The organism is Caballeronia hypogeia, assembly GCF_001544875.2.
Classification (GTDB): Bacteria; Pseudomonadota; Gammaproteobacteria; order Burkholderiales; family Burkholderiaceae; genus Caballeronia; species Caballeronia hypogeia.
Window position 1 is genome coordinate 1 of record NZ_FCOA02000028.1, and the last position, 57,371, is coordinate 57,371.

The 57,371-nt window shown below is 63.6% G+C and carries 51 protein-coding genes (1 of these 51 running past the window's edge); 28 read left to right on the forward strand and 23 right to left on the reverse strand.

Annotated features, from left to right (window positions below):
• Positions 1–159 precede the first annotated feature (159 nt).
• On the forward strand, positions 160–2,196 hold the full coding sequence (locus tag AWB79_RS29590) for an oxidoreductase (RefSeq protein ID WP_061170997.1): 2,037 nt from the start codon (positions 160–162) through the stop codon (positions 2,194–2,196).
• Between the two features lie 49 nt (positions 2,197–2,245).
• Here the strand turns inward: AWB79_RS29590 and AWB79_RS29595 are convergent, their stop codons facing one another.
• From AWB79_RS29595 to AWB79_RS29615, 5 genes are all read right to left on the reverse strand, one after another.
• Complete coding sequence (locus tag AWB79_RS29595) at positions 2,246–3,433, reverse strand: porin (protein ID WP_061170998.1); 1,188 nt, start codon at positions 3,431–3,433, stop codon at positions 2,246–2,248.
• Positions 3,434–3,480: 47 nt separating this feature from the next.
• Positions 3,481–4,080: a DAK2 domain-containing protein gene (locus AWB79_RS29600; RefSeq protein ID WP_061170999.1), complete on the reverse strand. Its 600-nt coding sequence runs from the start codon at positions 4,078–4,080 to the stop codon at positions 3,481–3,483.
• Positions 4,077–5,066, reverse strand: a complete 990-nt coding sequence (locus AWB79_RS29605) for a dihydroxyacetone kinase subunit DhaK (RefSeq protein ID WP_332459676.1) — start codon at positions 5,064–5,066, stop codon at positions 4,077–4,079. The genes AWB79_RS29600 and AWB79_RS29605 overlap by 4 nt, the downstream gene beginning before the upstream one ends.
• Positions 5,067–5,163: 97 nt before the next feature.
• A complete protein-coding gene (locus AWB79_RS29610) occupies positions 5,164–6,510 on the reverse strand; it encodes an MFS transporter (protein ID WP_074169449.1) in 1,347 nt (448 codons plus the stop codon).
• A gap of 128 nt (positions 6,511–6,638) precedes the next feature.
• Positions 6,639–7,529 (reverse strand): dihydrodipicolinate synthase family protein, encoded by an 891-nt coding sequence (locus AWB79_RS29615; protein ID WP_061171001.1) that lies wholly within the window; start codon positions 7,527–7,529, stop codon positions 6,639–6,641.
• Positions 7,530–7,769: 240 nt separating this feature from the next.
• On the opposite strand from AWB79_RS29615, the gene AWB79_RS29620 reads away from it, so the two are divergent.
• Positions 7,770–8,462, forward strand: a complete 693-nt coding sequence (locus tag AWB79_RS29620) for a GntR family transcriptional regulator (RefSeq protein ID WP_061171002.1) — start codon at positions 7,770–7,772, stop codon at positions 8,460–8,462.
• Here the strand turns inward: AWB79_RS29620 and AWB79_RS29625 are convergent.
• The 3 genes from AWB79_RS29625 to AWB79_RS29635 all read right to left on the reverse strand — a co-directional run bounded on the left by AWB79_RS29625 (position 8,459) and on the right by AWB79_RS29635 (position 13,977).
• On the reverse strand, positions 8,459–10,120 hold the full coding sequence (locus AWB79_RS29625; protein WP_074169450.1) for an NAD-dependent malic enzyme: 1,662 nt from the start codon (positions 10,118–10,120) through the stop codon (positions 8,459–8,461). The genes AWB79_RS29620 and AWB79_RS29625 overlap by 4 nt on opposite strands.
• Before the next feature lie 1,680 nt (positions 10,121–11,800).
• Positions 11,801–12,772 carry a ParB/RepB/Spo0J family partition protein gene (locus AWB79_RS29630; RefSeq protein WP_061171003.1) on the reverse strand — a complete coding sequence of 324 codons (972 nt, stop codon included), beginning with the start codon at positions 12,770–12,772 and terminating at the stop codon, positions 11,801–11,803.
• Complete coding sequence (locus AWB79_RS29635; protein WP_061171004.1) at positions 12,769–13,977, reverse strand: ParA family protein; 1,209 nt, start codon at positions 13,975–13,977, stop codon at positions 12,769–12,771. Before AWB79_RS29635 ends, AWB79_RS29630 begins: the two co-directional genes overlap by 4 nt.
• A gap of 786 nt (positions 13,978–14,763) precedes the next feature.
• Here AWB79_RS29635 and AWB79_RS29640 point away from each other — a divergent pair.
• On the forward strand, positions 14,764–16,143 hold the full coding sequence (locus tag AWB79_RS29640; protein ID WP_061171005.1) for a replication initiation protein: 1,380 nt from the start codon (positions 14,764–14,766) through the stop codon (positions 16,141–16,143).
• Between the two features lie 822 nt (positions 16,144–16,965).
• Positions 16,966–17,262: an H-NS histone family protein gene (locus AWB79_RS29650; RefSeq protein ID WP_374728572.1), complete on the forward strand. Its 297-nt coding sequence runs from the start codon at positions 16,966–16,968 to the stop codon at positions 17,260–17,262.
• A gap of 138 nt (positions 17,263–17,400) precedes the next feature.
• Here the strand turns inward: AWB79_RS29650 and AWB79_RS29655 are convergent, their stop codons facing one another.
• Positions 17,401–17,976, reverse strand: coding sequence for a TetR/AcrR family transcriptional regulator (locus AWB79_RS29655; RefSeq protein WP_063963568.1), 576 nt, complete (start codon positions 17,974–17,976; stop codon positions 17,401–17,403).
• A 129-nt stretch (positions 17,977–18,105) separates the two neighbouring features.
• On the opposite strand from AWB79_RS29655, the gene AWB79_RS29660 reads away from it, so the two are divergent.
• From AWB79_RS29660 to AWB79_RS29675, 4 genes are all read left to right on the forward strand, one after another.
• A complete protein-coding gene (locus tag AWB79_RS29660) occupies positions 18,106–18,438 on the forward strand; it encodes a carboxymuconolactone decarboxylase family protein (RefSeq protein WP_061171008.1) in 333 nt (110 codons plus the stop codon).
• 28 nt (positions 18,439–18,466) lie between these two features.
• Positions 18,467–19,015, forward strand: coding sequence for an OsmC family protein (locus tag AWB79_RS29665; RefSeq protein ID WP_061171009.1), 549 nt, complete (start codon positions 18,467–18,469; stop codon positions 19,013–19,015).
• A gap of 36 nt (positions 19,016–19,051) precedes the next feature.
• Positions 19,052–19,873 carry an enoyl-CoA hydratase/isomerase family protein gene (locus AWB79_RS29670; protein WP_061171010.1) on the forward strand — a complete coding sequence of 274 codons (822 nt, stop codon included), beginning with the start codon at positions 19,052–19,054 and terminating at the stop codon, positions 19,871–19,873.
• 100 nt (positions 19,874–19,973) lie between these two features.
• Positions 19,974–21,644, forward strand: coding sequence for a long-chain fatty acid--CoA ligase (locus tag AWB79_RS29675; RefSeq protein ID WP_082862502.1), 1,671 nt, complete (start codon positions 19,974–19,976; stop codon positions 21,642–21,644).
• Between the two features lie 33 nt (positions 21,645–21,677).
• Here AWB79_RS29675 and AWB79_RS29680 read toward each other — a convergent pair whose 3' ends face one another.
• Genes AWB79_RS29680 through AWB79_RS29690 form a run of 3 tightly spaced genes read right to left on the reverse strand, consistent with a single transcriptional unit; the run spans position 21,678 to position 24,031 of the window.
• Positions 21,678–22,124, reverse strand: a complete 447-nt coding sequence (locus tag AWB79_RS29680; protein WP_061171011.1) for a MaoC family dehydratase — start codon at positions 22,122–22,124, stop codon at positions 21,678–21,680.
• 34 nt (positions 22,125–22,158) lie between these two features.
• Complete coding sequence (locus AWB79_RS29685) at positions 22,159–22,770, reverse strand: TetR/AcrR family transcriptional regulator (protein ID WP_063963570.1); 612 nt, start codon at positions 22,768–22,770, stop codon at positions 22,159–22,161.
• Between the two features lie 34 nt (positions 22,771–22,804).
• On the reverse strand, positions 22,805–24,031 hold the full coding sequence (locus AWB79_RS29690; protein WP_063963571.1) for an MFS transporter: 1,227 nt from the start codon (positions 24,029–24,031) through the stop codon (positions 22,805–22,807).
• Positions 24,032–24,253: 222 nt separating this feature from the next.
• Between AWB79_RS29690 and AWB79_RS29695 the strand changes: the two genes are divergently transcribed.
• The 6 genes from AWB79_RS29695 to AWB79_RS29720 all read left to right on the forward strand — a co-directional run bounded on the left by AWB79_RS29695 (position 24,254) and on the right by AWB79_RS29720 (position 30,207).
• On the forward strand, positions 24,254–25,612 hold the full coding sequence (locus tag AWB79_RS29695) for a short-chain fatty acid transporter (RefSeq protein ID WP_063963572.1): 1,359 nt from the start codon (positions 24,254–24,256) through the stop codon (positions 25,610–25,612).
• 45 nt (positions 25,613–25,657) lie between these two features.
• Positions 25,658–27,139: a class I adenylate-forming enzyme family protein gene (locus AWB79_RS29700; protein WP_061171013.1), complete on the forward strand. Its 1,482-nt coding sequence runs from the start codon at positions 25,658–25,660 to the stop codon at positions 27,137–27,139.
• 20 nt (positions 27,140–27,159) lie between these two features.
• Entirely contained in the window at positions 27,160–27,975 is an 816-nt protein-coding gene (locus AWB79_RS29705) for an enoyl-CoA hydratase/isomerase family protein (protein WP_061171014.1), read from the forward strand.
• A 35-nt stretch (positions 27,976–28,010) separates the two neighbouring features.
• Positions 28,011–29,006, forward strand: coding sequence for an MDR family oxidoreductase (locus AWB79_RS29710; protein ID WP_061171015.1), 996 nt, complete (start codon positions 28,011–28,013; stop codon positions 29,004–29,006).
• A gap of 176 nt (positions 29,007–29,182) precedes the next feature.
• Positions 29,183–29,620: a YqaA family protein gene (locus tag AWB79_RS29715; protein WP_061171016.1), complete on the forward strand. Its 438-nt coding sequence runs from the start codon at positions 29,183–29,185 to the stop codon at positions 29,618–29,620.
• Between the two features lie 68 nt (positions 29,621–29,688).
• Positions 29,689–30,207: a GNAT family N-acetyltransferase gene (locus AWB79_RS29720; protein WP_061171017.1), complete on the forward strand. Its 519-nt coding sequence runs from the start codon at positions 29,689–29,691 to the stop codon at positions 30,205–30,207.
• 10 nt (positions 30,208–30,217) lie between these two features.
• Here the strand turns inward: AWB79_RS29720 and AWB79_RS29725 are convergent, their stop codons facing one another.
• The 8 genes from AWB79_RS29725 to AWB79_RS29760 form a co-directional block, all read right to left on the reverse strand.
• Complete coding sequence (locus tag AWB79_RS29725; RefSeq protein WP_061171018.1) at positions 30,218–31,462, reverse strand: MFS transporter; 1,245 nt, start codon at positions 31,460–31,462, stop codon at positions 30,218–30,220.
• Positions 31,463–31,487: 25 nt separating this feature from the next.
• Positions 31,488–32,678, reverse strand: a complete 1,191-nt coding sequence (locus tag AWB79_RS29730) for a M20 aminoacylase family protein (protein ID WP_082862501.1) — start codon at positions 32,676–32,678, stop codon at positions 31,488–31,490.
• Between the two features lie 15 nt (positions 32,679–32,693).
• Positions 32,694–33,173 (reverse strand): 6,7-dimethyl-8-ribityllumazine synthase, encoded by a 480-nt coding sequence (locus AWB79_RS29735; protein WP_061171019.1) that lies wholly within the window; start codon positions 33,171–33,173, stop codon positions 32,694–32,696.
• A 21-nt stretch (positions 33,174–33,194) separates the two neighbouring features.
• The gene (locus AWB79_RS29740) at positions 33,195–34,670 is read right to left on the reverse strand and encodes a sodium:solute symporter family protein (protein WP_061171020.1); all 1,476 of its coding nucleotides are present in this window, start codon (positions 34,668–34,670) and stop codon (positions 33,195–33,197) included.
• Entirely contained in the window at positions 34,667–34,888 is a 222-nt protein-coding gene (locus AWB79_RS29745; protein WP_061171021.1) for a DUF3311 domain-containing protein, read from the reverse strand. The genes AWB79_RS29740 and AWB79_RS29745 overlap by 4 nt, the downstream gene beginning before the upstream one ends.
• A gap of 207 nt (positions 34,889–35,095) precedes the next feature.
• A complete protein-coding gene (locus AWB79_RS29750; protein WP_061171022.1) occupies positions 35,096–36,526 on the reverse strand; it encodes an NAD-dependent succinate-semialdehyde dehydrogenase in 1,431 nt (476 codons plus the stop codon).
• A gap of 28 nt (positions 36,527–36,554) precedes the next feature.
• Positions 36,555–37,067, reverse strand: coding sequence for a flavin reductase (locus AWB79_RS29755; protein WP_061171023.1), 513 nt, complete (start codon positions 37,065–37,067; stop codon positions 36,555–36,557).
• A 40-nt stretch (positions 37,068–37,107) separates the two neighbouring features.
• A complete protein-coding gene (locus AWB79_RS29760) occupies positions 37,108–38,481 on the reverse strand; it encodes an LLM class flavin-dependent oxidoreductase (protein ID WP_061171024.1) in 1,374 nt (457 codons plus the stop codon).
• A 183-nt stretch (positions 38,482–38,664) separates the two neighbouring features.
• Between AWB79_RS29760 and AWB79_RS29765 the strand changes: the two genes are divergently transcribed.
• From AWB79_RS29765 to AWB79_RS29795, 7 genes are all read left to right on the forward strand, one after another.
• Positions 38,665–39,222: a helix-turn-helix domain-containing protein gene (locus AWB79_RS29765; RefSeq protein ID WP_061171025.1), complete on the forward strand. Its 558-nt coding sequence runs from the start codon at positions 38,665–38,667 to the stop codon at positions 39,220–39,222.
• A 267-nt stretch (positions 39,223–39,489) separates the two neighbouring features.
• Positions 39,490–40,449, forward strand: coding sequence for a hypothetical protein (locus AWB79_RS29770; RefSeq protein WP_061171026.1), 960 nt, complete (start codon positions 39,490–39,492; stop codon positions 40,447–40,449).
• 19 nt (positions 40,450–40,468) lie between these two features.
• Positions 40,469–41,836, forward strand: coding sequence for a hypothetical protein (locus AWB79_RS29775; protein ID WP_061171027.1), 1,368 nt, complete (start codon positions 40,469–40,471; stop codon positions 41,834–41,836).
• A gap of 25 nt (positions 41,837–41,861) precedes the next feature.
• On the forward strand, positions 41,862–44,021 hold the full coding sequence (locus tag AWB79_RS29780) for an 8-amino-7-oxononanoate synthase (protein WP_232471059.1): 2,160 nt from the start codon (positions 41,862–41,864) through the stop codon (positions 44,019–44,021).
• An 18-nt stretch (positions 44,022–44,039) separates the two neighbouring features.
• Positions 44,040–45,176: a PLP-dependent aminotransferase family protein gene (locus AWB79_RS29785; protein ID WP_061171028.1), complete on the forward strand. Its 1,137-nt coding sequence runs from the start codon at positions 44,040–44,042 to the stop codon at positions 45,174–45,176.
• Complete coding sequence (locus AWB79_RS29790) at positions 45,169–45,909, forward strand: GIY-YIG nuclease family protein (protein WP_061171029.1); 741 nt, start codon at positions 45,169–45,171, stop codon at positions 45,907–45,909. The genes AWB79_RS29785 and AWB79_RS29790 overlap by 8 nt, the downstream gene beginning before the upstream one ends.
• Positions 45,906–46,667 (forward strand): amidohydrolase family protein, encoded by a 762-nt coding sequence (locus tag AWB79_RS29795; protein WP_061171030.1) that lies wholly within the window; start codon positions 45,906–45,908, stop codon positions 46,665–46,667. The genes AWB79_RS29790 and AWB79_RS29795 overlap by 4 nt, the downstream gene beginning before the upstream one ends.
• A gap of 16 nt (positions 46,668–46,683) precedes the next feature.
• On the opposite strand, the gene AWB79_RS29800 is transcribed toward AWB79_RS29795, so the two are convergent.
• Both AWB79_RS29800 and AWB79_RS29805 read right to left on the reverse strand, forming a co-directional pair.
• On the reverse strand, positions 46,684–48,027 hold the full coding sequence (locus AWB79_RS29800; protein ID WP_061171031.1) for a sigma 54-interacting transcriptional regulator: 1,344 nt from the start codon (positions 48,025–48,027) through the stop codon (positions 46,684–46,686).
• Between the two features lie 482 nt (positions 48,028–48,509).
• Positions 48,510–49,391: a LysR family transcriptional regulator gene (locus tag AWB79_RS29805; RefSeq protein WP_061171032.1), complete on the reverse strand. Its 882-nt coding sequence runs from the start codon at positions 49,389–49,391 to the stop codon at positions 48,510–48,512.
• A 186-nt stretch (positions 49,392–49,577) separates the two neighbouring features.
• Between AWB79_RS29805 and AWB79_RS29810 the strand changes: the two genes are divergently transcribed.
• From AWB79_RS29810 to AWB79_RS29825, 4 genes are read left to right on the forward strand one after another with little or no spacing between them, the layout of a single operon-like run.
• Entirely contained in the window at positions 49,578–49,796 is a 219-nt protein-coding gene (locus tag AWB79_RS29810; protein WP_061171033.1) for a DUF3311 domain-containing protein, read from the forward strand.
• Complete coding sequence (locus AWB79_RS29815) at positions 49,793–51,268, forward strand: sodium:solute symporter family protein (protein ID WP_061171034.1); 1,476 nt, start codon at positions 49,793–49,795, stop codon at positions 51,266–51,268. The genes AWB79_RS29810 and AWB79_RS29815 overlap by 4 nt, the downstream gene beginning before the upstream one ends.
• Positions 51,265–52,455, forward strand: coding sequence for an amidohydrolase family protein (locus AWB79_RS29820; RefSeq protein ID WP_061171035.1), 1,191 nt, complete (start codon positions 51,265–51,267; stop codon positions 52,453–52,455). The genes AWB79_RS29815 and AWB79_RS29820 overlap by 4 nt, the downstream gene beginning before the upstream one ends.
• The gene (locus tag AWB79_RS29825; RefSeq protein WP_061171036.1) at positions 52,452–53,903 is read left to right on the forward strand and encodes an amidohydrolase family protein; all 1,452 of its coding nucleotides are present in this window, start codon (positions 52,452–52,454) and stop codon (positions 53,901–53,903) included. Before AWB79_RS29820 ends, AWB79_RS29825 begins: the two co-directional genes overlap by 4 nt.
• Positions 53,904–53,949: 46 nt before the next feature.
• On the opposite strand, the gene AWB79_RS29830 is transcribed toward AWB79_RS29825, so the two are convergent.
• Positions 53,950–54,786 carry a bifunctional allantoicase/(S)-ureidoglycine aminohydrolase gene (locus AWB79_RS29830; RefSeq protein WP_061171037.1) on the reverse strand — a complete coding sequence of 279 codons (837 nt, stop codon included), beginning with the start codon at positions 54,784–54,786 and terminating at the stop codon, positions 53,950–53,952.
• A 437-nt stretch (positions 54,787–55,223) separates the two neighbouring features.
• On the opposite strand from AWB79_RS29830, the gene AWB79_RS29835 reads away from it, so the two are divergent.
• From AWB79_RS29835 to AWB79_RS29845, 3 genes are all read left to right on the forward strand, one after another.
• A complete protein-coding gene (locus tag AWB79_RS29835; protein WP_445343948.1) occupies positions 55,224–56,240 on the forward strand; it encodes a PDDEXK nuclease domain-containing protein in 1,017 nt (338 codons plus the stop codon).
• A gap of 207 nt (positions 56,241–56,447) precedes the next feature.
• Positions 56,448–56,912: a MaoC family dehydratase gene (locus AWB79_RS29840; RefSeq protein WP_061171039.1), complete on the forward strand. Its 465-nt coding sequence runs from the start codon at positions 56,448–56,450 to the stop codon at positions 56,910–56,912.
• A gap of 40 nt (positions 56,913–56,952) precedes the next feature.
• Positions 56,953–57,371: the start of an alpha/beta fold hydrolase gene (locus AWB79_RS29845; protein WP_061171040.1), read on the forward strand. 1,252 nt of this gene lie beyond the right edge of the window; the window shows 419 of its 1,671 coding nt (coding positions 1–419); the start codon lies at positions 56,953–56,955; its stop codon lies beyond the right edge, outside the window.

Below are 57,371 nucleotides of genomic sequence, written 5' to 3' on the forward strand. Positions count from 1 at the left end.
GCGACCAACGACTGGAACGCGGCGGCGAAGAAGTTCGTCGACTCGCATCCGGAGAAGGTTCAGGCATGGCTTCAGCAATAGACGCGACAGGCGCGTTCGGCAGCGCACGCGATCGCGACGCTGCCAGTCGGTGATTGACGGAGTAACCAGGAGTATCGAATGTCGACGGACCCTCTTCTGCAGCCGTTCACGCTGAAGCATCTGACATTCCGCAATCGCATCATGACGACGTCGCACGAGCCGGCGTATGCCGAAGACGGCATGCCGAAGCAGCAATATCGCGCGTATCACGTCGAGCGGGCGAAGGCAGGCATCGCGCTCACCATGACCGCGGGTTCGGCGGCGGTCTCGAAAGACAGTCCGCCCGCTTTCAACAACATCCTCGCCTATAAGGACGAAGTCGTCGGCTGGCTGAGGGACCTCGCGGACGAATGCCACGAGCACGGCGCCAAGGTCATGATCCAGTTGACGCATCTCGGCCGGCGCACGCGATGGGACAACGGCGACTGGCTTCCGGTCGTTTCGCCTTCGCATAAAAGGGAGGCCGCTCACAGGGCGTTCCCGAAGAAGATCGAGGACTGGGACATCGACCGGATCGTGCGCGATTTCGCCGATGCCGCCGAAAGAATGAAAGCCGCCGGGCTCGACGGTCTGGAGATCGAATCGTATGGTCACTTGATGGACCAGTTCTGGTCGCCGCTCACCAATACGCTCGACGGACCATACGGCGGATCGCTCGATAACCGCATGCGCTTCACTTTCGAGGTGTACCGCGCCATGCGCGAGCGCGTGGGCGACGACTTCCTGCTGGGCATTCGCTACACCGCCGACGAAAGGCTCGCGGGCGGCATCACGAAGGAAGAAGGGATCGAGATTTCGAAGCGGCTCAAGGACTCCGGCCTGATCGACTTCCTGAACGTGATACGCGGCCATCTCGACACGGACGCCGGACTGACCGACGTCATTCCCGTCATGGGGATGCAGAGCGCGCCTCATCTCGACTTCGCCGGAGAGATTCGCCGCGCAACCGACTTTCCGACCTTTCATGCGGCCCGCATTCAGGACGTCGCCACCGCGCGATTCGCGATCGAATCCGGCAAGGTCGACATGATCGGCATGACGCGGGCGCACATGACCGATCCGCACATCGTCAGAAAGATCATCGAACGCCGTGAGGAGGACATTCGCCCTTGCGTGGGCGCGAACTACTGTCTCGATCGCATCTATCAGGGCGGCGCGGCGTACTGCATTCACAATCCGGCGACAGGTCGCGAATTGTCTCTGCCGCAAACCATCGCGCGCGCGCCTGTCAGCAAGAAAATCGTGATCGTCGGCGCGGGTCCGGCGGGACTCGAAGCCGCTCGTGTCGCCGGCGAGCGCGGGCACGACGTGGTCGTGTACGAGGCGATGAACGATCCCGGCGGCCAGATCAGGCTCGCCGCGCAGAGCACGCGCCGCAAGGAACTGATGGGCATCGTCGACTGGCGAGTGGCGCAGTGCGAGAAGCTCGGCGTACGCTTCGCATTCAACGCGTGGGCCGAAAAGGACGACGTGCTGGCGGAGCAGCCCGCTGTCGTGATCGTCGCGACGGGCGGCATGCCTCACACGGAAGTCTTGTCGCAGGGCAACGAGCTGGTGATCTCCGCGTGGGACCTGATTTCAGGAGATGTCAAACCCGGCAAGAACGTGCTCGTCTTCGACGACGCCGGCGATCATGCCGCCCTCCAGGCGGCCGAGGTGGTCGCGCAGGCCGGCGGCATGGTCGAGATCATGACGCCGGACCGGATCTTCTCGCCCGAAGTCATGAGCATGACGCTGGTGCCTTACATGCGTGCGCTGCAGAAGCTGAACACGCGCTTCACGGTCACGTATCGGCTCGAAGCGGTGCGGCGCGAAGACGGCATGCTGGTAGCGACCGTCGGAAGCGACTATGGCGGGATCAGCCGCGAGCAGCGCTACGATCAGATCGTCGTGAATCACGGCACGGTGCCCATGGACGATCTGTACTTCGACCTCAAGCCCTTGTCGGCGAATACGGGCGTCGTCGACTACGACTCGCTGATCGCAGCGCCTAGGAAGGATGTCATCAACAATCCGGAGGGCACGTTTCAGCTCTTCCGCATTGGCGATGCCGTGTCCGCGCGCAATATTCACGCCGCGATTCTCGATGCGCTGAGGCTCGTGAAGGACGTGTGAGAAGGTTGTGCGCGGACCGCTGCGTCCGCGCACATCGGCATGGGCCGCGTCAGAACTTGTGTCTGAGCCCCGTGAAGATCGCCGTCTGGCTCGCCGATGAAGACGTGCCCGCATAGACGATGCTCGCCACCGTCTGGTACTGACCGTTGATGAGCGTCGAGGCATCGCCGACCGCCTTCTGATACACGGCGGACACATAGATGTCCGTGCGCTTGCTCAGAAGGTAGTCCGCACCCAGCGTGAACTGATGCCACTTCGGATGAAGGCTGTCCGAGGAAGCGCCGGGCAGGTTGGTCGCGTGACCATCCGTGAAGGCATACACCCCGATGAGCTGGACCGAAGGTGTAATCAGATATCTCAGGTTCAGGTCGTAGTTGTTCAGGCGTCTTCGTGCGCCGTCGTTGTATTGAATGTCGGAGAGGCTGTAGCCGAAGCCGGCGGTCGCGCTGCCGAACACGTAGCTCGTGCCCGCCGCGAAGATGCGCTGGCGTCTCACGCCGCCGTCCATTCCATAGAAGAAGACCGAGCTGTAGTCGTCGCCGTTGCTGGTCGACGCGCCGCCAACCGCACCACCGGTATTGGAACCCGCGTCCGGATGATCGAGCTGAAGATATCCGGCGCCGATGGAAAACGGCCCGTTCACATAGTTCGCGGAAAGCGCCCATGCGCGGTTATTGCCGAATCCGGTCCCACCGCTTCCCGCGGCCTGATTGCTGAAGGAATAAACGCCGTCGACGGAGACGCCATAGAAGTTGATCGAGCGGAATTTGACCGTGTTGTTCAGGCGAAAGAACTGGTTGAGGTTGTCGTTGTCGCCTATGTGCGCCGATGTCGACCAGAAGCCCGGTCCGAAGAGCGGCGCGACCAGATCGGCGATTGCATCGTATTGCCGGCCCACGGTAACGGTGCCGAGCTTGTTCGAACTCAGGCCGACGAACGCTTGCCGGCCGAACATGCGGCCCGCCTGCCCGAGCGTGCCGTTCATCGCGTTGAAGCCGTTTTCCAGCGTGAAAACCGCGCTCAGACCGCCGCCCAGATCCTCTGTGCCGCGAAGCCCGAAGCGTGATCCGCTGGCTTTGCCGGTCGTCGCCTGCCATGCATGCGCGCCGTTCAGATTGCTGATGTAACCCAACCCCGCGTCCACCAGGCCATACAACGTGACCGAACTCTGCGCCATAGCCTGCGATGCGCTCGCACTCAAGGCGCTCAATACAGCTACCGAAACCAGCTTTCTCATTGTTCTCGTTCCTTAGCTATCCTATTTTCAACCGACTAAAAAATGATTCAGAGACTCTGCGCCATGCGCAGCAGCGCGACCATGCCCGGATCGTCTTGCCCCTGCGAACGCTCCGCGAACATTCGCGCGCGGCCGATGCGATTCGGCCGGCCGCGAAACGCCACGAGCGTCTCTTCGATCGCCTTGCACGCGATTGCATTCCCGGCATCGGACGCCGACGCCGCTTCGAGCGCCTCGCCGACCGCGTTCAGCGCGTCCAGCACCGTCTTGTCGCCCAGCTTCGCGCCGCCTCTTGCGCAAAGCACTTCCGTCACGCGCCGGATGATGGCGACGAGATCGCCGCGCGTGAGTCCGACGGCGCTCTCGCTCTGCTTCGCCGCGGTGAGCAGCGCCTGCGCGAGCAGCGTGCCGAAGCTCGATCCCGAGGCGTTCGCGCAGCCGAGCGCGGCGCGCCGGAACACGTCGGTCAGCGTGTCGCTCATCAGCGGCAGCGCGGCTTCGACTTCGGTGGCGCACTTGTCCAGCGTCGCACCTAGATCGCCGTCGCCGAGCCGTCCGTCAAGTGCGTTGAGTTCGGGCGCGGCGGCGTGCAGTCCGACGCATGCACGCGTGATCGCGTCCTTCAGTTGTGTTGCGTCGACCGTCATCGTGCGTTCCAGAAGGGACAGTTGGTGGGCGCCGCGAGAAGGCGCGCGGATTCATCGTCGAGCGGCATGAGTGTCAGCGAGGCGCCCGTCATTTCCATCGAGGTTGCATAACGTCCGACCAGCGGAGTCTCGATATCGATGCCCTTCTCTCTCAGGCGCGTCCGCACGGATCGATACAGGATGTAGAGCTCTTCGAGCGGCGTCGCGCCGAGGCTGTTCAGCAGCACGGAAACCCGCGCGCCGCGCGTGAGCGTCATGTCCGCGAGCAGCCGTTCAAGCATTTCATTGGCGAGTTCGTCGGCACGCTTGAGCTTGCCGCGCCAGATGCCGGGCTCGCCGTGAATGCCCATGCCGAACTCCATTTCGTCGTCGGCGATCTCGAAGGACGCGCGCCCCACCTCCGGAACCACGCATGGCGCGAGCGCAATGCCGATCGAGCGGCAGGCGTCCGCGGCGCGTCGGGCGACGCGCGTCACCTCGTCAAGCGAAGCGCCCTCCTCCGCCTTCGCGCCCGCCAGCTTGAACGCGTAGATAAGGCCCGCGACACCGCGACGTTTCTCTTTCTCGTCGAGCGACGCGCTCGCGACATCGTCCGCGACGCGCACCGACGCCACCGCCATGCCTTCGAGCTCGGCGAACTCCTGCGCCATCTCGAAGTTCATCCGGTCGCCGCCGTAGTTGCCGTACAGTTGCAGCACGCCAGCGCCGCCGTCGGCCGCACGCATGGCCGCGAGGCAGTCGTCCACGCGCGGGCCCGCGAACACGTTGCCCACCGCTGCGGCATCGAGCAGGCCCTGTCCGATATAACCGTGAAACACCGGCAGATGGCCCGAGCCGCCGCCCGTCACGATGCCGACCTTGCCCTTCGTGACGCCACCCGCGCGCACGACCACGCGCGGCGCATCGACTGGGCGCTGATAGACATGCGGATGCGCGGCGCACAGGCCGTCGAGCATTTCGTCGACGTAGTCATTTGGTTTGTTCAATATCTTCTTCACGTTTGCTCCAGGCGAAGACGGGCGCCGCCGCCGCGTGCGCGACAGCGTCCTGTGTTACGTATAGGTCTTTCGGGAAACCCGGGCGTCAGCGACGATCGGCGGCCGGCTTCGTTTCGGGCAGCGCCAGGGCGCACACGGCGGACAGAACCGCGATCGCCGCCATGTAAGCCGCAATCGGCCAGTAGGAATTGAACTGCATCATCAGGGCTGTCGCGATGAGCGGAGAAAGGCCGCCGCCGAGAATCGGGCCGATCTGCTGCACGAGCGACAAGCCCGTGTAACGCACGCGCGCCGGGAACAGCTCCGAGAAGAACGCGCCCTGCGCGCCGAACATCGCGCCGTGGCCAAGCCCCAGTCCGATCGCCACGGCGAGCCAGATGGAAGGCGCGGTGGCCGCATCCATCATCCAGAAGAACGGCGCCGCGAAGGCCGCCTGCAGCAACGCGCCGAACACATAGACAGGCTTGCGGCCGAACTTGTCCGCGCACAACCCGAAGATTGGCAGCGTCACGCATTCGACCAGACATCCGACCAGAATGCCGTTGAGCACGAGCGACTTCGGCAAGTGATGCACGGTCACCGCATACGTGATCGCGAACACCGCGTAGATGTTGAAGAGACCGCTTTCAGCCACCTTCGCGCCGATGCCCAGCAGAATGCGCCCCCAGTGATCGCGGAATGCTTCGGCAATCGGCAGCTTCGGCGGCGCCTTCTCGCGTGCGGCGGCTTCGAAATCGGGCGATTCGTCGATCCTGAAGCGGATGAACAGCCCGAGCCCGACCAGCACGATGCTGCCGATGAACGGCAGACGCCAGCCCCAGCTCAGGAACTGCTCTTCACTCAGTCCGGCGGAGAGGCCGCCCATCAGCGCGATGGGCAACAGGAAGCCCGCCGGCAAGCCGATATGCACGACTGAACTGCAGAACGCGCGCATGCGTGGCGGCGCGTGCTCGATCGCCATGACCATGCCGCCGCCGTACTCGCCGCCGATGCCGATGCCTTGCAGCAGGCGCAACACCAGCAGCAGGATCGGCGCCCAGACGCCGATCTGCGCGTAGGTCGGCATCAGTCCGATCAGGAACGTCCCGATGCCCATGATCAGCACGGTCAGCAACAGCATGTTCCGGCGTCCCACCTTGTCGCCGAAATGCCCGAACAGAATGCCGCCGAGCGGCCGCGCGCAATAGCCGATGAAGAAGGTCGCGAACGCGGCGATCGTGCTGATCAGTGCGTTATCGGCCGGGAAGAAAATCTTGTTGAAGACGATCGCCGTGGCGGTCGCATAGAGGGTGAAGTCGTAGTACTCCACCATGGTGCCGATGGCGCTGGCGAACGCGACCTTGGCGTATTCGCGGCGCGTCGTGCTGCGATCCGCGACGCGAGCCGTGGTCCCGGAGGACCGCGAATCGAACGACTCCGCTGGTTGTGTCATATGTCTCCTCGTCACTCTTGTCTCGGGCGATGACGCGGGTGCGGCCGCCACACTCTGGCGACGTTCGCGCACCCGCATCCCCGCGGCCGGTTGACGGCCGCGCGGACCGCAAGAACCTGTTACGGTCGTTATGCGTCGAAGCGCAAGACAGCGTCGAGCTCGCGCTTGATGTTGGCGAGTTGCGCTTCGCTCGTGCGCGGCATCGGCATGCGCGGCAGGCCGGCGTCGCAGCCTTGCAGCGTCAGGGCGGTCTTGATGTTCGCGGGCAGATTGTCGGCGAAAATCGCGTTCCAGAAACGCAGCAGCGCTTCGTGGATGGTGCGCGCGCGCTCATGGTCACCGCTCTTCACCGCGTTCCACAGCGACACGCAGACGCCGGGCACGGCAGCCGGGTTCGCCGCGATCGTGCCATGCGCGCCGAGCGCGAACGACGGATACAGCAGCGCATCGACCGCCGTGTAGACGCGCGCATGCTTCGGTGCGCCGATCAGCAGATCGGCCATCAGCTTGAGGTCGCCCGCGCTCTGCTTCACGCCCTGCACGCCCGGCAGCTCGTTCATCAAGCGGATGAGCAACGCCGGCGACAGGTAATTCCACGGAACGACGTTATAGATCACTACGGGAATATCGACCGCGCTGGTGAGCGCCTTGAAGTGCTCGAACGTGGCCTGCTCGTCCGGCTTGAACACATAGTGCACCGGTGTGACCTGCAAGGCCTTGACCGGCAGATGGGCGACGGCTTTCGCGCGGGAAATCGCATCGCGCGTGCTGTTGGCGATGATGCCGACCATCACCGGCACGCGTCCGTCCGCTTCCTCGACGCAGATTTCGGTGAGACGGGCCAGCTCCTGCTGGCTCAGCGTATGACCTTCGCCGCTGCTGCCGCCCACACACAGGCCGTGCACCTTCTTGCGAATGTTGAACTGAACGACGTTGCGAAACGCTTTTTCGTCGATTTCACCGTCTGCGGTGAAGGGCGTGACGACAGGAGGGATGATGCCGGTTAGTTCGAGGCTCATGGGTCGGGTCTGGATCAAGGAGTTGAAAGGATCGACGGTCAGGCAGGTGAATCACCGTTACCCAGGCCGTTCATGCGATGCGGGCGCGATTGTGCGGCTCACAGGTTAGAATGATATCAGTAACATGTTACCGAGATATCAGGGAAAACACGCAGCATGTGAGCGCGTGGTTACGCGACATTGACGCGCGCGCATCGTTTATCCTTTGGCCGAGTGAATACAACTGGAGCATCCGAAGCAATGGCAGCCATCGAGCCGCGTCCCCCTACTCTCGCGCAACGCGATATGGCCTATGAAGGGTTTCGCCAGCAGATCATGAACGCCGGCCTGAAGCCGGGACAGTTCGTATCGCAACGCGAACTGACGGAATTGCTGGGACTGCCTTTGGCGGCGGTGCGCGAAATGATTCCGCGACTGGAAGCTGCGCGACTGATCCGCACCGTGCCCAAGCGCGGTCTGCAGGTCGCGCACGTCGATCTGAAGCTGGTGCGCAATGCGTTCCAGATTCGCGCGATGATCGAGCGTGAGGCGGTCCTCCACTTCGTGCGCAACGTGAGCGACGCAGACCTTACGCGCATCGAACGCGAGCATCAGGCGATACTCAAGCGCGCGCGCGCCGCGACGCCGGACGCGGAACTCGACCGCGACGCTCAGACCGTCGACTGGGGCCTGCACGATTTCATGGTGGATTCGATCGGCAACGAGATCTTGTCGGAGCTGTATCGCGTCAACAGCCTGCACGTCCGGCTGATCCGTCTCGACGCGCACGTCATACGGCCCATGCGCATCCTGCCGGCCATGGAGGAGCATCTGCAGTTCCTCAAGGTCGTGAAGACACGCGACGAGAACGCCGCCGTGACGAAGATGATGGAACACATCGAACGCTCGAAGCAGCGCGTGCTTCAGGCCTTGCTCGAGGACCGCGGCTCCTAGCGCGCTCGATAAACCGGCGAGTACGCGGCGGCCCTCATGTGTTCGACGAGATCGGCGGGCCGCTCGGTGCGCGCCAGGCCATGCTCGAAGACATACTCCGCCACCGCGGCCGCCACATGCATCGATGCGTCGAAGATCCGGCTCTGCGGCGGGTAGATCAGACCTTTTTCAAGGCTCTCGTTCGTGACCTGCTCCGCCACCGCTTGCGCCGCGATAATGAACATTTCCTGGGACACGCGCGTGGCCTCGGTCGCGAAGACCGCCATGCCCATCGCGGGAAAGATATAGACGTTGTTGCCCTGTCCTGGCACGAAGTGACGGCCTTCAATCTCCACGGGCGGAAACGGGCTTCCGCTCGCGAAGATGGTCTGTCCGCCTGACCATCTGTACGCTTCCTCGGCGGTGCATTCCGATCGTGACGTCGGATTGGAGTACGGGAAAATGATCGGCCGCTCGTTGATTTCGCTCATCGCTTGAATCACCGGTTGGCTGAAAAGCTTCGGCACCGTACTCACGCCGATGATGCCCGTGGGCTCGAGCGCGCGGATCGCATCGACGAAGGTTTCAACCGGTTCGTGATCGATGGCGAAAACCCTCTGGAAGCCGGCCAGGTCGGTGCGCGATTGCACCATGAGTCCGCTGACGTCGAACAGCGCACTGCGCCTGCGAGCCGCGTCGATATCCATGCCCTCCAGCACCATCGCCTGGCTGATCAGTTCCGCGATGCCCGTCGCGGCCGATCCGCCACCGAGAAACAGGAAGCGCTGATCGGTCAGCTTCTGCTTGGAGATGCGCAGCGCAGCGTATATCCCGGCGAGCGCGACGGCCGCCGTGCCCTGAATATCGTCGTTATAGGTGCAGACCTTGTCCTTGTAGCGTTCGAGCAAAGGCACCGCGTTGAAGTTGGCGAAATCCTCCCACTGAATGCAGCACTTCGGGTAGGTCTCCTGCACCGCATCCACGAATTCACCGACGAAAGCATCGTATTCTTCGCCGCGCACACGTTCGTGCCTCAGACCGAGATACAGCGGATCGTCCAGCAAAGACACGTTGTTCGTGCCGACATCCAGCATCACCGGCAGACAATACATGGGCGGCACCCCTGCGCAGGCCGTGTACAACGCAAGCTTGCCGATAGGAATGCCCATGCCGCCGACGCCTAGATCGCCCAGCCCGAGAATGCGCTCGCCGTCGGTCACGACGATGAACCGTACGTCGGGTTCCGGCCAGTTGCGTAGCAGTTCCTTCACGCGGCCGCGCGCGTCGATCGGAATATAGAGGCCGCGCGTGGCTCTGAACACATGGTCAAACTTCTGGCAGGCCTCGCCTACCGTCGGCGTGTAGACGATCGGCATGTAGGTCGCCGGATCGGACATCAGCAGCGCGTAGAAGAGCGTTTCGTTTCGCGCCTGCAAATCGGACAGGAACAGATAGCGCTGCAGGTCGTTGTCGAGTTGCGAGAGCTGGGCGTGCGTGCGCGCGATCTGGATTTCCAGCGAACTCACACCCGGCGGCAGCAAGCCTTCCAACCGGTACTTCCGGCGCTCCTCGTGCGAAAAAGCGGAACCCTGGTTCAGGCGGGGGTTGTGGAGGATGTCATAGCCGTAAGCTTGCGTGGACATGATCGACTCCTTCTTGACGTGAGCGGAACGTTTCACGACGACGAGCGCGAAGCCCGCCGATCGAGAAGTTTAGGCACGCTTGCTGGAACCAGTCCACGAGCGTGCAAGGTCTGGATTTGACGTGGGAGTTCCGGCGCAGGTGTCGCGTCCGTTCGCCTGCCGCTAACTTCGCATTCCGAATTAGTTATTGCGCTTTGGAGATACTCGGTGAGGTCGTGAGCGAGCCAGTCGATCGAAGCAACGACCAGCGTAACGATCGCTACAGAACCCGTTCGATTCATTACGAATGTTATGCCAAGGCGCTCGAAGCGTTCCTTCTGCCTCGCCAGGAGCGCCCACTCTCTAACAGGATCAATGGGTCGTGAAACATTCGCTTGTCCGAGAGGGCTGAATGCGCCGCAGAGCCTTACGGTACGGGCTGTGGCAAGGTGAGCTTAGATCGAATCAGATTGTTTCACGGTGCAGCGCCGGCTTGCGTGATGAGAGAAATTTCAGGGAACTTCGGCCTTGTGCGTAGGGGGAATGTCAGCGAAAGAGCCACGTCGCCGGGGGCTTGCGCGGCGCGTGGGGCGGGTCGTTTAGCAGTTGCCCCTTGCCAGTTGGAGGGTGGTCTCTGCGGCAAAACGCTTGAGGTAACTTCACCGCTGCGAACGACAGCCATGCTTACGCAACCAGTCAGTCGGCTAGGAGGCGGTGCCCGATCCGGTCGTTGCTTGGGACCGGTACTCGTCCACCCGCTGATCGAACGCGCCCGCTTGCAGGATTCGATTCACGGAGGGTCTCGGCCCCCTATATCCTTCGAATTGCGGAGGTCGCAAGACGCCCGGGAATCGTCCGTGAAGTGAATAGTTCTAGGAGACACGCCAAAGTAGTGAGGCGCCAACTTTGCTATGCCGGCGCTATTTGAAGGAGGAAGCCGGATGGAATCTCAGTGCGATTCAGCACCAGATGTCTGTCCGGAGAATCTGTCGGAAGAAGCTGAGTCCCAAGTTGGGACACGCATGAGACGGTTGGCCGGTGCTCGATCCGGTTGCACGCGGGAGGAGGCACTGCATCAGTCACGCACGCTCATATCCAGTGCCTATCTCGTGAAAACGAGGTTCGCTTCGAACCGGAGGGTCGAGTGTCCCGAGTTGGGACACTTACATGCGAAATGATCGCATCAATGAAACACGGCTCTGACGAGAGCGACGTGAGAGATTGAAAACACTCAACTCACCCAGCGCCGGTGACAGCGATCTTTCGAATAACGGAGGTCGCCAGACATCTAAGGATCGGTGCTGACGGAATAGTTCTAGGAGGTACGCCAAGGCAGGGACAAGCAAACTGTGCTTTCCCGGCGCAATTTGAAGGAGGAAACCATTGAATCGGATGAAATCTCCGCGCGATTCGATCTACCCGGAGAATCGATCGAAGGAATCTGTGTCTCAAGTCGGGACACGCGGTTGCCCGCGAGGAAGAGGCGATGCACCAGTCACGCACGCTCATTTCCAATGCCTATCTCGTGAGAACGAGGTCCCCCTTGAACCGGAGGGCCAAGTGTCCCAACTCGGGACACCTCCCATACGAAACGATCGCCTCAATAAAAAACGGCTCTGATGAGAGTGGCGTGAGAGACTGAAAACGCCCCAACTCAGCAGAGCCGCTAAAAGCGCAGCGAACTAGCCCAAAAAATCGCCGACGAGATTCGCATTACTCCCGCCGACCTAAAAGCTTTTAAGCGCCGTCCCCAAATAACTGAGCGACCAACTCCCTGATCTGTTTTTCCTTATCCGAGGTCAGCATCCCTGCCTTGATTTTGACCGTCAGCCCCAAAGAATCCTTCGTGATCGAACCGGCCTGAGATCCGCCAGAAAATATCTTGTCGATGCTCCGGTCGCTCACGCTTTGAACCGTCTTGCCATTATCATCCAGCGCCTGCTTGATAGCCTTTCCAAGCTTCAACTGATCCAGGTCTCCCGCGACTACGCGCACCCACAGACCCTTCGCGATTTCGAGCGCATCCGCTCCCTGCCCGCGAAGCACCGAGACCACATTTTCCGCGGCGGTAGCGCCGAGCAAACGCGGTTGCACATCGAGATCCTGAACGACAAACTCGGGCAACTCGCTAAAAGCCAAATAGCGATAAAGCTCCGACCGCGAGATTCCCAGCGCCTCCGCCATTCTCTTGCGATTGGGGAATTCCTTTTCGGTACGTCGAATCGACCGTGAAATTTCGTAGTCGCACAGATCCTCACGCGCAACGTTTTCGACGAGAGCCAACATCGCCATCTCTTCGTCCGAGAGATCGACCACCAGAACCTTGATCGAGTCCTTGCCGATCATCTTATGCGCGCGCCATCGCCGCTCTCCAGCGACGATCTGATATCCCGAGCCAGCCCGGCGTACGACGATCGGCTGAACCAATCCCGCTTCGCGAATCGATTCGGCGAGTTGCGCGAGCTTCGCATCGTTGAACACCTGACGCGGCTGCCACGGATTCGGAACGATCTCCGAAACCAACGCTTCTGATGCGGGACCCGCCTTCTCGAGCTGAACGATGCGTTGCTGCGCCGACGCCAGCGCCGCAGCCATCCCGGGGGCCGTGCGCGGACTCGACGACTTTTCCTGTTGAGGATCGAGCTGGATGTCTTTCGCCGCCCGAACCTCGGCAGTCTTGCTCATCATGCGGTCACGAAGGCTGCTCATTGTCCGGCCCTCCATTGGGCAACGTATTGGTCATCGATCCACTTGCAATAGTCCACCATCGGCTGCTTGACCCGCGCCAGAGTCTTCGCAACCGTCTCCGCGCGCGACAGATCGAATACCGTGGAAAACGCCAAAGCGCCGTTGCTCATGACGGAGCTCGCGGGAATTTCGGTCGTGTGCAGCCAGTCGCCGTAAGCTCGTTGGGACCACGACCGCACAACCGGTGCGGACGATGTATTCCCGTAATCGACTCGCGACAGCAACACCGATACAAAGTCGTAGGTCTTGTCGACCTCATGCTCGACAAACCCGTTCGCAACTTCGGCGAAGAGGGACCAGAACGATACAGACGAGATGAAATCGAGACTCTCGGGTACGAGCGGCATGACCATCGAATCGGCCGCCATCAGACCGTTGAGCGTCATATAAGAGAGCGACGGCGCCGTGTCCAGAATGATGTAGTCGTATTGAGCGCGAAGCGGCTCGATGCCCTTGCGCAACACCGACCAAAATTCGAAGTTCGCGTTGGTCTTTTGCGCGGTCGGAAGATGAAACTCGGCATCGTGCAAATAGTTATGGGCGGGAATGACGTCTAGACCATCCCAATAGGTACTTTGCACTTTCGTCGCGAGACCTCCCTCCATCTGCGGGTCATATATGTATGGCAGGACAGTGTCTTCCCAAGTGACGTCTTTCTCCGCGTAGAGACCGCACAATTCCGATAGCGATGCCTGCGGATCGAGGTCGATCATGAGGACTCTGCGGCCGCGTAAACTTAGCCCTTGGCCGATACACATCGACGTCGTAGTCTTGCACGAGCCGCCTTTGAAGTTGGCCGTGATCAGCACCCGGCCACGGTGTTCGCGCGTACCGGAGACCAATGGCGTCTGATAGATATCGGATACCTGTTGCACCCAGGTTCGGGCATCCTTCAACGAAAAGATGCGCGCCCGTCCGGTACCGTGCGTTTCGCCCGGCGGCAATTCGCTTCCTTCCTTCGTCGCGAGATAATTGATCTTCTGACGGTCGATGCCGCACATGTCCGATAGCTCACCAATCGTGAACATGGGCGCGGTCTTCCTGGGCCTCGGCGCCAGGATCTGATCGCGCAGTTCGTTCGTCATGACCGACAGACGCTCGGCGAACTCTCCGAGATTGGAGAGCTTCACCCTTCGGTTGATCCCTGGCAGTTCACTCAAATTCATTCCGACGCTTCCTATTTATATCGACGGTGAGGAGTTTTCTCCACGCTCGACGGTGTTTCCACGGTTTTGGTTAGACAACGTATCGAACCGTAGAATACTAGTCACAGTGACGAATGGCTATTGGAATCGAATCAAAATTCATGGCGCGTCGTCCGAATGGATAATAATCGTTATTTTTCATATACTTACATCCATTTCTTTAATCTCGTTCGCCACAAATTTGCCGGTTCACGCCGCTGGAAACCAGCTCAAAGACCCGGCCGCCACGATTTTTCAACACAGAACACCTCACCACAGACGACGGTAAGCAACGCTCCCGATCCTCTATTCCTTCGCAATCACAATTCTCCTCACCTTTCACAAGGGGATTCGCATCGATCCGAATTCAACCTTTGTCCTCTGTCGTGTTCTCACAGCAGATTTCGCATGGTTCGCAGACTGGTTTGTTTACTTTTATAAAGAACAAAACGAACTACCACTAACGTCAAAGCGCGATCCTATTAAAATCAATTACTTATTGCGGCAAGGTGAGGTGAACTGTGTTCCGGGTGATGTTGATTGAGTGTCAAGGTGCCGCGTTTACCCCGCGAGAGTGAAGCGAATTGGCGCCTAAGGTGAGAAGTTTGGGCGTGAATGGTGAGGGAAATTGTGTGCCACAGTCGGCTAAGGTGAAGTTTCCTGTGTCCGGGTGCGGATAAGGTGAGGTAATGTGTGTTGACAGCTCACCGCGAGGCCGGTACCGTACCGCTCGATTGCACCAACGACACGATTCGCCACGGAGACGGGATGACGACAGCAGGGCAGGTGGCCACGTCCAGGCAACTGGCGCTGGCGCTTTTCGACGATGCGAACGCAGAAGGTCTGCCCGTCGACGCTGCGCGAACGGATATCGGATTTTCGCGGAAGAACGTGCTGATTCGGATCGTCGACCTGGGCGTGGCGGCGCGGCGTCTTATCGATGCAGCGTATTTCATCGTCGCACAGGAAGAAAAGATTCACGACCTGTATGACGTCGAGCTCGATTATTTCAAATGGCTCATGCGCTACTCGAGCCGCAACAACGCGCATCTGGAGCAGGTGATCACCGAGGCGCAGAGGGCGCTCATTCAGGCCACCGCCGAACCCGATGCCGACGGGTCCAAACCGTTCGGCTCCGTTCAACTGATCGGACGCATCTCGTACGTAGGCGGCCGTTTTCAGTTCCGCGTGCCGCCGGATCTGATCGGGATCATTCGTGGCCCCGGAAAATCTCACTGGCTGAGCCTGCGCATCACGTCGCTTTTCACGCTCAGCTACGCGCGCGTGATGTACGACCATCTTCTCCCATATGCCTCCGAAGGCGTGACCGACTGGTTCACGCTCGAGGAATTGCGAGCGTGGCAGGGCACCATGGGCGCGAAGGCGCAGGAGTTCAAATATTTCAAGCGCGACTGGCTGGCGCCGGCCGTGGACCAGATCAATGAGGTTTCCGATATTTCGCTCACGTACGAGACGCGCAACGAGCCCGGTTCCCGAAAGATTGGGCGTATGCGCTTTCGCGTCGAACGGAAGGAGATGGCCGAGCGCCTGCTTCACACGCACGAGCACGCGCAGGCGCTGTATCAGACGCTCAAGCAGGAGTTTGGCCTTTCCAGCACGCAATTCAGCCAGATCGCCTCCGATCGCGATACCTATACCGACGAACGTCTCGAACAGGCGATCGAGCGCACGCGGTTCAGCTTGAAGCTGGGCAAGGTATCGAAGAGTCCGGCGGGCTTTTTCATGAAAGCGCTGAAAGAAGGCTGGATCGTTTCGGACGCGGAGCGTCAGATGATCCAGATTCAGGAAGGTCTCGCACTCACCGACCGTCGCGATACCGAAGCGAAAGAGCAAGTCGAAACTCGCCTGGCGTTGCAGATCGCGGCTCAGGATGTGAATGCGCAGAATCGCATCGTCGATGAAGTGCGTCGCGGCTGGGATGTCTATGAAGCCGCGGCGCCCCGGCAACGCGAAGATTGGCGGCGCTCCTTCAAGGCGAGCCCGGGCGGGAAACTGACGCTTCGAAGACTGGGCATTGATCCGTCGAGCGAACTCGTCGAAGAGATGATCCAGAAGTATCCGGACCTCAGAGATGGCTTTGCAGGATATGTTTTCAACAAGACGCGATCCGCAAAGGGCAGGGGCTGACGCGGCCGAGGCGAACTCGAACCATGCACATGAGATCTGATTGGTTGAATTGACTAGGTTGCAACTAACCGTCTTCCACTACTCAAACTTCGATTCGCTTCGCCATTACCCATGCGAACAGGTTGCCGGTACCGGATCGGCACGCGCGGTTCGCTTCATGCGCGACGAACTGAAGCGCCTGGCAATCAGCGGGAGTACACTGAATTTCTGCGGTTCTGCTCGCCGCGGAAGGAGGTTGCGATGAGATTCGCCGACATCTTCAAGCGCCCAAAGAAGGGCGACGCGCCCGCTCGGTCCGACGCAGGGCCTCACCACGAGGAACATGCGAAATCGGTGCAGAAGCAGGCAAAAACCGTGTGGGATGCAATCGGCCGCAGGCGTCATAAGGATGCGAAGTGGCACTAGCATTCGTATCGAAGCAGGCCCGGGCAGCAAAAATGCCGGGCCTCTTCGCAGAGCGAGTGGCTGGCATCTTGCCGTGATGCGGCGGACTGGCGGGTACCGAACATCTGATGAAATCGCGCTGCCTCAAACCGGCTCAATTAAATCGATTCCACGGCGTCTTCCCAACACAACCGTACGGATGATCGGTATGAACATCGCCGACTTCACGTAATATTCGGGATGGCAGGTTCAGCAGCGGCGATCGCCGATATGCGCAGCGCCTTCTCCGAATATCTCGCGCACATCTCCGTGCGCGGCTACTGATGGTTCCCCTTGTAATTCCGACGATTCGCTGAACGCGAATCCGCGCAGACAACGATCAGGAATATGGCATATCAAAGCTCCGAGATTACTCAACTCCTCGCAAAGCAGGAGGCATTGGAAAAGCAATTGGCCGAGGCGCGTGATAAGGAAACCCGGCTTGCGTTGATCGAAATCGTGCAGAAGATGCGCGAGTATGGAATCACGCTGAACGAATTGATGGGCCGAAAGCCCGGCGTTCCCGAAGTCGACGCGCCTGCGCGATATCAGGACCCTCTCAGCGGCGCGACCTGGAGCGGGCGGGGACGCGCACCGAACTGGATCGCGGGAAAGAATCGCGACGAATTTCTGGTCGACCGGAATGCCGCCGCGCGCGCCATGGTCCAGGCAGCGCTCTTCCCCGAAGAGCGGTAATCGCGGCAGCGAGTTGCAATGAGTTGACTCTGCGCCTGCCAACGAGAGCAGGCCGTTCGGTCACGCCTTCAGGGGCGTGACCTGCCAGGCCGCTGCGCTCGCACATCGTTTGCGAAGCCTTGCGAGCGCGACGATCCATCACCGTGACTTGCTGCTCCAGAGCCGGACCAGTTCGTCGAAGCCAATCGTGACCGATTCAGGCTTGCCCAACGCCCAGGCGACGACCGCGCCGCCCTCGATCGCGTTCAGCAGGATGTTCGCCGCCTTTCGGGCCGCGGGCGCTCCGTCCAGTTCGCGCGCTTTCTTCCCTTGCTGCACGACGCGTTCGAGCCAGTCCAGATGGATCTGGAAGAACGCTCTGGTCTGATCCTGCATCCGCTCGGGAAGCGCGGCCAGTTCGGCGGCGAGCGCCGTGCAAAGCGGAAACGTGCCGTCGAACAACGACGCACTGAACAGTTCGGCATACGCGCTCAGACGTCGCGGCGCGCTCTGGTCATTCCCGAGTATGGCCTCCAGTTCCTCGCGAAAGCGCGCGAGGTAGTCCTCGACAACTTCCACGCCTAACTGTTCCTTCGTCGGAAAGTGATGATGGATGCTCGCCTTGCGAACGCCCACTTCATCGACGAGATCTGCATAGCTGAAGTCAGCGTAGCCGCGAGTCCGAAGCAGCCGCTCGGCAAGCGAAAGAATTTTTGTGCGCGTGGTGGTTTCCATATTTCCAGGCAGACGAGTTTTCGCGCACTTTACCATCCAGTTGGTAGGTTGGCAATTCATGCTTTCGTTTATCGACCTACCAACTAGAAGGTTTAGAATTCGACCCACGCTACTTCAACAGGAGCTCACATGTTTGACTGGAACAAGTACCGGGGTGATCTGAACGAAAGACTCGCTCAGCTCGGCAAGCTCACTCCATCGACCATGCAAGGTGTCGCGGCGCTCGCGCAAGCCGGTGAAAAAACCGGCCATCTCGATGCGAAAACGAGAGAGCTGATTGCTCTCGCGGTCGCCGTCACCACTCGCTGCGATGGTTGTATCGCGTTCCACGCGGCCGAAGCGAAAAAGGCCGGCGCGACGGCAGACGAACTGGCTGAAGCCTTGGGGGTCGCGATCAATCTCAACGCCGGCGCCGCACTGGTTTATTCCGCCCGGACGCTGGACGCGTTCGACAAGGCCTGACCGCACAACCTTATTCCAGGAGCGACTTATGAACTTGAACGATATCGACGTCAACGCTTTGGGCGCTTTCGCGAACGACGTAAAACAACGACCTGAAACAGGGACGGCTGGCTTCAAGGTCACGACCAGGTGGGCGAGCCAGACGAAGACTGTGGCGACCGTTTCCAGTTACCAGCTCGGCGGCAAGACGATCGAGCGTAGTTTCGACATCGCCGCCGACGAACCGGTCGAATTACTCGGAACCAATTCGGCTCCCAACCCACAGGAGCTGCTTCTCGCAGCGTTGAATGCTTGCATGTCGGTCGGCTATGCGGCCAACGCAGCCGTGATGGGCATCAAGCTGGAGAAGCTCGAGATCGAGAGCTTCGGTCAACTCGATCTGCGTGGTTTTCTGGGCCTCGACACATCGGTGAAGCCGGGGTACGAAGAAGTCAGCTATACGGTGCGCATCAAGTCGAATGCCCCGCGCGAGAAGCTGGAAGAACTTCACGCCATCGTGATGAAAACCTCGCCGAACTATTCCAACTTTGCGACGGCGATTCGCATGGTTCCTCGTCTGGTCGTCGAAGGCTCTTGAACTCATCCGCAACCATTGTTCACCAGGAGATGCGCCATGCTGGAGGATTCAAACGAAGTTGTGCGTTGTGACGTGCGAGAGGGCATCGCATGGCTCGTCATCAATCGCCCCGACAAGCTCAATGCGTTGTCGTCCACGGTAGTGATTGCGATGCGGCAGTGGATACAGCAACTGAACGAGGACGACGCGGTCCGCGTGATCGTCATCAGGGGAGCGGGTAAAGCGTTTTCGGTCGGCTACGACATTGCTGAAGAGGTGGCGGCCGGCATCGAGCGACCGGAGGACTGGCACAACGCGCTCACGCGCAACGTGGATCTGTCGATGTCCGTATGGGCCTCGCACAAGCCGACGATCGCGGCAGTCGACGGCTGGTGTCTGGCCGGCGCATGCGAACTCGCGATGGCTTGCGACATGATCGTCGCCACCGAGCGCTCACAGTTCGGCGAGCCGGAAATCCGCTTCGGTTCGGGGCCTGTCACCATCCTGATGCCGTTTCTCATCGGCCAGAAAAAGACCAATGAACTGCTTCTGACAGGCGACGTGATTTCAGCAGCGGAAGCGGAAAAGATCGGGATGATCAACCGTGTCGTTTCCGCGGACGAACTGATCGAGACTGTCGACAAGCTCGCCCGGAAGATCGCCGTCACGCCCAATATCACCTTGAAGCTCACGAAGATCGCGCTGACCCGCGCGTATGAGGCAATGGGCTTGCGTCAGGCCGTCAATGCAAATCTGGACGTGGCCGCGACGCTCAACGCGGCCTACTCGCCGGAGAAGTCCGGGTTCGCTCAACGGGTCAAGGAAGAGGGGCTTCGCAAGGCGCTCGACTGGCGCGACTCACGTTACGGGAAGCTCTGATTTGTTCGATGGCGAAGGTGCGGTCGGCGATAGTGCGATATCGCCGGTCCGCAATCTTGCGCACAACAATATGTAGTCCGTATTAGTGAAGGAGACATCGATGAAAAGTACGATGCAGGCGAATCAACTCGGCCTTGCGTTGTTGTTGCGTCATGCATGTCGTGTGAATGGACGGTCGAGAATCGTATCCGTCACGGCCGATGGCCTTCGTGTCGAACAGACCTTCGCGGAGCTGGCTCAGCGCGCGGGACGACTCGCACATGCGCTCGAGGAGCGCGGCTTTCCGGCCGGAACGGTCGTCGGCACGCTGGCCGGTGCGTCTCGCGAGCATCTGGAGGCGTATCTCGGCGTTCCGGCGAGCGGCCGCATCCTTCACACGATCAATGTGAGGCTGCATGCGGATCAGCAGGCCTACATCGCCGAACATGCGAATGACGAGGTCGTCATTCTCGATAGCCAGAACCTCGAAGGGTTTGCATCTTTCGCGCATCGACTTCCGAAGCTGAGGCTCGTGGTGACCGTGGGTTCGCGAGCGGCGAGCGTCGCGCCGCAAGTGCCGTGCGAAACCATCGACTACGAGATGCTGCTCGCCGAAGGCGCGCCTCGCATCGACTGGCCAGACATCGACGAGAACGAGGCCGCCATCATCTGCTTCACCGGCGGGACGACCGGATTGCCGAAAGGCGTCGCCTATAGCCACCGCTCGATCTGGCTACAGGCGATGAGCATCTGCACCGCGAACTCCGTGGGCCTCAGCAGCAACGACTGTCTGTTGCCGGCCGTGCCGCTCTATCACGTCAACGGCTGGGGCCTTCCGTTCGCCGCATTGATGGCCGGTTGCGATCTGATTCTTCCGGGTGCGTCAATGCATCCATCGGCTCTGATCGCGCTCATCGAGGCCGAATCTCCCACGATCGCCGCCGGCGTGCCGACCATCTGGTCCGATGTCCTCTCCGAGATGCGCGCGCGTGGCCTGAGCCGTCTTGGCCGGCTCAAGTCGGTGAGTTGCGGAGGGGCGCAAGTGCCGCACCGGCTCATCGATGATTACGCGGCGCTGGGCATCGGCATGGTTCAGGCGTGGGGCATGACGGAGACCTCGTCCATGTCCGCGATCGCGCAAACGCCGGCGTGGGTGAGCAGCGCGGATGACCGACACCGCTGTGCATCGGCTCAGGGGAGAGTGGTCTGCGGACTCGAAGTGCGCGTGTCCGATCTCGACGGCGCCACGCTGCCAACCGATGGCGTTGCCGTCGGCGAGATACAGATTCGCGGGCCCTGGGTTACGCAGTCTTATCTGGATGTCGAAGACCAGAATCACCTGCAGGATGGATGGCTTCGCACTGGCGACCTCGGCACCGTGGATTCTGACGGTTTCATCCGCCTCACCGACAGACTGAAGGACGCCATCAAGTCGGGCGGTGAGTGGATTCCGTCGCTGGCGCTGGAAAGCGCGATTCGAAGTCATCCATCGGTTCTGGATGTCGCCGTCATCGCGGTGCCGGATGAGCGCTGGCAGGAAAGGCCCGCTGCCATCGTCGTCTTGAAGCCTGACGAGACGGCGAGCGCACCCGCGCTGCGCGCGCATCTGCTCGGCAAGGTCGCGAAATGGTGGATTCCCGAGCATTGGGCATTCACCGACGCAATTCCGCGAACTTCAGTTGGCAAGATCGACAAGAAGCGCATCCGCGAGATCGCCGGTGCATCGATACCCTGGACGCTGACGGCGAATCAGGAGGGCGCCTCGACCTCGGCCGCTCCATCGATGCGTTGACTCTTCCGGGCACCGGGCCTGATGCCTCACGCCTCAGGCTTGCTTCAACGGCATGGTGTAAGTCGTCGCGGTGCCGCTCAGGCAAACCTCGCCTTTCTGATTGGTGACGGAGACTTCCACGTTGCAGATGGGCTTGTCTTCACGCACGGACTTCACTTCGACGCGACCGGTCACCGTGTCTCCAACGAGCACGGCCTTGGAGAACTTGAGCTCCATCCCGAGGAATACGGTGCCCGGACCCGGCAACGCCTCGGCGACGATGGCGTTGAGCATGCCGGACGTGACGCCGCCTTGCACGATCAGACCGCCGAAAGGGGATTGCTCCGCGAGTTCTTCATCGTAGTGCAACGGATTGCGGTCGCCCGTGATTTCCGTGAACAGTTCGATGTCGCGCTTGCTCATCGTTTTCTGGCGCTCGGCGCTCGAACCCACCGCGGGCATTCCGTTGAGGGTTTTGCTCCAGCCATTGTCTCCGCTCATGCTTTCTCCTTGATCTTGGGTTCAACAACTGTACTCAACGTTTGTCGCGAGGCGTGAGATGCGCGAGAAACGCAGCGCTCGCGTCATCCAGCGGCTCTCTGGACTTTTCGAGCTTCGAGCACATCACCGCGCCTTCCCATGCATTCCAGAAGTATCGCGAAAGCGCGGCGGTGTCGGCATCCGCGCGAATTTCGCCACTGGCCTTGCCTTCCTCCAGACACGCACGAATTCGGCCGCGCCAGTCCTGCAGAACGTCCATGAGGGCACGGCGGAAGGTTTCGTCCAGCGCGGCCAGTTCCTGGCTCAGATTGCCGACGAGGCAACCACGCTTGAACTTGTGCCGCTGCATGCCTATAGCGGCGTCTTCCGTGAACGCCTTGATGCGTTCGAGCGGCGAGAGGCTCGCGTCTTTCAGATGCATGTCCAGCTTCTTCGCGAAGTACTCGTGATACGCCTGGATGACCTCCAGGCAATACGCGTCCTTGCTGCTGAAGTAGTAATGAAACGAGCCTTTCGGCACGCCGGCGAGCGCGACGAGTTCATCGAGCGAGAAGTTATGAAAGCCCTTCTCGGTGAGGATCGCGACACCGAGCCGGATCAGCTCGGAGCGGCGGCCACTATCTCTTTTGGTTGCAACCGTTGCCATGGTTCTGACGTCCTTCGAATGATTGATGCTTTTTCTACCAGCGCGGCTGTTTCTTCAGAAGCGGACTCATCGCGATCAGGCCGAACAGCGGGCCCGGCAGCAAGAGCAGCGAACTCCACGCACCCAACGCGTGATACACACTCGTCGCCGAAAAGATCGAGCAGGCGGAGATGAAGAAACCGAGACTGTTTTGTATCGTCAGCGCGCCGCCGACCCGTTCGGGCGGACAGGCGCGCACGGAAAGCGCGGAGAACTGCGGTGAATCGGCGACCACGCTCACGCCCCAGATCAGCAGCACGGCGAGTTGCGCATAGGCGGGCGCTTTATCGGCGAAAAACGGGTAGAGCAGACAGATCGATCCCGACACGAGAAGCGCGGCGAACGCCGCGCGCGCACTGCCGAAACGCTTGCTGAAAGCGCCGCCGGCGACACAGCCCAGCGCGCCGATCCCGATCACCGCGAAGGACCACAGCGCGACGTCCCGCGTGGACGCCGCAGCGCCGCTCTGCAGTGCATGAACGACGAGCAGCGGCACGAGCGTCCAGAATGCGTAAAGCTCCCACATGTGACCGAAATAGCCGAATGCCGCGGCGCGGAATTCGGGTGATCGAAATACCGAGCGGGCGTTGCCCACGCCTGCCTTCGATTGAGCCCGGCGTGCATGCGGCCCTTCGCCGAGCGTGAGCACCATCGCCGCGCCGATGAGCGCCAGCAGCGACGACGCAAGCACGACTGTCTGCCACGGCAGCGCGTCGAACGCGCCGCGTATTGCATGTACAGAAGCCGTACCCAGCGTCAGCATCGCGACGAGCCACGCGAGCGTCTGCGCGGCGCGGGCAGGCGCCCAGGTCACGAGCAGCTTCATGCCGAGCGGATAGATGCCCGCGAGCGCGACGCCCACGCCGAATCGAAACACGACCGCCGATGCGAAGCCCGAGCTGCACAAGGCAAAGAGCGCATTCAGCACCGCGCCGAGCACGCCGCATGCGGCGAAAACGCGGCTCGTCGGCAATCGGTCCGCGATGCCCGTAAAAGCCGAAATCAAGGTCCCGACGATAAACCCGGCCTGCACGGAGTTCGTGAGCCAGCCCATTCCCGATGCGGTGAGGTGCCACGACAACTGCAGATCGTGCATGGCGGCGTTCGCGCTGAACCATAGCGACGTGCCGAACAACTGCGCGAGCGCGATCACCGCTATTGCGCGATTGGCGCGCGACGCCGCCAGCGCTTCTGTTCGATCCGCGCCAAGTCCGGTGCTCACTCGAAAGTCTCCTCAAAGGTCATGTCCGTTGCCTGGTCGAGCCGCGTCAGTACTTTCCCGGAACCACTATAGGTTTTTGTAGACGACCAGTCAACTAGGGGCTATAACGTCCCTAACTGACCGGTCGTCTAGTACCTCGCCCACATGACTGAGCGACATGAAACGCATCAGACAACGGAGACATGAGCAATGGAAAAGGTGAACGCAGGAGCAGCGTCGTCAATGAACAGGCCCGTGCGATCCTACGGGCTACGCGGATTCACGCGCGTGTGCGTGGTGCTTGTCGAGAAGGTGATGCCGGACCCGTTCGTCATCGCTGTATTGCTTACGTTGCTGACGTGCGTGCTCGCGGTTGCGCTCGCGCCGCATGGCGATATCGGCACGGTTGTGACGAGCTGGTATGACGGCGTCTTCAAGATCGCGAGCTTCGCCTTTCTGGTCGCATTGACGCTCGTCACGGGACACGCATTGTCGACCTCGAAGCCCGTGTCGATGTTGCTCAGGAAGGTCGCGTCGTATCCGACGACCGCCGCGGGCGCGATGACGCTCACCTTCTTCGTCTCGATGGCCAGCGGCCTGCTCAACTGGGCGGTCGGTCTGGTCGTCTCCGCGTTGTTCGCCCGCGAGATCGCCAAGCGTGTGCGAGTGGACTTCGCGTGGCTGGTCGCGGCGGCGTACGCGGGCTGGTCGTTTTATCCGTGCGGCCTTTCCAGTTCCATCGCCCTCTTGAGCGCGACCAATGGCTCGCCGCTGAACATCATCGAGAAGGTGACCGGCTCGGTGCTGCCGATGCGGGAATTCCTGCTGTCGCCGTTGAACTTCGTTCCGGTCATCGTGCTCGGCGTGCTGGTTCCGCTCGTGTTTCGAATGATGAAGCCGCATGACAACGAAACCATCGCGGCCGATCCGGCGAAACTCATCGAGGAAGACACCGTCGATGTCTCGACTGAACGTCCGAAGACGTTCGCCGCGTGGCTGGATCACGGATGGGTACTTAACCTGATTCTCGTCGTGCTGGGGATGGGCTATATCGTGATGAAAGTCATGGCCGGCAAGTTCACGATGGACCTGAACATGCTCGTCATGATCTTCCTTATCCTCGGTCTGGTGACGCACTGGACGCCGCGGGCCTACCTCACCGCAATCAACAACGCCGCGAGAGTCGCCGGTCCCGTGCTGCTTCAGTTTCCCATCTACGGCGGCATCATGGGCGTCATGACAGTGACGGGCCTCGCCGACGAAATGGCGAAATGGTTCATCAGCTTTTCGACCACGCACACGCTCCCGTTCTGGACCTTCGTCTCGTCCGTGCTCATCAGCATGTTCGTGCCGAGCGCGGGCGGACACTGGATCGTGCAGGCGCCGTTCGTCGTGCCCGCGGCCCAGCATCTCGGCGTCTCGCAGCATGCGGTCGCCATTGCCGTCGCGCTCGGCGAAGGCGTGGCCGATATGGTGCAGCCGATGTGGGTCATTCCGCTGCTCGCTATCGCCGGCGTGGGCATGGGCCGGGTGATGGGCTTCACCGTCATCATCTTCTTCGTCATGCTCGCGGTAATGGGAGGCACGCTCCTTCTGCTGTAAGCGACTCGTTCAATCATTCGCATACTTTGGTGTCACTGAACGCTCATGGATGAAATGAATAACCTTGGCTTCATTCTCGCGGCCGCGTGTCGAAGGCATGGCGCGGCGGTCGCGATCGAAGCGGCTGAAACGAAGCTGACGTACGAAGCGCTGCTCGAACGCGCGATGCGTGTCGAGCGCGCACTCGCCGCGCACGATTGCCGTCCCGACGAACCCGTGCACGTGCTCGTCTCCAGTCATCCGGCCGACCTTGCCGGCTTTCTCGGCGTGTGGCTCGCGGGCGGCGTGGTGGTGCCGCTGCATCGCACGTCGCCGGCGAGCGTGATCGACAGCGTGCAGGGCCGAAGCCGCGCGCGGCTCTTGGTCGACGTGGCGCGCTCGGAAGACGACGCCGTCACGCGAATCGGCGAGACGCCGCCGCCGGCGCGCCCGCAACTCGAACGCGCCGCGATGATCATCTTCACGTCCGGCTCGACGGGCGTTCCGAAGGGTGTCGTGATCGGTCACGACGCCTTCAGCGGAAAGCTTCGCGCAATCGACGCGATGATCCATTTCCGCCGCAACGAACGCACGCTGCAACTGCTAAACATCACGTTCAGCTTCGGCATCTGGTCGAGCCTTCTGACGCTGATCGGCGGCGGGACCATCGTGCTGCCGCAGAAGTTCGTTCCGGCGCTGCTGCTCGAACAGTTGCGCAATGAACAGATTCATCGCGTCGGCGTGGTGCCGACCATGTTGCGCGCCATGCTCGCCGTGCTCGCGCAGGGCGCCGACGGTCTCACCGCCGCATGCCCGACGCTGCGCCAGATCCTGACCGGCGGCGAGCAGTTGAGCGAGCAGCTCGCGACGCAGGTCGCGCGGCTCTTTCCGGATACCGATCTGGTGAATATCTTCGGCCTCACCGAGACATCGACCTGCGACTTCTTCCAGTTTCCTCCGGACCGGCAGGCGAATCCTCACTCGCTGGGCTTGCCGTCGAGCAACGTACGGTTTCGCGTCGTCGATGAACCGGGCGCGCCGTGTGGGCAGGGCGTCATCGGCGAATTGCAGATCAGCAGTCCCTTCCTGATGACGGGCTACCTCGATGAACCCGGCCTCACGCAAGCGGCATTCTCCGACGGATGGTTCAGAACGGGCGACCTCGCCCAGCTCGATTTGGACGGTCAGGTGCGTCTGATGGGCCGCTCGAAGGAGCTCATCTCGCGCGGCGGCAACAAGGTCACGCCTATGGAAGTCGAACGCGCCCTCAAGCAATACGAGGCCGTTTGCGACTGCATGGTCGTAGGCGCGCCCGATGAGATTCTCGGCGAGCGCATTCATGCGCTGATCGTTCCGAACAGCGGCTGCGCGATCGAAGCGGACCCGCTGCGCGCATTTCTTTCGACCCGGCTCGACCGCTTCAAGATGCCGGACTTCATCTATATCGCCGATGCGCTTCCTGTCGGGCGAACCGGCAAGGCGGACCGGCGCGAGCTGCGCAACATGATTTCCGGCGGCACGCTTTCGCCCCTTGCGGGCCGTTCCTGAGACCGAACCGGAGACACCCGATGTCCGAATTCATCACGCTCAAATACGAAGTCAAAGACTCGATCGCGATCATCACGCTGAACCGTCCTGAGCGTCTGAACGCGCTGGGCAAGAAGTCGCTGGAAGAGATCAACGCGGTCATGAACCGCGCGGAAGACGATGAAGCGGTTCGCGCGATCGTCATCACCGGTGAGGGAAAGGCGTTCTCGTCGGGCTTCGACCTGAAGGAGCAGATGGAAGCGCGTCCGGAAGGCGCGGCCGTGTGGCGCGAAATTCTCGACCGCGATTTCGATACCACCATGCGTTTCTGGGACTGCCCCAAGCCGACCATCGCCGCGGTGCACGGCGCGTGTGTGGCCGGCGCGTTCGAGATCGTGCTCGCCTGCGATATCACCGTGGCCGCGCGCTCGGCCATCTTCGGCGAGCCCGAACTCAAGTTCGGCGCGGGCATCGTCACGATGCTGCTGCCCTGGATGACCAACCCCAAGCAGGCGAAGGAAATCATTCTGACCGGCCTCGACCATATCGGGGCGGAGAAGGGCGCGGAACTGGGCTTCGTCAATCGCGTCGTCGATGAAGGCGAGCACTTGAACGAAGCGCTTCGCATCGCGCGCACGATGTGCGTCATCGACCCGAACCTGATGCGCGAAACCAAGCGCGCGATCAATCACAGTTTCGAAGCGCGCGGCATGAAGGAGACGCTCAAGCACGCGCTCGATATCGACCATGCGGTCGAGACGGCGGTGTCGCCCGACAAGAAGGCGTTCATGGAAGTCGCGCGCGCGCAGGGCATGCGCGAGGCCATCCGCTGGCGTGACCGCCGCTTCGAATTCTGATGCTTCAAACCCGAATCATCCAACTGGAGAACGTAATGTCCGGACAGACCTTCAATGCAATGATGCTCCGCGAGGAAGACAAGAAGACCAAGGCCGCGATCGAGAAGCTCGGTTTCGACTCGCTGCCGGACGAAGACACGCTGGTGAAGATCGAATATTCGACCATCAACTTCAAGGACGCGCTGGCCGTTACGGGCAAGGGGAGGATCGTCAAGACGTGGCCGCTCGTTCCGGGAATCGACTTCGCCGGCGAAGTGGTCGAGACGTCGAACCCGAATCTGCGCGCCGGTCAGAAAGTCGTGCTCACCGGCTGGAGCGTGGGCGAGAAGTACTGGGGCGGCTACAGCCAGTATCAGCGCGTGCGCGGCGAATGGCTGGTGTCGCTGCCCGAGGGTCTCACCACCCGGCAGGCGATGATGATCGGCACCGCGGGCTTTACCGGCATGCTGTGCGTGAACGCGCTCGAAAGCGCGGGCATCACGCCCGCCAGCGGTCCGGTGCTCGTGACGGGCGCGGCGGGTGGCGTGGGCAGCGTGGCCGTCGCGGTGTTGAGCAAGCTGGGATACGAAGTCAGCGCGCTCACCGGCAATGAAGAGAAGCACGAGTATGTGAAGGGCCTCGGCGCCAAAGAGTTCGTCGATGGCCCGCAATGGGCCGACGCCCCGCGTCCTCTCGAAGCTCAGAAATGGGCCGCGGCCATCGACACCGTCGGTTCGAAGGTGCTCGCCCGCGTGCTCGCCGAGATGAACTACAACGGCGTGGTCGCGGCGTGCGGGCTCGCCGGAGGCGCGGACCTGCCGACCACCGTCATGCCGTTCATCCTGCGCGGCGTGCGGCTGATCGGCGTCGATTCGGTGATGCTGCCGTCGAAGGATCGCATCAAGGCGTGGAACCGCATCGTCATCGACCTTCCGGCGACGCTGCTCGACGGTATCGCCGCGCAAACGGTCCGGCTCGAAGACGTGGGCGCAGCGGCCGAAGCCATGCTCGCGGGTCAGCTCAAAGGCCGCGTGCTGGTCGACGTGAACTGACGTCCGTGCGTCGCGAGGAAATTGCCCGGATGCTTTCGCTGCTGCTGCGTTCATCCGGGTACTCGATGAACGGCTATCATGCACGCTTCGGCAAGCAGGGAAGCGTTCATGGGAATTCACACATCGGGTCCGTTCATTGAAATCGTTCGCTGGCACGACCGAGGCGACGGTCTTCCATGCTGACGTGGTCGGTCTACAGCGGCCTGTTTCTCGCGGCCTTCGGCGCGGCGACGCTGTTGCCGCTCCAGTCGGAGGCGGTGCTGGTCGGACTGCTGCTGAGCAAGCACTATTCGGTGAACCTGCTGCTTGCGGTGGCGACGGTTGGCAACGTGCTCGGATCGGTCGTCAACTGGCTGCTCGGCCTCTATATCGAACGCTGGAAACACAAACGCTGGTTTCCCGTTTCCGATGAAAAGCTCGAAAAGGCCCAACGCACCTACCAACGCTTCGGTCAGTGGTCGCTGCTCCTGAGCTGGGCGCCGGTGATCGGCGATCCCCTCACGCTGCTCGCCGGCGTCATGCGCGAGCCGTTCATGCGCTTCGTGTTGCTCGTGACGATCGCAAAACTCGGCCGATACCTCGTTCTTACCCTCGTGACGCTGGCGATCGTTTGAATTGGCGCCTGATTTTTGTTCGGATACTATAGTAGACGTTAGTCAACTATGAAATACGGGCTCGAACGATGAATATCCGCGATGCAGTGCTCGACGACCTCCCGGTCGTCACCTCGATCTACAACGACGCCGTGCAGCACACCACGGCAATCTGGAACGACAGGCTCGTCGACGTAGCGAACCGCACGCAGTGGCTCGCGGAGCGTCAGAAGCAGGGCTACCCGGTGCTGGTCTCGGTCGATGAAGCCGGAGAGGTCACGGGCTATGCGTCGTTCGGAGACTGGCGCGCGTTCGATGGCTACCGCCACACCGTGGAGCACTCGGTCTACGTGCACGCCGGTCAGCGCGGCAAGCGCATCGGCGAGGCGCTGATGCTTGCGTTGATCGAGCGTGCGCGCGGCATCGGCAAGCACGTCATGGTCGCCGCGATCGAATCGGGAAACAAGGGCTCCATTCGCCTGCACGAGAAGCTCGGTTTCAGTCACGTGGGCCAGATGCCTCAGGTCGGCATGAAGTTCGGCGAATGGCTCGACCTCACGTTCCTTCAGCTGATTCTCGATGACCGCGCGAAGCCGGGCGACGCCTGAATTGCACGCGCTAGATTCGTGATGTCTCGCCTCTCGCCTGCCGTCTGAGCAGCGGGGCGAATCCGGCCAGGCCCGCGATCGGACCGATGACGAGCAGCCACGCCGAGTCGAGCCCGATTCTCTCGAACAGCGTGGTTGCCGCCGAGATCGATACGACCGTGATCGCGAAGCCGATCGAGTTCTGAATCGCGAGCGCGCTTCCCACGAGTTCGGGCGGGCAAGCCTTCGCGGAGAGCGCGGAAAACTGCGGCGAATCCGCGACCACCGTCGCGCCCCACACGAGCAGCAGAAGAAACAGAAGCGGGGTGCCGGCATTGCGCCACATCAGCGCGAACAGCACGCAGCACGTGCCCGATATCGCCAGCGCGCCCGCGGCGACGCCAGCGCTGCCGATCCTTCGCGACAGCATGCCGCCCGCGAGACAGCCGACGGCGCCCGCCGCGAAGACGAAAAACGAAAGACCGGACACGCCGCCCGCATGCACGCCCTGCGCCAGCGATGAGCGTGAAATGTAAAGCGGCACCAGCGTCCAGAACGCGTAGAGCTCCCACATGTGGCCGAAATAGCCCAGCGCCGCGCTGCGAAAGTCGGGGCGTTTGAGTGCGTCGAAGATTCCGGGCGAAGCGGCGGCCGCGCCTGCTTCCTGCCGGCGAGGATCGATTCGTGGCCGTGGCCCGTCGCCGAGAACGGCGATGAGCGCGCCCGCGATCAGCGCCAGCACCGACGACGCCACGATGATCGCCTGCCACGGCCAGTCCGCGCCTACCACTTTCAGCGCGTGCGGAAGGCCTGAGCCCAGGGTCAGCATCGCGACGAGCTGCGCCAGCGCCGGACCGGTTTTCTCGGGCGCCCACTTGACGATCAGCTTCATTCCCATCGGATAGATGCCGGCCAGACATATGCCGACGAGAAAACGGCACATCGCGCCGGAAAGCACGCCTGTCGCGAGCAGCGCGAACATCGCGTTGAAGATGGCGCCGAGAACGGCGCTCAGGACGAAGATGGAACTCGCGCGAAACCGGTCGGCGATGCCGGTCAGCGACATCGTCAGCGTGCCGAGGATGAAGCCAGCCTGCACCGCGCTGGTCAGCCAGCCGATATCCGTGGCGCTGGCGTGCCACGCGCGCGTGATTCCGGAAGCAGCGCCGTTGGCGCTGAACCACAGCGAGGTTCCGAACAACTGCGCGAGCGAGATCACCGACACGGGGCCGGCGCGTTCCACCAGCAGTCGCCGCACGCCGCTACTTTCCGCCATTGCCAAGGGAATATCTCCTGTCGTTTCAGCGCGCTGCGGACGGCCGCTGGAAATAGCCGTGCGCCAGCGCGGTCCAGTAGCGAACGCCTGCCGGGATGAGCGCGTCGTTGAAATCATAGGCCGGGTTGTGCAGGCCCGCATCGCCACCGCTTCCGGCCAGCACATAGGCGCCGGGACGGGCTTCCAGCATGAACCCGAAGTCCTCCGATGTCATGTTCGGTTCGACATCGGCGTGAACCCGGTCGTCGCCGAAGGTGGAGCGCAGCACGGCGGCGCAGAAATCGGTTTCGGCTTTCGTGTTGACGGTCGCCGGATAGTACTGGAAGAACTCCGTTTCGATCCGCACGCCATATGAATGCGCTGCGCCCTGACAGAGGCGGTCCACGCTCGCCTTGATTTCGTTCAGCAGGCGCGACGACAAGGTGCGAATCGTCCCTCGCATCTCGACCGATTCGGGCACGACGTTGTCCGTCTCTCCCGCGTGCATCATGCAAACCGACAGCACGGCCGGATCGACCGGATCCTTGTGCCTCGCGCAAAGCGTCTGGAACTGAAGCACCAGCGCGCAGGCGATCGGCACGGGATCGATGCCGAGATGCGGTTGCGCCGCGTGCGCGCCGACACCTTTCACGACGATGCGAAAGCGCGTGCCCGCCGCCATGATCGGCCCCGCACGCAAGCCGAAGTGTCCCACGGGCAGGCTCGGCCAGTTGTGCATCGCGAACACCGCTTCGCTCGGGAATTGCTCCAGCAAGCCTTCGTCGAGCATGCGCTTCGCGCCCGCGCCGCCTTCTTCCGCAGGCTGAAAGACGAAATGAACGCTGCCGGGCAATCGCGGCAATTGCTTGAGCACGCGCGCGGCGGCCAGCAGCATGACCGTGTGGCCATCGTGACCGCAGGCGTGCATGCGGCCTTCGTGACGCGACGCATATGCGTGCTGACTCGTCTCGCGGATCGGCAACGCGTCCATGTCCGCGCGCAGCAGAATCGCGCGGGAAGGATCGGCGCCGGGCAGGCTCGCGACCACGCCGGTTCCACCCAGCCCTCGCGTGACTTCGTATCCGATCTGCCGTAGTTCATCGGCCACCGCTTCCGAGGTGCGGACTTCCTCGTAGCGCAGTTCCGGGTGCGCGTGCAGGTCATGCCTCAGTGAAATCCATCGCGGAAGATGTTCGTCGATCAGTGCGTCCAGTTGCGCTTCAATACCTTGATTCATGCTCGTTTCGAATGTTCATGTCAGTGTCTCGACGCGATAGTCGTCGAGCGCCTGCAGGCTGAGAAGTTGCTGCATGCAAGCCTCGGCCAGCTCGCCTCCCTTGATCGGAAAATGGTCCTTGAAGAACTGCAGATGCGCCGCGTGCTCGTGAAAGTGGTGTGGCGTGAGCACCATCGAGAAAACCGGAACGTTCGTATCCAGTTGCACGCGCATCAGTGCATCGACGACCGTGCTCGCGACGAAATCATGGCGATAGATTCCTCCATCGACGACGAACGCCGCGCCCACGATCGCGTCGTAACGCCCGCTCGCCGCGAGCCGGCGCGCGAACAAGGGAATCTCGAACGCGCCGGGAACGGTGAAGTAGTGGATGCGGCTTTCATCCATTCCTTTGGCTTGCATGCGACGCGCGAAGGCTTCCTTGCCCGAGGCCAGGATGTCCGAATGCCATTGCGCTTCGACGTAGGCAATCTCGAATCCGGAGTGTCCGTTCATCACGTCATCCTCAATGGTTCGTCAAAGCGCTGTCGCGCCGCTGCGTGCTTCATCGGTCGCGCGTCTCGTGAGCAGGGTCACGATGACGAGCGTGATTACGTTGAGCACGAGCGCGACAATGCCGACGTTCAGGTCCTTCAGCGCATCGGGGAGGAACGGGAAAAGTTGCGCGATCGTGCTCTTCGTGAGCGACACGGCCGCAACCGTCGCTTCTCCGACGATGATGCTCGCGAAAGCGGCGGGCCGCGTGACCGGGTTATTGCGCATCAGCGAAGCCACGAGCACCGGGAACAGTTGCGTCACGAGCGCATAGGCCATGAGCAGCAGCGAGACGATGGTCTGCCCGCCCTGCAGCGTGAAGAACACGGCGGCCAGCATGATGAGCGGCGCGATCCAGCGCGCGGAAGCGGCGATGTGTTCCTTGCTTGCGCCCGGCCGCGCCACGCGGTAGACGTTATTCGCGAGCAGCGTCGATGCGGTCATGAGGATCATCGAGCCGGGCACGATCGCGGTCAGCACACCGGCCGCGCCGATCACGCCGACGAACCAGGGATCGAATGTCGCCATCGAGATCTTGAGGAGCGCCAGATCGATTTCGGTTCCCTTGAGGCCGGGAATGCGCAGGACCGCCGCGAAGCCCACGAAGAAAATGAACAGCAGCATGAGCTGATAGATCGGCAGCACGTAAGCATTCCGGCGCAACACTTCCTCGCGTTTGGCGGTGTAGGTCGCCATGAACATGTGCGGCCACATGTAGAAGCCGAGCGTCGAGAGCAGCACGGTCGAGACGAGCCACACCGGGCTCTCGCCGCGCGACGACAGGGCGAGAAAGCCGGGCTTCGCTTCTTCGATGGCGGCGAACATCTGCCCGACGCCGCCGTAGTAATGGAACGGCAGGTACAGGCCCAGAAAGACGGCGACGCCCATCACGAGAATGTCCTTCACGACGGAGGTCCACGCGGAGCCATGCACGCCCGACAACGCGACATAAACGGCGACGACGGTCGCCCCGATCCATACGCCCTGAGTCGATGACAAGGCCGAATACGAGGCCACCGTCACGATGATGCCGAGCCCCTTGAGCTGCAACACGAGATACGGAATGAGCGCGACGATGCCGACGATCGCCACGAACACGCCGAGCATCGGGCTGCTGTACTTCGCGGCGAAGAAGTCGGGTTGCGAGATGAGGCCGCGCTGCTTCGCGTATCGCCAGATGGGCGGAAGCAGCCAGTACGACAGCACGAAGCACAGGCTGCCGTAGCCGATCATGTAGTACGCGGCGCCGCCGTGCCCATAGGCGTATCCGCTGCCGCCGAGGAACACGAAGGTCGTATAGATTTCTCCGGCCATCAGCAGGAACACGATCGCGGTGCCGAATCCTCGCCCGCCGACGGCCCATTGCTCGAGACTCATGCCTTTCCCTGGCCGGGCGCGGATGCCGAGAAACAACGCCAGCGCCATGGCGGCGAAAATGATCAACAGTGCGCTATTCATGCATGGTCTCCCGCGAATTCTTCACTGGTTTTGACGCGGTGCTTGCTGTCGGAATGGCAGATGAGCGCCATCACGATCGACGTGATGACGAGCGTCCCGGCCAGCCACGCAAGCAGAAAGGGCATGCCTAGAACGAACGGCGTCACGCGATTCAGGAAGAACGGCCCGAGCAGTACGAACGCGGGCGGCAGAACGACGAGGGTGTGGATGGGACGCATCGAGACTCCACAAGCTTTTATTTTGAAAAGACGAGCGGAGCCACGGGCTGCAATGTCCCGGACGAGAACGCCGTCAACCTGTGCGGTGTTGCCTTGCCCCGGAATGCCACCGCTGGCATTCCGTCCTGCACGCGCCTGGTCGCGACCAGACGCGAGGAACTTCACATGCGGTTTATCGGCCGATTCCCGCCCGACGCGATCAGACGATCACACGATCAGATGCGAGATGCTCTTGACCGTCGTATAGCACTCCAGTCCTTCGACGCCGCCTTCGCGTCCGTAGCCGCTTTCCTTCACGCCGCCGAACGGCGTCTCCGATACGGCCGACACGAAGTGATTGATCGCGAGATTGCCCACGTCCATTTCCTGTCCGAGCCGGTACGCCGTTGCGGCGGAGCGTGTGAACGCATAGCCCGCGAGCCCGAAGGGCAGGGCGTTCGCCTTCGCGATGGCTTCATCGAGGGAATCGAAGGGCGTCACGAGACACACGGGCCCAAAGGGTTCCTCATGCATCACGCGAGCGGAGTCGGGCACGTCGGCGAGAATCGTGAAGGGGAACAGATAACCCGCGCCCGGCAGCCGCTTGCCGCCGCACATGAGGCGCGCGCCTTCATCCACGGCGTTCTGCACGAGCGCTTCGATCGCCTCCAGCCTGCGACGGTTCGTGAGCGGGCCGATATCGCTGCCGGATTCGAGCGGATGGCCGACACGAACCTCTTTGCCATGCCGCACGAACGCGGCGACGAACGCGTCATACACCGCGCGATGCACGAAGTAGCGCGTGGGCGCCACGCAGACTTGCCCCGCGTTGTTGAGCTTCCCCTTCACGCATGCAAGCGCGACGGAATCGACATCGATGTCATCGCAGACAATCACTGGCGCGTGACCGCCCAGTTCCATGATCGCCGGCTTCATGAAGCGCGCCGCGAGTCCCGCGAGATGCTTGCCGACGGGCGTAGACCCGGTGAAGGTGATGCCGCGCACGACCGGATTCGAGATCAGATGCTCCGAGATCTGCGCGGGATCGCCGTAGACGAGATTGAGCACGCCCGGCGGCAGGCCGGCGTCCATCAGCGCGGTCGCGAGCATGACCGCGCCCGCCGGCGTTTCCTCGGCCGGCTTGAGAATGATCGAGCAGCCGCTCGCCAGCGCGCCGCCGATCTTGCGGGCGGGCGAGCTCATCGGGAAATTCCACGGCGTGAACGCGGCGATGACGCCGAGCGGCTCGCGAATGACAGTGTGACGCATGCCCGGCTCGGCCGGAATGACGCGTCCGTACAGACGCTTGCCTTCGTTCGCGTCCCAGGCCATCAGGTCGCAACTGCGCAGGACTTCGGCGCGCGCCTGCGCGAGCGTCTTGCCTTGTTCCATCGCAATGACGGGCGCGATCGTTTCGACCCGCTCGCGCAGAAGCTCCGTCGCGCGCAGGATGATTTCCGCGCGCCGCGCGGGCGATGTGCGCTTCCAGACCCGGAGCCCACTTTGCGCGGCGGCGAGCGCGTCATCGAGGTCGTGCGGCGTGGCGTTGGGGACGGCTCCTATCACGGTCTCGTCGGCGGGGCTGATGACCGGCTGGCCCGGCGCATCGCGCCAGGTTCCATCGATGAGCAACTGAATCTTCGGGTAATGGATTGCCATTGAAAAATCTCGATCCGGTTTCGACACGTCACGCCGCCACGGGCGACACGCCGGCCGCCGCATTGCCGACGCGATGAAAATTGCGTGCGTAATAGATGAGCGCATCGGCTTCGCTGCGCGTGCGCGTGGCTTCGATCGTGCAGAAGAAGACCGTGTGGGTGCCGACTTCCGTGGTGGATCGCACCGCGCAATCGAGCGCGCTGATCGCGTCTTCGAGCACCGGCGCGCCGGTTTCGAGCGCGTGCCATTCGCCGCACGCGTAGCGCTCGTCCATGCTGGCGTCTTTAGTGGCGAAGCGCGCCGCGACGTGTTGCTGTTCCGCCGACAGCACGTTCACGCACAGCACGCCGTTCTCGCGAATGATGGCGTTGTTTCGGCTCGACCGGTTGATGCAGACGAGCAGCGTCGGCGGGTCGTCGGTGACCGCGCACACGGCGGACGCGGTGCAACCCGCGCGGCCCGCCGCGCCGTCGGAAGTGATCACGTTGACGGACGCACCCAGGCCCGCCATGGCTTCTCGAAAGTTGGTCTTGTCGATCATGATTTCGCCCGATCCGGTTGCGGATGATGGATATGAGAGATCAAAGGTCCTGCCCGAAGCCGCCGCGATACTGCGCCGCAGGATGCGACTCCGGCAACCGCGCATGGCCGAAGAGCTTCTCGCGATAAGTCCCGTCGCGATACGCCGTCTTGTACGCGCCGCGCTCCTGCAGCACCGGAATCAGCAGATCGACGACGTCATCGAAGCATTCGGGCACCACCGTGCGCGACAGATTGAAGCCGCCGATGCCGGTTTCCTCGACCCACGCCATCATCAGATCGGCGATGCTTTGCGCGGACCCGACCCACGGCGTCTGCCGGCTGCCGAGCACCATCTGTTCGAGCAGCTTGCGGCGCGTCCATTGCGGTCCGGCGGTGCGCGTCATCGCCTCGACGTTGGAGACGATCGCCTGGCTCTTCTGCGTATCTACGGGTTCGTCGATGTCGTAGCGCGAGAAGTCGATGCCCAGCGACGCCGCCGCATGCGCGAGCGCCGCCTCCGAGCTCACGTAGCGCCGGTAGTCCTCGAGCTTGTCGCGCGCTTCGGCGTCGGTTCGGCCGATCACCAGCGTCGCGCCCATGAAAACGTTCACGTCGCTCGCACTGCGGCCGTACTGCGCGGCGCGCGCGCGAATGTCGCCGACGATCTCGCGTATGCCTTCCTTCTTCTGGCCGTTCACGAACACGCATTCGGCGTGCGTCGCGGCGAACTGCCTGCCGCGCGTCGACGAGCCCGCCTGATAGAGGACCGGCGTGCGCTGCGGCGAGGGCGCGCACAGATGCATGGCGTCGACCTTGTATTGCGCGCCCCGATGATGAATCGCGCGCACGCGCGACGGCGACGCATACACGCCTTTCTCGCGGTCGTTGAGCACGGCGTCGTCGGCCCAGCTTCCTTCCCAGAGCTTGTAGACGAGCGACATGTACTCGTCCGCGAGGTCGTATCGGTCGTCGTGCGCGAGCTGATGATCGATGCCGATGGCCCGCGCCGCGCTGTCCAGGTAACCCGTGACGATGTTCCAGCCGATGCGTCCGCCCGTCAGATGATCGAGCGTGGACATGCGACGCGCGAACAAAAACGGTTGCTCGTACGTGAGGTTGCACGTGACGCCGAAACCCAGATGCTTCGTGACGGCGGCCATGGCTGGCACGATCATCAGCGGATCGTTCGCAGGCACCTGCACCGCGCCGCGCAGCGAGGCATCGGCGTTGCCGCCATAGACGTCGTAGACGCCGACGACGTCCGCGAGGAACAGGCCGTCGAAGAGCCCGGCTTCGAGCTTCTTCGCGTAGTCCATCCAGTACTGGAGTTCGCCGTGCCTGCTGGACTGGTCGCGCGGATGCCTCCACAAACCTTGCTGGATGTGGCCGACACAGTTCATGTCGAAGGCGTTGAGGCGGATTTCTTGCGGCATGGTCGTGTCCTGTATTCGATGGCGCCTGATAAGGCCTGAACTTCGATGTGTTTACTATAGTGGACGATTGACTACTGTCAAAAACAATTTAGCTCGGGGTTTACGCTCGGGCATACGAAGTAGAGGGAGGGGGCGCCGCTTATAATTTGTCGCTCCGCATCCAACCGACCACGAGGTTTCCGAGTGACGAGTGACCCGACTGACGCCATCGCCACGCGCATCAAGATCGAGCGCGAACGGCGGAACTGGTCGCTTTCCGAGCTCGCGGAGCGCTCCGGCGTATCGAAAGCGATGATCAGCAAGATCGAGCGCGGCGAGGCCAGTCCGACAGCGACGGTGCTCGGACGCTTGTCCGGCGCGTTCGGCCTGCAACTGTCGACACTGCTCGCGCTGGCGGAACAGGCCGGTCTCCGGATCAGCCGCGCGGATGCGCAGCCGGTCTGGAAAGACCCGGAAACGGGCTACACGCGACGGGTGCTGTCGCCGCTCAATGGTTCGGTGCTCGAACTGGTCGAAGTCAATCTGCCTGCCCGCACGCGGGTGTCGTATCCGCCGTCTGCGTTCACGTTTCAGCATCAGCAGATCTGGGTGACCTCGGGCACGCTGGTGTTCGAGGAAGGCGAGGCCACGCACACGCTCAATACGGGTGATTGCCTGCAACTCGGGCCGCCGGTCGACTGCACGTTCGTCAATCCGACCGATGATCCCTGCGTCTACGTGCTCGGACTCGTCAAGCGCTGAACGCGCATCTCCACGCGGAACCGCCGCAGTGCGTGTTCCGCGTCCGCTGAAGCTTCCCCCATCCGCCCCCATGCGAAGCGTCCTTCGCGGCGCGGCTGCGTCCGTCCTGCGATAAACGAAGCGGCATTCGCCCGCGGTTTGTGCGCGCATCGGCGAAACCCTTGTGCGGCAAGGCTTTCGCGGCTCCGTTGAAACTGGCACGACCTTCGCGAATAGAAGGGCGTGCGAGCTTTCGGTCTCGCCAACCAGCGCAAAAGGAGCGACAAAATGCACGATATCGGAACTTCCCGGCCCTCCGGATGGGGCCCCGGCTATAGCGAGTTTGAGCAGGAATTGTCGGCTGAAGCGGCGGGCGAGACGGCTCAGGAGTTCGAGGGCGAAGGCGAGTTCGAAACCGAGTTCGAAGTCGGCGAAAACGAATTCGAAGGCGAGTTCGAAGGCGAAGTCTCGGGCGAAATGCAGGAGATGGAGCTTGCCGCCGAACTGCTCGGCGTCAGCAACGAGCAGGAGATGGAGCAGTTCCTGGGCGGCCTGATCAAATCGGTCGGACGCGCGGCGACCAACTTCGCGAAGTCGTCGGCGGGCAAGGCGCTCGGCGGCATTCTGCGCTCGGCGGCGAAGTCCGCTTTGCCGATCGTCGGCAGCGCGCTCGGCAACTTCGTCGTGCCCGGCGCGGGCGGTGTGATCGGCGGCAAGCTCGCGAGCATGGCGGGCAGCGCGCTGGGCCTCGAACTCGAAGGCCTGAGCAACGAGGATCGCGAGTTCGAAGTGGCGCGCCGCCTCGTGCGCATCGGCCAGCATGCGACGCATCATCTCGCCTCGATGCCGCCACACGTGCCGCCCGCGCGCGCCGCCCGCATCGCGTTCCTGCGCGCCGCGCGCCAGGTCGCGCCGGGACTCGTGCCCGCCATGCGCGCGATCTCGCGCAACGGCGTCGCGGCCGCGCGCCGTGCGCCGGTGCCGATCTTCGGCGGACCCGCCGCCCGCCGCGCGCCCGGCCAGCGCTATGTGCCCGGCGCGTTGATCGACGGCGTCGCGCCCGTCTATGACGGCGCGCCCGCACCCTTCTACGACGGCGCCACGCCGGCCGCGCCCGTGGCGAGCGCGCCGTGCCCGAACTGCGGCACGCATACGCAGGTCGGGATTCCGCACAGCGGGCAATGGCGGCGTTCGCGCAACGGGCGCGCCATCATCCTCTATCTGAGCCCGCGCCGCGTGGCGTACTGAACCGCGAGGCTCGAGTGCGATGAACCCGTGTGTAGAAGCGCTGCGTCTGCTCGAACAAGAGGTGCTCGGCATCCGTGCGAGGCTCGACGCGCAACTCCCGTACGCGCTGCAAATGCCGATGGTGCCCGCCGCGAACGTCAGCGACGAGGCGATGTCCGCCATCGAACGGCATATGCAGGTGGCCCGCCAGCAATTGCGCAAGCGCATCGCGCAATTTCTGGGGCAGTTGCGCGCCTTGCCGGCCACGCCCGCGAACGTCGCCCGCGCGCAGCGCCGCTATGCGCTCCTGAAGCTGTATTTCCACGCCGCGCTCACGCACTTTGAAATCTTCGCGGAAGTGCTCACGCAGCGCAGCCAGCACGGCACCGGCATCTGGCTCGCGGGCCTCGATGTCGCCGCGCAGGACGGCCTGCGGCAGCCGGGCGTGCCGGTCGCGCCGCCGCCCGTCATCTGCTATGTGGAGCGCGGGCACGGCGGCGCGATCCGGCGGGCGCGCACGCGGCTGCCCGGCGGCGGCAACAACCCGGTCGCCGTGATCCGCATGCCGCGCGAGCGGATGGTCGGCACGGGCATCGCGGCGTCGCTGTATCACGAGGTGGGACATCAGGCCTCGGCGCTGCTCGATCTGGCCAATGCGTACAAGCGCGCGTCGCCGTCGCGCTTCGTGCGCGGGCCTTCGATCTGGCGCGCGTGGGACCGGTGGATCGGGGAGATCGTCGCGGACTTGTGGGCGGTGTCGCGCGTGGGCATCGCGGCGACCGTCGGGCTGATGAGCGTCGTCAGTCTGCCGCGCGCGTTCGTCATGCGCATCAATCTGGACGATCCGCATCCCGCGCCGTGGATCCGCGTGAAGCTCTCCGTCGCGATGGGCCGCGCGCTGTATCCGCATCCGCAGTGGTCCGCGCTCGAAGCGGTGTGGGAGCGGCTCTACCCGCGCACGCAGATGAGCGCCGCGCAGCGCGCCTCGTTCGATGCGCTGTCGCGCGCGATTCCCCGCTTCGTCGCCGTGCTGCTGTCGCTGCGCCCGCATGCGCTGCGAGGACGGACGATCGGGGCGGCGCTCAGCCTGCCGGATCGCCGCCCCGAAGCGCTGCTCGCGCTCTGGCAACGCGTCAGGGCGCGCCCGCAGCAACTGCTCGCGGATACGCCGACGCTCGCATTCGCCGTGCTCGGCCAGGCGCGCTACAGCGGTCTGCTGCCCGCGCAGACAGAGCTGAAGGTGATCGCCGAGCTGTTGCAGCGCTGGGCACTCGCGGGCTACCTGCCGTGGAGCGCGGGCAGCACGCAACTGAGCGTGGCGCTCAACCAGCGGCGGCCGCCCGCGATCCCGCCGCACGTGAACTCGCCGTACTTGAACCCGTTGCACGCCAACCCATTCGCCGCTTGATGCTGATTCCCTGAAGGAGAAAACGATGAGTACCATCCCATTCCCGGGCGTGCTGCAACTGAAGGTGGACCAGGACGATCCCGACAACCCCGGCAAGTTCACCGTGCAGATTCCCGTCGAGACGCTCGCCGCGACGGAGCGCAGCGCGAGGGGGCCGCTGCGCCGCGCGAGCCAGGGCGCGCTCGCGCCAGCGAGCGCGCTGGCGGGCGGGCCGGCGGTCGTGCGCACCATCACGCTGTCGAAGAATCCGGATACGACGGGCGGCACCGGCGCGGGCGACCTGCTCCTGCAACTCGCCGACGCCGTCCGGGCCATCGTGACCGCGGCGACGTCGCAGGACGAGGTCATGCGCATCGCGGCGTATCTCTTGAGCGGCGACAGCGTGAGACTGACCGGCACCTACACGCCGCCCGCCGACCGGGCCGTGGTGCCGTCCGCGGCTGCGTCGGCCGGCGGCGCGCCGGCTGGAGCGCCCGCGGTCGCGCAGCGCATTCGGACCATCGGGGTGGGCGCGCCCAGCCTGGCGGACCCGGCGCGCGCCGACTCGACGAGCCTGGCGGTTCCGGACGCGCGCGGCGTGGCCAGCCTGCAGACCGATACGCTGGGCGTCGCCACGCCGGCGCCTGACCCGACCGGCGACGCGATCACCGATCGTTCCGGCGTGGTCGGCGACGACCGCATGTTCGGCGCGGTCACGCCGGTCTCGATGCGCCGTTCGTCGCTGCCGCTCACCGCCGACGTCGCGCTGTGGATTCTCATCAAGCGCAATGCCGAGCTGCTTTCCTGGGAGAACTACACGCGCAATCTCGATCTGCTGTTCTTCAGCAGCGGGACGGTGGACGAGCGCCCGCTCTATCCCGGGGCGGCGCGCCTGAGCCGCCGCCGCTTCCTCCCGTTTACCGACACCGACGCGTATCGCGCGCTCAAGGTCGCCACCGAGGCGTTTGTCGTGACGTGGGGCGCGGTCGTGCACGACGGCACGGACAACGCGAAGGTCATGGCGCTGCTTCAGGGCGATGATCGCGCGCGCCTGCTCGCGAACGAACGCCTCGGCCTGAAACTCACCGACAAGGACGTGAAGGCGCTCGCGAAGATGTACCTGACCGAGCATCAGAATCTCAACGAGTCGCCGTCCGTGCCGTATCTCGAACGCATCGTGAGTCAGTTGCAGGGCACCGGCGCGGGCGATATCGCGCAGTCGGCGCAGGACGCGCTCGTCGTGCAGCAGCGCGAGAATCCCGACTTCGGCCCGTGCCACGAAACCTGCCTCTGGCTCACGGCCTGGAACAACGACATCTCCGCCAAGCTCATGCATCCGCCGCTCATCGAGCTGATCTGGAGCTACTGGATGGAGGAGCTGCAACTCGTGCAGACGATGAACGCAGTCTCGCGGCGTTTCCAGAACATCTCCAGCGGTCCGCGCGATCCGCTTGCGCAACTGGAGCTCGACTCGCTGCGGCCGCTGAACAACCTCATCTGGGGCTGGGTGCAGGACGAGCAGCATCGTCTGCCCATCGAGCGGCGCGCGGCGGAATACGCGCATCAGTACGGCCTGCAACTGTTCGGCCGCGCCGTGCCGAAGATGCGTACCGCCGACAACCGCAGCAAGTTCCTCGAAGCGTTCCACACGCTGCTGAATCAGTGCGTGCCGTTCTTCCGTCAGTCCGACGACACCACGGTCGTGCCCGACGGCTTCCCGATCCTGAACGCGCTGCGCGAAGTGCACCTGATTCTGTCGGAAGGCGCGCACAACCAGTTCCTCGATCTGCCGACGACCTCGCGCATCGAAATGATGATGCAGCAGTGGCTGCTCGCGCGGCCCGAGTTCCGCGAGTATCTGCCGCGTCGCGCGATGGTCGCGTATCCGGAGCCGTGGATGCATTCCGTCGAAAGCATGCGCAAGCTGCAAGGCTGGGGCGACACCAACACGTTCCAGTTCTGGCAGCTCGCGACGATGGGCGAGCAGATCGTCTCCTCGATCCGCTGGGGCGACTGGAATTCGATCAACGATCCGGCCAACGCCGCGAACTGGGCCACTTTCTTCCGCCCGGAGATTCAGGCGTATATCCACTCGTACCGGGCGGTGACGGGGGTGGACGTGAGCGCGGAACCGGTGGATGTACAGGTGCCGGGCATCCATCTGCTCAGGCGTCTGCGCGAGCGGCGCAACAACCTCGCGGCGTGACGGACGGCGAGGCGCGCGATGATCGACTTCGCTTCCGCGCTGTATCTCGGCATGCGGCATCCGGCGGGCGCGCTGGGCGGCTGGGATGCGCTGACGAGCGGCCTGCCCGCGGCGCTGGCGGCCGCGCCGCTCGCCCGCCGCGTCGCCGCCGACGCAGCCGCGCTGCAGGGCGCGGAAGCGGGCATGGTCGGCGCGTCGACGCTACATCTGGCGATCGACGCGTTCGAGCTGCTCGGCCGCACCCACGCGCTGATCGCCGACGACGCGCTGTATCCGGTGATGCGCTGGGCGCTCGAACGCATGATCGGCCGTGGCGTGCCGGTGACGTGGTTCCGCCAAGGCGATGCCGCCGATCTCGCGCGCAAGCTCGCGTGGCGCGGTTCGGCGCGCCCGCCCGCCGTCATCACCGACGCGACCGTCGGCGGCGGCGTGCCCGCGCCCATCGGACGTTATGTGGATGCGGTGCGGCGCGAAGGCGGTCTCGTGCTGGTCGATCACAGTCAGGTGCTCGGGCTGACAGGCGAGCGCGCATCGCCGCGCAGTCCGTGGGGGCAGGGAGGCGGGGGCGCGTTGCGGCATGCCTCGTTGCCGCAGCCGTCGCGGCAGCCCGTGCTCCTGCTCGCGTCGTGGGCGAAGGCGTTCGGCGCGCCGCTCGCCACGTTATGCGGCCCGGCCGCGCTGATCGGCCACATCGCCCGCGACGGGCCGACCCAATCGCATTGCAGCCCGCCGAGCGCGGTCGCGCTGCTGGCCGCCCTCGATGCGCTCGCGATCAACCGGCGCGCCGGCGCGCGATTGCGGCTGCGGCTGCTGCACCGGCTGCAGCGTCTGCATGACGGGCTCGCTGGACTGGCGCGCGCTGCGTTGCCCGATCTGCATCTGTCCGGCCGATGGCATCCGCTGCAACGAATGACGCTTGCCAGCGACGAACGCGCGCTCGCGCTGCACGCGGGCCTGAGGGCGCGCGGCATGCGCACGGCGCTGCTGCGCCAGCGCGGCGGCGGCTATGCGCTGATCGTGATCGCGCGGGCAGATCATCGCGTGGCGGAAATCGACGCGCTGCTCGCCGCGATCGCGTCGCTCGCCCCGCATCTTCCCGCAGCGAAGCGCGTCGCGCGGCGTTTAACCGTATCGAAGGAGATCGAGCATGTTTAAGACCGCGGACGGACACACACTGGACCTCGCGCCGTGGCGCATGCGACGCTTCATGCGGCTTCTCGCGCAGGCGCGGCGCACGCCGCCGGGCATGACGTCGCGCACGCTTACGCAGGACATGCAGATTCTCATGCGGCGCGCGCGTCGCGTGGACGCGGACCCGCGGCGCAGGCTCGCGCGTTTCGAAAGCGCGGGCGCATGCTGCCGCGCGTGCTTTCTCGCGCGGCAGAAGCGCGATGCGATGGAGATCGTCGCGCTCGCGATCGCGCCAGGCGGGCATCTCTACGAGCAGGAACTCGAATCGATGCCGAAGTCCGCAACCATCACGCTCGACTGGAAGCCCTACGGCAGCCTCGAAAGCGCCGCAGACAAGGTGCGCGGCATGGGCGTCTATATCCTGACGAGCAACGGCCGGCCGCTTTACGTCGGCAAGTCGCTCGATCTCGCCGACCGTCTGCGCGCGCATCGCCTGTACGCCACGCAGCACGGCGCCGGGCTTGCCGTGTGGGTCGCCAATACGCGCTCGGCGGGCCAGGCGGCGGCGGTCGAGCACGCGCTGGTGCGGACGCTGGGCCGCGGCCTGACGAACACGAAGCTGCATGGCGACATGCGCGTGGGAAAGCGCGGGCTCGACATTCGCGGTCTGCTGCCGACGGCGTTCGGAACCTATGAAAAAGCGCCGGGAAACCGGGCCTTCCGCAAGGCCGGCGGGATCTTCGAGCTGACGCCATGATTATCGACTTCCATGTGCACGCCGGGCAGGGCGACGGCATGACCGGACCTTGGGACACCACCGCGCCGCTCGCGGCCTACGCGCGCCGCGCCACGCGCGCGGGCATCGCGCGTTCCGTGCTGCTGCCGGTGTTTCAATCCGACTACGCGCAAGGCAACCGCGATGTCGCCGCCATCGTGCGCGCGGACCCGCAGCGCTGGATCGGTTTCGCGATGGTGCACGCGGAGCGCGATCGCGAGCGGATTCATCGCATGATCGAGGAAGCCGTGCTGATGCTCGGCCTGCGCGGCATCAAGGTGCACCGGCACGATGCGCGCATTCATCGGCAGGTCTGCGACGCCGCGCAACGGTGGAATCTTCCCGTTCTCTACGATCCCGGCGGCGAGACCGGCGGGCTCGAACTGCTCGCGCAGACGCATCCGAACGTCGCCTTCGTGTTCGCGCATCTGGGCAGCTTCGCCGATGACTGGGCGGCGCAGCGGCGCGTCATCGATCTTATCGTTCGGTATCCGAATCTGTTTGCCGACACGTCCGGCGTGCGGCGTTTCGATCTGCTCGAAGAAGCGTTCCGTCGCGCGGGGCCGCGCAAGCTGTTGTTCGGCACCGACGGACCGTGGCTGCATCCGGGTCTGGAACTCGCGAAGATCCGCGCGCTCGAGCCGTCGCGCGAAGCGTTCGACGCCATCGCGGGAGGCAATGCATTGCGTCTGCTCGCACGCGCGCGCGTGATGAGCGCGCCGCGCGCCGCCGCGCATTGATCTCGTCGAGCGCGGATCAGGCGCCGTCCGGCAGGCGGCTCTGACGGCGCAACTGCAGCGCGCGCGGCGTGACGCGCAGCAGCTCCGCCGCGCGGCTCGTCGATCCGGCGCGGCGCTCGGCCAGCTCCACGGCGAGCGTCTCGGCGATCTGCCCGATGTGCTTGAGCCCGAGCCCCGCGTCGAGCGCGCCTTCGACCGCGAGCGCGAACGCCTGCTCCCAGCCGTTCACGCTCGCGCCCGGCGCATCGGCTGTGAAAGCGTCGCGCAGACAGCCCGTGCTCAGCACGCGAAAGCCGCGCTGCCGGTCCGCGAGCCGCAGCACGACATTGCGCAACTCGCGCACATTGCCCTGATAGTCGGCCGCGACCAGACGCTGCATCACTTCGGGCATGACCTGCGGCGCGGCGTCGCCTTGTTCGGCGAGAAAGTGCGTGACCAAAAGCGGAATGTCCTCGCGACGTTCGGCGAGACTCGGCGCGCGCACGGTCCATCGCGCGATGCGGAAGTACAGGTCGTTGCGGAAGCGTCCCGCGTGCACCTCGCCTTCGAGGTCGCGATTGGTCGCGCACGTGAGACGGAAATCCGACTTGCGCCAGACGTCCTCGCCGATGCGCTTGTAGGTGCGCTCCTGAATCACGCGCAAAAGACGCGCTTGCAGGCGCGGCTCCAGTTCGCCGATTTCATCGAGAAAGAGCGTGCCGCCGTCGGCCATCGCGACGGCGCCGTCGCGCGCGGAAACGGCGTGCGTGAACGCGCCCTTCGCGTGTCCGAAAAGCTCGCTGCCCGAGAGTTCCGGACTCAGCGTCGTGCAATCGACGACGACGAACGGCCCGCGCCGGCGCACCGGATCGAGATCGTGCACGAGGCGCGCGAGCAGTTCCTTGCCGCATCCGCTTTCGCCGAGCAGGAGGCACGCGCCGTCGCCGAAGCGGCCGATTTCCGCGACGCTGCGCAATGTATTGCGCCAGATCGTCGATGCGCCGACCGCGCGTTCGCGCAGCCATTCCGCATCGAGGATCGACTCCATTTCAGCAAGACGATCGACCCGTCGCGCGATTTCATCGAGCAGCAGAGTTTCGTCGTCGGCAAGCACGATGTCGCACAGCGACGCGGGCCACCATGCCTCGGGCTGGCAATCGACGCGCGTCTCGCGCGTGCATCCGACGATGAAGCCCTCGGGCAGCGGATGACGGCGCAGCCAGCGCGCGGCGGCATCGGCGACGCGATTGCCGCTCGCGATGACGATCACCACGAACGGGCCTTCACTCGTCGCGCCGGTTTCGACTTCGTCGGGGACGCCACGCTCGCGCAATGCCGCTTCGAGCGCGCGTGGATCATCGTGATGCAGGACGACGCGCATGAGGCCGCACCGGCGTGTCTTGCGGGATCATTGAAGCGGCGAGCGCCTCGTGACGGCGTTGCGTTTCTCGCGGTTGTGGCCGTTGTAAGCGGAAGTCGGCGTGTTGCGCATGTGAACCTCGGATTCGGTCGGCGCTCATGCACGTTTGCATGCGCCCGGATTCGAGCCGTGAATCTCGAATCGATGGATGCCCGAAGAGGGGTTCCCGGTTTGAATTGATCGTCGCGCGATGATGCCGACGCGTCATGTATCGGAGCCGGTCGAGCAGGTTTCGTGTATGCCTGTCCTATGAAACGATGCAGCAGCTCGTAATATCAAAACCGGGATGAGCGTTAGCGCACAATCGCGCGGCCCGCGCACGGAAGGGTCGCATCGGAATGCGTTCGTTATCCGTATCAATGTCGGAGCGATGCGCAAGCGTGGCGGATCGTGGCGTGTGCGGGATTTTCAGTACTTGCTTCGTGCGGATCGGTTGAATGTCGCTATCGACGCTGCGGCCCGAACATGCGCGACAACGCGCGCGCGAGTTCCTTCACGACCGCGTCGGCGGTCGGCCGGTGCAGCAGCGCGATATCCATCGTCTCGATGGGCGGCAGCCCGCTTTTGGGCGTCAATACGACGTGATCCGCCGTGACCGCGCGCGCCGGCAAGAGGCTGATGCCCAGACCGTCGGCGACGGCCGCCTGAATGCCGCTCAGGCTCGAGCAGATGAAGCTCAGACGCCAGCGCCGCCCGATGCTTTCGATCGCGTGGGTCATGTCGTCGCGATAGAGCCCGCGCGGCGGAAACGCGACGAGGGGGATCGGATCGAGCTGAATGGACGGATGCTTCGCGCTGTCGATCCAGCGCAATTGCTCGGGCCAGCTCGCGACCGCTTCGCGACTGCTGCGCCGCTGCTTGACGAGAATCAGGTCGAGTTCGCCGCGATCGTAGCGGTAGCTCATATCGCGGCTCAGGCCGCTCGTCACTTCGAGCTTGACTTCAGGATGCTTGCGGCTGAAGGCGGCGAGCATGTGCGTGGTCGGGCCGCCGACGAAGTCGTCCGGCACACCGAGCCGGACCGTCACGCCGACGTTCGCGCCCGACAGCGCCTCGAACATTTCATCGTTGAGCGCGAGCATGCGGCGTGCGTAGGCGAGCAGCGTTTCGCCGGCGTCGGTCGGGCGAACGTCGCGGCTGCCGCGTTCGAGCAGCCTGTGCCCGGCCATTTCTTCAAGACGGCGCACCTTCTGGCTGATCGTGGACTGCGTGGAGTGAAGCCGCGCCGACGCCGAGGTGAACGTGCCGCAATCGGCCACCATGACGAGGGCCTTCAGAAGATCCAGATCGAACAGCGGCGTGCGCGCGGTGGGGGAGTGTTTCATCGACCTGGTCGAGCCTTGAATTCGGACATGGACTTCTATCACGCATGACGGGCGCTGGCAATCGCGCGGGTTTCGCTTCGGAAGGCATTCGATTGTCAACTGGCGGCCATTCGAACATTTAATTTTTTAATACGCGAACGCGTGGCTAACATCAAGCGAATTCTCACCTCACACGCGAGGACAGATATGAAGTTTCGCGTTCTTCTCGCCGCGCTGCCGTTCATCGGCCTGTATTCGGGCGGCTCGCTCGCCGCGCATACGCCGTTTCTGTTCGGCATGCCCTTCCTGCTCGTGTGGAATCTCATCTGGATGGCCGCGACGGCCGCGATTCTCGCGCTCATCCATTGCCTCGACACGCGCGACGAAGCGGCGCACGCGAACGAACACGCGGGAGGCGCGCAATGAACGCGTCGCTCGTCATCATCATTCTGTTCGCGATCTTCGCGCTCGCGGTGGGGCTTTACGCGCGCCGCGGCAAGACGCTCAGCCTGGAGCAATGGGCGGTCGGCGGACGCGGTTTCGGCTCGCTGCTCACCTTCCTGCTGATGGCGGGCGAAGCGTTCTCGACCTTCTCGTTCCTGGGCGCGAGCGGCTGGACCTACAGCAAGGGCGTGCCGGCGTTCTACATCCTGTCGTACGGCTGCCTCGCGTATGTGCTCGGCTACTGGATGCTGCCCGCCATCTGGCGCTATGCGAAGGACCGCAACCTCGTGTCGTTCGCTGACTATTTCGCATCGAAGTACGACAGCCGCGCAGTGGGCGTGCTGGTCTCGGTGGTCGCCGTGTTCGCGATGGTCTCGCTGCTCATCATCCAGTTGCGCGGGCTCGGCATCATCGTCTCCGAGATGTCGTACGGGCTGATTTCGCAGAGCACGGCCATCTGGATCAGCGCGCTGCTGATGGTCGCGTACATGTCCGTCTCCGGCATTCACGGTTCGGCGAACATCGCGATCTTCAAGGACGTGCTGATCCTGGGCCTCGCGATCTTTCTGGGCACCTATCTGCCGCTGCATTACTTCGGCGGTTTCGGCGAGATGTTCGCGCGCATCGACGCCGTGCATCCGGAACTGCTGCGCATGCCCGAGCACGGCTTCAACCTGAGCTGGTACAACTCGACGCTGCTCCTGACCTCGCTCGGCTATTACCTGTATCCGCACGGCTTCACGGCGGTGTATGTGGCGCGCGATGCTTCCGCGCTGCGCAGGAACGTCGTGCTGATGCCGATCTATCAGGTGCTGATCGCCTTCCTGTTCCTCGTCGGCTTCGCCGCCGTGCTCACCGTGCACGGGCTAGAAGGCGCGCAAACCGATCTCGCGCTGCTGCGTCTCGTGAAGCAGACTTTTCCATCGTGGTTCGTCGGCATTGTCGGCGGCGCGGGACTGCTTACGGCGCTGGTGCCGGGATCGCTCATCATGCTCAACGCATCGACGACGATCGCGCGTAACATCTATCGCGAAGGCTTCGCGCCGCAGGCGAGCGATCGCGAAGTGGCGCGCGTCGCCCGCATCGCGCTGCCGCTGTTCACGCTGGTCGTCGTCTACTTCGTGTTGCGCGGCGGCGCGACCTTCGTGTCGCTCGCGATCTTCTCGTCGAGCCTTCTGACGCAACTGGTGCCTATGCTCGCCTCGAGTTTCCTGCAGCGCCCGTTCGGCACGCGCGAAGCGGCGTTCGGCGGCATCGCGGCGGGCGGCATCGTGCTCGGGTTGTCGAGCTGGGGCGGCATGACGCTGGCGTCCGCGTTCCCCGGCGCGCCGCTCGCGTTCACGTCGATCAACATGGGGCTCGTCGCGCTGTGCGCGAACGCCCTGGTCTTTGTCGCAATCAGCGCGGGGCAACGCCTCTTGCGCACACGTATCGATACCGCCGTTCAAACATGACTTCTTCTCTCTACCTCTCCAATGTCCGGCTGGCCGATGGTCAGCAGGTTTGCGTCTCGGTCGTCGATGGCCGGATCGAAGCGCTCGGCGCGCAGGTCGCGGCGCCCCCCGGCGTGCATGTCGAGGACGGCGGCGGCGCCTTGCTGCTGCCGGGCTTCGTCGAAGGTCACACGCATATCGACAAGAGCAACTGGGGCCGCCCGTGGTATCGCAACGAAGTCGGCCCGTTGCTCACCGACCGCATCAGCAACGAACGCGAGTGGCGCAGCACCTCGGGCCACGATGCCGCCGCGCAGTCGCTCGCGCTTTCGCGCGCGTTCGTGCAGGCGGGCACGACGCGTCTGCGCACGCATGTCGATATCGATACCCACGCGCGTCTGCGCCATCTCGAAGGCGTGCTCGCGACCCGCGAAACCCTGCGCGGCGTGCTCGACATGCAGATCGTCGCGTTTCCGCAGTCGGGCATGCTGATCCGTCCCGGCACGGTGGAACTGCTCGGCGACGCACTCGAGGCAGGCGCGGACGTGCTCGGCGCGCTCGATCCCGCGCTGATCGACGGCGATCCGGTCGCGTCGCTCAACGCGACCTTCGCGCTTGCGCAGCGCTATCGCAAGCCGATCGACATTCATCTGCACGAACCCGGCGAAGTCGGCGCGTTCACGCTGAAGCTGCTGCTGGATCGCGTCGAAGCGACGGGCATGCAGGGGCAGGTCGTCGTGAGTCACGGGTTTTGTCTGGGCGCGTTGCCGGAGCGCGAGCGCGATGTGCTGCTCGATCGCATCGCGCGTTTGCGCGTGGCGCTGCTCACGAGCGCGCCGCCTTCGCGCACGGTGCCACCGCTCAAGCTGTGTCGCGAGAAAGGCATCACGATGTTCGGCGGCAACGACGGCATTCGCGATACGTGGTCGCCTTACGGCGTGCCCGACATGCTCGAACGCGCGATGCTGATCGGCATGCGCTACGACCTGCGTCGCGACGACGACCTCGCGATGGCGTTCGATTGCGTCAGCGAGGCCGCCGCGCGCGGCTGCGGTTTCGCCGACTATGGGCTGCGCGCCGGCGCGCGCGCGGATCTCGTGCTGGTCGATGCCGAATGCGTCGCGCATGCGGTGGTGGCGCGGCCGAGGCGCAAGCTCGTGGTCTCGAACGGGCGCATCGTCGCGCGTGACGGAGCGCTCACGTCATGAGCGAGATCGAACATGTCGACATACTCATCGAGCATGGCTGTGTCATCACGATGGACCCGTCGCGCCGCGTGATCGACGATGGCGCGGTGGCCGTGAAGGGCGATCGCATCGTGGGCGTCGGAAAGACGGATGCGCTCGCGCGGCGATACCGTCCGGAACGCAGAATCGACGCACGCCGCAAAGCCGTGCTGCCCGGCCTGATCGACGCCCACGCGCACGCCGGACACGCGATGCTGCGCACCATCGGCGGCGCGGACGGCGATGCGTGGACGGCTGCTTGCGAGGCGATCTACACGCGCGCATCGGATGAAGCGTTCTGGGAAACCGAGTCGCATCTCGCGGCGCTCGAACGCCTGAAGGCAGGCGTGACGACGGGCGTATCGCTGCTGGGCGGCGGCGATTCGATCATGCGCGTCGATGACCCGGTGTACGCGCGCCGTCACTGCGATGCGGTGGTCAAGACGGGCACGCGCTCGATCGTCGCGGTGGGTCCTTCGCGTCCGCCCGCGCCGCGCGCCTACACACGCCATGACGCGCAAGGCAGCGTGACGCGCGATGTCAATTTCGACGCGATGTTCGAGGTCTGCAAGGAGATCGTCGCGACGTGCCACGGCGACGCGCACGGGCGCATTCAGGTCGCGCTGACGCTGCCCGTGTACGCTCCCGGTCACTATCCGGCGGTTGCGCGTTACGAACTCGACTATCGGCGCGAGGCGCAGCGTTACGCGGCGCTGGCGCGTGAACGGGACCTGAGCTTCACGCAGGATGGACATCGCGCGGGCACGCTCGAATTCGCGCATCGCGAGCTGGGTTTGCTGAGCGCGAAGTCGTTCATGTCGCACGCCATCGATCTGACCGAGGCCGACATCGCGGCTTGCGTCGAAACCGGCGCTTCCATCGTGCATAACCCGAGCGCGATCATGTCGATCATCGGACGCTGCCCGGTGCCCGAACTGATCGATGCGGGCGTGACGGTTGCGATCGGCTCCGACGGCGCCGCGCCCGATCGCGGCTACGACATGTTCCGCCACATGTGGCAGTGCATGCACTATCACCGTCGGCACTTCCGCGATCCGGATGTATTGCCGCACGGCAAGGTGCTGGAGATGGTGACGATCGATGCGGCGAAAGCGCTGTCCATCGATCATGAAGTGGGTTCGCTCGAAGCGGGCAAGCTGGCCGACATCATTCTCGTCGACCTCTTCAGGCCGCATCTGATGCCGATGAACATGCCCGTCTACCGCGTCACGTGCTTCGCGAACGCGGGCGACGTATGCATGACGATGGTCGGCGGAAGGGTGCTGATGGAGAACTACCGGGTGCTGTCGGTGGATGAGGGAGAAATACTCGAACGCGTCACCGAAGTTGCGGAGCGCGCGTTCGAGCGCGCCGGCGTGCGCCATCTGCTGGACGCGCCGCCGACGCTGTGGTCGCGCAGTCACTATTGAAGCCGCGGCGCGCCCGGGGAGACGGGCGCGCCGCATCGCGCGAATCTCAGCGCGGCGCGTTGAGCGTCAGCTTCATGTGACGGTTCACGTCCTTGTACAGCAGATAGCGGAAGCGGCTCGGCCCGCCCGCATAGCAGGCCTGCGGGCAGAACGCGCGCAGCCACATGAAGTCGCCGGCCTCCACTTCGACCCAGTCCTGATTCAGGCGATACACCGCCTTGCCTTCCAGCACGTAAAGTCCGTGCTCCATCACGTGCGTTTCCGCGAAGGGAATGACGCCGCCCGGCTGGAACGTGACGATATTGACGTGCATGTCGTGACGCATGTCGCTGGTATCGACGAAGCGCGTCGTCACCCAGCGGCCTTCGGTGCCGGGCATCGGAATCGGCTCGATATCCTGTTCGTTGGTCACGAAGGCTTCGGGCATCGGCACGCCGTCCACGGCTTCATAGTGCTTGCGGACCCAGTGGAAGCGCGCGGCGTCCTTGCCGCGATTGCGCAACTGCCAGTTCGTGCCGGGCGGAATGAACGCATAGCCGCCGGTCTTGAGCACGTGCAGCGTGCCTTGCAGCGTCAGTTCGATTTCGCCTTCCACGACGAACAGCACGCCCTCGGCGTTCGGATCCTGTTCGGGCTGCTCGCTGCCGCCGCCGGAAGCCACTTCCATGATGTATTGCGAGAACGTTTCGGCGAAGCCGGAAAGCGGACGCGCGAGTACCCAGAGACGCGTCTTGTCCCAGAACGGCAGATGGCTGGTGACGATATCGCGCATCACGCCCTTGGGGATGACGGCATACGCCTCGGTGAACATCGCGCGGTCCGTCAGCAGCTCGGTCTGAGCCGGATGGCCGCCGCGTGGCGCGTAGTAGGTGTTGGTCGACATACGAAAGTCTCCGTTAGGGTTCACGTCGTCGTCCTCAAGGCCGACGACGTGCTGCTGTCCGGTTTTGGCCGGACCTGAATCACATGCGGGACGAAGCGCCCCGGAACTGTCCATTGCGGACGATGGCGCGGACCTTTTCAACGCGCCCTTAATTTTGGTTTGAGACGTTGCGTTGCGCGGGCCCGCCGCGGTGAACCTGTACAAAATATAGGAGATGGCGGATATCGACAAATTAAATGTCGGAATGCGGGGTATCCATTTTCTGAATGGTTTCGTGGTTTTGTATGATGAAAATCCGGAGGTGTCCGCAGTGATTCTCTCCGCGCCGCGGAGACAATCGCGCGGCGCGCTGCGGCCGGGTTCCGCGCCCGCGCGGATTCAGGTAACGTGGCCCGGTCTGCGCGGCGCGTCTGCCGTCAGGCTCCCTGTTCGACGACGTGCGCAAGCTGATCGACGGCGCACGCGCTCGCGTCGCCGCCGCGGTGAATGCCGAGCTTTCCCTGTTGTACTGGCAGATCGGCCGGCGCATCCGCGACGACGTGCTGGGCGGTGCGCGGGCCGAATACGGGCAGCGGGTCGTCGCGGCGCTCGCCCGGCAACTGACGGCGGCGTACGGCCGCGGCTGGAGCGAGCAGCAGTTGCGGCATTGCGTGCGGGCGGCGGAGGTATTTCCGGACGAGACGATTCTCTCCGCGCTGCGGAGCGAATTGAGCTGGACGCATCTCAAGACGCTGATCTACATCGACGATCCCTTGAAGCGCGATTACTACATCGAGCTATGCCGCCTCGAACGATGGTCGTCGCGCCAGTTGCAGGAACGCATCCAGTCGATGCTGTTCGAGCGCAGCGCGCTGTCGCGCAAACCGGCTGAGGCGATCCGGCATGAGCTTTCGCAACTGCGGCAAACGCAGGCGCTCACGCCCGACGTCGTCCTCAAGGACCCGTACGTGCTCGACTTTCTCGGTCTGAACGACCGTTACCTGGAACGCGATCTGGAAGACGCGATCCTGCGCGAAATGGAGCAGTTTCTGCTCGAACTCGGCGCGGGGTTCACCTTCGTCGCGCGTCAGAAGCGCCTGCAGATCGACGACGACGACTTCTATCTGGACCTGCTGTTCTACAACCGCAAGCTCCGGCGCCTCGTCGCGATCGAACTGAAGCTGGGCGCGTTCAAGGCCGAGTACAAGAGTCAGATGGAGCTGTATCTGCGCTGGCTCGCGAAACACGAGCAGGAGCCGGACGAACAGCCGCCTATCGGCATCATTCTGTGCGCGGGCAAGAAGCAGGAGCAGATCGAGTTGCTGGAGCTGGGCAAGAGCGGCATCCACGTCGCGGAATATCTGACCGTGCTGCCGCCGCGCGAGGCCCTGGAAGCCAAGCTGCATCAGTCGATCGCGCTGGCTCGCTCGCGCCTGCGCGACGACCGCGACGACGCCGGACCGGCGTCCGACTGAAGCGGATCACCCGTTCGCGCCCCGCCCCTCCCGCCGCGAGAGGGGCCAAAACCTGCCCCTTTCCCTATTCTCTGTTGCGTCGGCGATCGACAGACGCCCGACGCTGCCTGCCCTTGCGCGCTGAAAGCGACATGGCCGGCGGGCGTCGACATGAACAGCAGACGGCTGCGCGCGCATCCACTCAGCGCGCGGCGGCAGGAGACAGGAATGAAGCTCAAGGAATATGGTGTAGCCACGCTGGAAGATTTCGTTGGCAAGGAACTGGGCGTGACCGAATGGGTCGAGATCGACCAGTCGCGTATCGATGCCTTCGCCGCTTGCACCGGCGATCATCAATGGATTCACGTCGACGTGGAGCGGGCCCGCCGCGAAAGCCCCTTCGGCGGCACGATCGCGCATGGCTATCTGCTGCTGTCGCTGCTGGCGTCGCACTCCATCGAAGTCGGGCTGATCCCGCCCGATGCGCAAGCGGGCCTGAACTACGGGCTCGACAAGGTGCGTTTTCTCTCGCCCGTGAAGGCCGGCGCACGGGTGCGCAGCCGCATCGTGCTGGCGTCCGTCGAGCGCAAGGGCAACGGCAGCGTCGTGCTGAAGAGCGACATCTCGTTGCAGATCGAAGGACAGCACACCCCGGCGCTCGCCGCGCAGACACTCGCGATGCTCGTGAAGTGAGCGCGCCGCGACCAACACGACTGCCCGAAGATACGAACCGATGACGACCCCCACCTCCCTCGAAGCGTCGCGCGATGCCGCCGATGCGAACGCTTTTGCCGGCCTGCGCATGAGCGATGTGCTGAACGCCGCGCAGCAATTCACGACCCAGGCGCTGAAACAGCCGGTGCTTTTCGCCGGACAGGAAATGAACCTGATGCGCGATCTGACGTCGATCTGCCTGGGTCTGGCGAATACCGAGCCGCAGCCCGGCGACAGGCGCTTCAGCGATCCGAGCTGGCGCGGCAACGCGCTGTATCGCTCGACGATGCAAGGCTATCTCGCGTGGTGCGACGCGCTTTCGAGCTTCGTCGACCGCTCGACGCTCGACGCGCCCGAGAAGGCGCGCGTGCAATACGTGGTCTCGCTCCTCACCGATGCGCTGGCGCCCACCAACGCGCTCGCGGGCAATCCGGCGGC

What these genes read in the sequence shown, in the direction of transcription:
- AWB79_RS29590 (WP_061170997.1), top strand. Translation starts at nt 160, where the DNA reads ATGTCGACGGACCCTCTTCTGCAGCCGTTCACGCTGAAGCATCTGACA.
- AWB79_RS29595 (WP_061170998.1), bottom strand. Translation starts at nt 3,433, where the DNA reads ATGAGAAAGCTGGTTTCGGTAGCTGTATTGAGCGCCTTGAGTGCGAGC.
- AWB79_RS29600 (WP_061170999.1), bottom strand. Translation starts at nt 4,080, where the DNA reads ATGACGGTCGACGCAACACAACTGAAGGACGCGATCACGCGTGCATGC.
- AWB79_RS29610 (WP_074169449.1), bottom strand. Translation starts at nt 6,510, where the DNA reads ATGACACAACCAGCGGAGTCGTTCGATTCGCGGTCCTCCGGGACCACG.
- AWB79_RS29615 (WP_061171001.1), bottom strand. Translation starts at nt 7,529, where the DNA reads ATGAGCCTCGAACTAACCGGCATCATCCCTCCTGTCGTCACGCCCTTC.
- AWB79_RS29620 (WP_061171002.1), top strand. Translation starts at nt 7,770, where the DNA reads ATGGCAGCCATCGAGCCGCGTCCCCCTACTCTCGCGCAACGCGATATG.
- AWB79_RS29630 (WP_061171003.1), bottom strand. Translation starts at nt 12,772, where the DNA reads ATGAGCAGCCTTCGTGACCGCATGATGAGCAAGACTGCCGAGGTTCGG.
- AWB79_RS29635 (WP_061171004.1), bottom strand. Translation starts at nt 13,977, where the DNA reads ATGAATTTGAGTGAACTGCCAGGGATCAACCGAAGGGTGAAGCTCTCC.
- AWB79_RS29640 (WP_061171005.1), top strand. Translation starts at nt 14,764, where the DNA reads ATGACGACAGCAGGGCAGGTGGCCACGTCCAGGCAACTGGCGCTGGCG.
- AWB79_RS29655 (WP_063963568.1), bottom strand. Translation starts at nt 17,976, where the DNA reads ATGGAAACCACCACGCGCACAAAAATTCTTTCGCTTGCCGAGCGGCTG.
- AWB79_RS29660 (WP_061171008.1), top strand. Translation starts at nt 18,106, where the DNA reads ATGTTTGACTGGAACAAGTACCGGGGTGATCTGAACGAAAGACTCGCT.
- AWB79_RS29665 (WP_061171009.1), top strand. Translation starts at nt 18,467, where the DNA reads ATGAACTTGAACGATATCGACGTCAACGCTTTGGGCGCTTTCGCGAAC.
- AWB79_RS29670 (WP_061171010.1), top strand. Translation starts at nt 19,052, where the DNA reads ATGCTGGAGGATTCAAACGAAGTTGTGCGTTGTGACGTGCGAGAGGGC.
- AWB79_RS29675 (WP_082862502.1), top strand. Translation starts at nt 19,974, where the DNA reads ATGAAAAGTACGATGCAGGCGAATCAACTCGGCCTTGCGTTGTTGTTG.
- AWB79_RS29680 (WP_061171011.1), bottom strand. Translation starts at nt 22,124, where the DNA reads ATGAGCGGAGACAATGGCTGGAGCAAAACCCTCAACGGAATGCCCGCG.
- AWB79_RS29685 (WP_063963570.1), bottom strand. Translation starts at nt 22,770, where the DNA reads ATGGCAACGGTTGCAACCAAAAGAGATAGTGGCCGCCGCTCCGAGCTG.
- AWB79_RS29695 (WP_063963572.1), top strand. Translation starts at nt 24,254, where the DNA reads ATGAACAGGCCCGTGCGATCCTACGGGCTACGCGGATTCACGCGCGTG.
- AWB79_RS29700 (WP_061171013.1), top strand. Translation starts at nt 25,658, where the DNA reads ATGGATGAAATGAATAACCTTGGCTTCATTCTCGCGGCCGCGTGTCGA.
- AWB79_RS29705 (WP_061171014.1), top strand. Translation starts at nt 27,160, where the DNA reads ATGTCCGAATTCATCACGCTCAAATACGAAGTCAAAGACTCGATCGCG.
- AWB79_RS29710 (WP_061171015.1), top strand. Translation starts at nt 28,011, where the DNA reads ATGTCCGGACAGACCTTCAATGCAATGATGCTCCGCGAGGAAGACAAG.
- AWB79_RS29715 (WP_061171016.1), top strand. Translation starts at nt 29,183, where the DNA reads ATGCTGACGTGGTCGGTCTACAGCGGCCTGTTTCTCGCGGCCTTCGGC.
- AWB79_RS29720 (WP_061171017.1), top strand. Translation starts at nt 29,689, where the DNA reads ATGAATATCCGCGATGCAGTGCTCGACGACCTCCCGGTCGTCACCTCG.
- AWB79_RS29725 (WP_061171018.1), bottom strand. Translation starts at nt 31,462, where the DNA reads ATGGCGGAAAGTAGCGGCGTGCGGCGACTGCTGGTGGAACGCGCCGGC.
- AWB79_RS29730 (WP_082862501.1), bottom strand. Translation starts at nt 32,678, where the DNA reads ATGAATCAAGGTATTGAAGCGCAACTGGACGCACTGATCGACGAACAT.
- AWB79_RS29735 (WP_061171019.1), bottom strand. Translation starts at nt 33,173, where the DNA reads ATGAACGGACACTCCGGATTCGAGATTGCCTACGTCGAAGCGCAATGG.
- AWB79_RS29740 (WP_061171020.1), bottom strand. Translation starts at nt 34,670, where the DNA reads ATGAATAGCGCACTGTTGATCATTTTCGCCGCCATGGCGCTGGCGTTG.
- AWB79_RS29745 (WP_061171021.1), bottom strand. Translation starts at nt 34,888, where the DNA reads ATGCGTCCCATCCACACCCTCGTCGTTCTGCCGCCCGCGTTCGTACTG.
- AWB79_RS29750 (WP_061171022.1), bottom strand. Translation starts at nt 36,526, where the DNA reads ATGGCAATCCATTACCCGAAGATTCAGTTGCTCATCGATGGAACCTGG.
- AWB79_RS29755 (WP_061171023.1), bottom strand. Translation starts at nt 37,067, where the DNA reads ATGATCGACAAGACCAACTTTCGAGAAGCCATGGCGGGCCTGGGTGCG.
- AWB79_RS29760 (WP_061171024.1), bottom strand. Translation starts at nt 38,481, where the DNA reads ATGCCGCAAGAAATCCGCCTCAACGCCTTCGACATGAACTGTGTCGGC.
- AWB79_RS29770 (WP_061171026.1), top strand. Translation starts at nt 39,490, where the DNA reads ATGCACGATATCGGAACTTCCCGGCCCTCCGGATGGGGCCCCGGCTAT.
- AWB79_RS29775 (WP_061171027.1), top strand. Translation starts at nt 40,469, where the DNA reads ATGAACCCGTGTGTAGAAGCGCTGCGTCTGCTCGAACAAGAGGTGCTC.
- AWB79_RS29780 (WP_232471059.1), top strand. Translation starts at nt 41,862, where the DNA reads ATGAGTACCATCCCATTCCCGGGCGTGCTGCAACTGAAGGTGGACCAG.
- AWB79_RS29785 (WP_061171028.1), top strand. Translation starts at nt 44,040, where the DNA reads ATGATCGACTTCGCTTCCGCGCTGTATCTCGGCATGCGGCATCCGGCG.
- AWB79_RS29790 (WP_061171029.1), top strand. Translation starts at nt 45,169, where the DNA reads ATGTTTAAGACCGCGGACGGACACACACTGGACCTCGCGCCGTGGCGC.
- AWB79_RS29795 (WP_061171030.1), top strand. Translation starts at nt 45,906, where the DNA reads ATGATTATCGACTTCCATGTGCACGCCGGGCAGGGCGACGGCATGACC.
- AWB79_RS29800 (WP_061171031.1), bottom strand. Translation starts at nt 48,027, where the DNA reads ATGCGCGTCGTCCTGCATCACGATGATCCACGCGCGCTCGAAGCGGCA.
- AWB79_RS29805 (WP_061171032.1), bottom strand. Translation starts at nt 49,391, where the DNA reads ATGAAACACTCCCCCACCGCGCGCACGCCGCTGTTCGATCTGGATCTT.
- AWB79_RS29810 (WP_061171033.1), top strand. Translation starts at nt 49,578, where the DNA reads ATGAAGTTTCGCGTTCTTCTCGCCGCGCTGCCGTTCATCGGCCTGTAT.
- AWB79_RS29815 (WP_061171034.1), top strand. Translation starts at nt 49,793, where the DNA reads ATGAACGCGTCGCTCGTCATCATCATTCTGTTCGCGATCTTCGCGCTC.
- AWB79_RS29820 (WP_061171035.1), top strand. Translation starts at nt 51,265, where the DNA reads ATGACTTCTTCTCTCTACCTCTCCAATGTCCGGCTGGCCGATGGTCAG.
- AWB79_RS29825 (WP_061171036.1), top strand. Translation starts at nt 52,452, where the DNA reads ATGAGCGAGATCGAACATGTCGACATACTCATCGAGCATGGCTGTGTC.
- AWB79_RS29830 (WP_061171037.1), bottom strand. Translation starts at nt 54,786, where the DNA reads ATGTCGACCAACACCTACTACGCGCCACGCGGCGGCCATCCGGCTCAG.
- AWB79_RS29840 (WP_061171039.1), top strand. Translation starts at nt 56,448, where the DNA reads ATGAAGCTCAAGGAATATGGTGTAGCCACGCTGGAAGATTTCGTTGGC.